General features: G+C 39.0%; 55 protein-coding genes and 1 pseudogene (1 of these 56 running past the window's edge). 34 read left to right on the top strand and 22 right to left on the bottom strand.

Annotated features, from left to right (window positions below; translation table 11 throughout):
- The 3 genes from IRT38_RS05985 to IRT38_RS05995 form a co-directional block, all read right to left on the bottom strand.
- The coding region (locus IRT38_RS05985) for an Abi family protein (protein WP_194597199.1) at positions 1 to 683 on the bottom strand (683 nt) is incomplete at its 3' end.
- Between the two features lie 140 nt (positions 684 to 823).
- Positions 824 to 2,131 carry a restriction endonuclease subunit S gene (locus IRT38_RS05990; RefSeq protein ID WP_194597200.1) on the bottom strand — a complete coding sequence of 436 codons (1,308 nt, stop codon included), beginning with the start codon at positions 2,129 to 2,131 and terminating at the stop codon, positions 824 to 826.
- Between the two features lie 2 nt (positions 2,132 to 2,133).
- The gene (locus tag IRT38_RS05995) at positions 2,134 to 4,137 is read right to left on the bottom strand and encodes a class I SAM-dependent DNA methyltransferase (protein ID WP_194597201.1); all 2,004 of its coding nucleotides are present in this window, start codon (positions 4,135 to 4,137) and stop codon (positions 2,134 to 2,136) included.
- Positions 4,138 to 4,305: 168 nt separating this feature from the next.
- Between IRT38_RS05995 and IRT38_RS06000 the strand changes: the two genes are divergently transcribed.
- A complete protein-coding gene (locus IRT38_RS06000) occupies positions 4,306 to 4,935 on the top strand; it encodes a hypothetical protein (protein ID WP_194597202.1) in 630 nt (209 codons plus the stop codon).
- A gap of 196 nt (positions 4,936 to 5,131) precedes the next feature.
- Here IRT38_RS06000 and chrA read toward each other — a convergent pair whose 3' ends face one another.
- The 6 genes from chrA to IRT38_RS06030 all read right to left on the bottom strand — a co-directional run bounded on the left by chrA (position 5,132) and on the right by IRT38_RS06030 (position 11,615).
- Positions 5,132 to 6,484: a chromate efflux transporter gene (chrA, locus tag IRT38_RS06005; RefSeq protein WP_194597203.1), complete on the bottom strand. Its 1,353-nt coding sequence runs from the start codon at positions 6,482 to 6,484 to the stop codon at positions 5,132 to 5,134.
- A 2-nt stretch (positions 6,485 to 6,486) separates the two neighbouring features.
- Positions 6,487 to 7,407: a chromate resistance protein ChrB domain-containing protein gene (locus IRT38_RS06010; RefSeq protein ID WP_194597204.1), complete on the bottom strand. Its 921-nt coding sequence runs from the start codon at positions 7,405 to 7,407 to the stop codon at positions 6,487 to 6,489.
- 243 nt (positions 7,408 to 7,650) lie between these two features.
- Positions 7,651 to 8,796 carry an XRE family transcriptional regulator gene (locus tag IRT38_RS06015; protein WP_194597205.1) on the bottom strand — a complete coding sequence of 382 codons (1,146 nt, stop codon included), beginning with the start codon at positions 8,794 to 8,796 and terminating at the stop codon, positions 7,651 to 7,653.
- Between the two features lie 11 nt (positions 8,797 to 8,807).
- Positions 8,808 to 9,491: a hypothetical protein gene (locus IRT38_RS06020; protein ID WP_194597206.1), complete on the bottom strand. Its 684-nt coding sequence runs from the start codon at positions 9,489 to 9,491 to the stop codon at positions 8,808 to 8,810.
- Positions 9,492 to 9,979: 488 nt separating this feature from the next.
- Positions 9,980 to 11,176: an MFS transporter gene (locus IRT38_RS06025; RefSeq protein WP_194597207.1), complete on the bottom strand. Its 1,197-nt coding sequence runs from the start codon at positions 11,174 to 11,176 to the stop codon at positions 9,980 to 9,982.
- Between the two features lie 19 nt (positions 11,177 to 11,195).
- Positions 11,196 to 11,615 carry a RidA family protein gene (locus tag IRT38_RS06030; protein WP_194597208.1) on the bottom strand — a complete coding sequence of 140 codons (420 nt, stop codon included), beginning with the start codon at positions 11,613 to 11,615 and terminating at the stop codon, positions 11,196 to 11,198.
- Positions 11,616 to 11,686: 71 nt separating this feature from the next.
- Between IRT38_RS06030 and soxR the strand changes: the two are divergent.
- From soxR to IRT38_RS06050, 4 genes and pseudogenes are all read left to right on the top strand, one after another.
- A pseudogene (gene soxR / locus IRT38_RS06035) lies at positions 11,687 to 12,175 on the top strand (redox-sensitive transcriptional activator SoxR).
- Positions 12,176 to 12,874: 699 nt separating this feature from the next.
- Complete coding sequence (locus tag IRT38_RS06040; protein WP_004906659.1) at positions 12,875 to 14,002, top strand: Re/Si-specific NAD(P)(+) transhydrogenase subunit alpha; 1,128 nt, start codon at positions 12,875 to 12,877, stop codon at positions 14,000 to 14,002.
- Positions 14,003 to 14,013: 11 nt separating this feature from the next.
- Positions 14,014 to 14,337, top strand: coding sequence for a proton-translocating transhydrogenase family protein (locus tag IRT38_RS06045; RefSeq protein WP_004681730.1), 324 nt, complete (start codon positions 14,014 to 14,016; stop codon positions 14,335 to 14,337).
- A 3-nt stretch (positions 14,338 to 14,340) separates the two neighbouring features.
- Positions 14,341 to 15,795 (top strand): NAD(P)(+) transhydrogenase (Re/Si-specific) subunit beta, encoded by a 1,455-nt coding sequence (locus IRT38_RS06050; RefSeq protein ID WP_153569679.1) that lies wholly within the window; start codon positions 14,341 to 14,343, stop codon positions 15,793 to 15,795.
- A 63-nt stretch (positions 15,796 to 15,858) separates the two neighbouring features.
- Here IRT38_RS06050 and IRT38_RS06055 read toward each other — a convergent pair whose 3' ends face one another.
- A complete protein-coding gene (locus IRT38_RS06055) occupies positions 15,859 to 16,680 on the bottom strand; it encodes an SDR family NAD(P)-dependent oxidoreductase (protein ID WP_194597209.1) in 822 nt (273 codons plus the stop codon).
- 297 nt (positions 16,681 to 16,977) lie between these two features.
- Here IRT38_RS06055 and IRT38_RS06060 point away from each other — a divergent pair, with 297 nt between their 5' ends.
- The gene (locus tag IRT38_RS06060) at positions 16,978 to 18,300 is read left to right on the top strand and encodes an ammonium transporter (RefSeq protein ID WP_087539543.1); all 1,323 of its coding nucleotides are present in this window, start codon (positions 16,978 to 16,980) and stop codon (positions 18,298 to 18,300) included.
- 14 nt (positions 18,301 to 18,314) lie between these two features.
- Positions 18,315 to 18,941 (top strand): hypothetical protein, encoded by a 627-nt coding sequence (locus tag IRT38_RS06065; RefSeq protein ID WP_194597210.1) that lies wholly within the window; start codon positions 18,315 to 18,317, stop codon positions 18,939 to 18,941.
- A 39-nt stretch (positions 18,942 to 18,980) separates the two neighbouring features.
- On the opposite strand, the gene rsfS is transcribed toward IRT38_RS06065, so the two are convergent.
- The 5 genes from rsfS to IRT38_RS06090 form a co-directional block, all read right to left on the bottom strand.
- Complete coding sequence (gene rsfS, locus IRT38_RS06070) at positions 18,981 to 19,379, bottom strand: ribosome silencing factor (RefSeq protein WP_194597211.1); 399 nt, start codon at positions 19,377 to 19,379, stop codon at positions 18,981 to 18,983.
- Positions 19,380 to 19,460: 81 nt separating this feature from the next.
- Positions 19,461 to 20,255, bottom strand: coding sequence for a hydroxypyruvate isomerase family protein (locus tag IRT38_RS06075; protein WP_042891691.1), 795 nt, complete (start codon positions 20,253 to 20,255; stop codon positions 19,461 to 19,463).
- A 24-nt stretch (positions 20,256 to 20,279) separates the two neighbouring features.
- Positions 20,280 to 21,146: an NAD(P)-dependent oxidoreductase gene (locus IRT38_RS06080; protein WP_194597212.1), complete on the bottom strand. Its 867-nt coding sequence runs from the start codon at positions 21,144 to 21,146 to the stop codon at positions 20,280 to 20,282.
- Between the two features lie 21 nt (positions 21,147 to 21,167).
- Positions 21,168 to 21,956 (bottom strand): crotonase/enoyl-CoA hydratase family protein, encoded by a 789-nt coding sequence (locus tag IRT38_RS06085; protein WP_004906675.1) that lies wholly within the window; start codon positions 21,954 to 21,956, stop codon positions 21,168 to 21,170.
- 75 nt (positions 21,957 to 22,031) lie between these two features.
- A complete protein-coding gene (locus tag IRT38_RS06090) occupies positions 22,032 to 24,842 on the bottom strand; it encodes an ATP-binding protein (protein ID WP_194597213.1) in 2,811 nt (936 codons plus the stop codon).
- 148 nt (positions 24,843 to 24,990) lie between these two features.
- On the opposite strand from IRT38_RS06090, the gene cysM reads away from it, so the two are divergent.
- From cysM to IRT38_RS06110, 4 genes are all read left to right on the top strand, one after another.
- Positions 24,991 to 25,914 carry a cysteine synthase CysM gene (cysM, locus tag IRT38_RS06095; protein WP_194597214.1) on the top strand — a complete coding sequence of 308 codons (924 nt, stop codon included), beginning with the start codon at positions 24,991 to 24,993 and terminating at the stop codon, positions 25,912 to 25,914.
- Positions 25,915 to 25,975: 61 nt separating this feature from the next.
- On the top strand, positions 25,976 to 26,797 hold the full coding sequence (locus tag IRT38_RS06100) for a 3'-5' exonuclease (RefSeq protein WP_194597215.1): 822 nt from the start codon (positions 25,976 to 25,978) through the stop codon (positions 26,795 to 26,797).
- A gap of 9 nt (positions 26,798 to 26,806) precedes the next feature.
- Positions 26,807 to 28,216, top strand: coding sequence for a 23S rRNA (uracil(1939)-C(5))-methyltransferase RlmD (gene rlmD, locus IRT38_RS06105; RefSeq protein ID WP_194597216.1), 1,410 nt, complete (start codon positions 26,807 to 26,809; stop codon positions 28,214 to 28,216).
- Positions 28,217 to 28,247: 31 nt separating this feature from the next.
- Entirely contained in the window at positions 28,248 to 30,554 is a 2,307-nt protein-coding gene (locus IRT38_RS06110) for a RelA/SpoT family protein (protein WP_004906689.1), read from the top strand.
- Between the two features lie 38 nt (positions 30,555 to 30,592).
- Here IRT38_RS06110 and IRT38_RS06115 read toward each other — a convergent pair whose 3' ends face one another.
- On the bottom strand, positions 30,593 to 31,366 hold the full coding sequence (locus IRT38_RS06115; RefSeq protein WP_194597217.1) for an SDR family oxidoreductase: 774 nt from the start codon (positions 31,364 to 31,366) through the stop codon (positions 30,593 to 30,595).
- Between the two features lie 98 nt (positions 31,367 to 31,464).
- Between IRT38_RS06115 and mazG the strand changes: the two genes are divergently transcribed.
- From mazG to yjgA, 9 genes are all read left to right on the top strand, one after another.
- The gene (mazG, locus tag IRT38_RS06120) at positions 31,465 to 32,271 is read left to right on the top strand and encodes a nucleoside triphosphate pyrophosphohydrolase (protein WP_099948111.1); all 807 of its coding nucleotides are present in this window, start codon (positions 31,465 to 31,467) and stop codon (positions 32,269 to 32,271) included.
- The gene (locus IRT38_RS06125) at positions 32,240 to 32,665 is read left to right on the top strand and encodes a ComEA family DNA-binding protein (protein ID WP_194597218.1); all 426 of its coding nucleotides are present in this window, start codon (positions 32,240 to 32,242) and stop codon (positions 32,663 to 32,665) included. Before mazG ends, IRT38_RS06125 begins: the two co-directional genes overlap by 32 nt.
- Positions 32,666 to 32,803: 138 nt before the next feature.
- Positions 32,804 to 34,258, top strand: coding sequence for a polynucleotide adenylyltransferase PcnB (gene pcnB / locus IRT38_RS06130; protein WP_004906699.1), 1,455 nt, complete (start codon positions 32,804 to 32,806; stop codon positions 34,256 to 34,258).
- Positions 34,255 to 34,743 (top strand): 2-amino-4-hydroxy-6-hydroxymethyldihydropteridine diphosphokinase, encoded by a 489-nt coding sequence (gene folK, locus IRT38_RS06135; protein ID WP_004960709.1) that lies wholly within the window; start codon positions 34,255 to 34,257, stop codon positions 34,741 to 34,743. The genes pcnB and folK overlap by 4 nt, the downstream gene beginning before the upstream one ends.
- 39 nt (positions 34,744 to 34,782) lie before the next feature.
- Positions 34,783 to 35,592, top strand: a complete 810-nt coding sequence (gene panB, locus IRT38_RS06140; protein WP_004906704.1) for a 3-methyl-2-oxobutanoate hydroxymethyltransferase — start codon at positions 34,783 to 34,785, stop codon at positions 35,590 to 35,592.
- A 3-nt stretch (positions 35,593 to 35,595) separates the two neighbouring features.
- The gene (gene panC, locus IRT38_RS06145; RefSeq protein ID WP_194597219.1) at positions 35,596 to 36,441 is read left to right on the top strand and encodes a pantoate--beta-alanine ligase; all 846 of its coding nucleotides are present in this window, start codon (positions 35,596 to 35,598) and stop codon (positions 36,439 to 36,441) included.
- Between the two features lie 22 nt (positions 36,442 to 36,463).
- A complete protein-coding gene (gene rapZ / locus IRT38_RS06150) occupies positions 36,464 to 37,315 on the top strand; it encodes an RNase adapter RapZ (RefSeq protein ID WP_194597220.1) in 852 nt (283 codons plus the stop codon).
- Positions 37,312 to 37,581: an HPr family phosphocarrier protein gene (locus IRT38_RS06155; RefSeq protein ID WP_004637957.1), complete on the top strand. Its 270-nt coding sequence runs from the start codon at positions 37,312 to 37,314 to the stop codon at positions 37,579 to 37,581. Before rapZ ends, IRT38_RS06155 begins: the two co-directional genes overlap by 4 nt.
- A gap of 2 nt (positions 37,582 to 37,583) precedes the next feature.
- The gene (yjgA, locus tag IRT38_RS06160) at positions 37,584 to 38,120 is read left to right on the top strand and encodes a ribosome biogenesis factor YjgA (RefSeq protein WP_004955693.1); all 537 of its coding nucleotides are present in this window, start codon (positions 37,584 to 37,586) and stop codon (positions 38,118 to 38,120) included.
- A gap of 45 nt (positions 38,121 to 38,165) precedes the next feature.
- Here yjgA and IRT38_RS06165 read toward each other — a convergent pair whose 3' ends face one another.
- Positions 38,166 to 39,809 (bottom strand): acyl-CoA synthetase, encoded by a 1,644-nt coding sequence (locus IRT38_RS06165; RefSeq protein WP_194597221.1) that lies wholly within the window; start codon positions 39,807 to 39,809, stop codon positions 38,166 to 38,168.
- A gap of 266 nt (positions 39,810 to 40,075) precedes the next feature.
- Between IRT38_RS06165 and thrS the strand changes: the two genes are divergently transcribed.
- The 6 genes from thrS (at position 40,076) to IRT38_RS06195 (ending at position 44,639) form a co-directional block, all read left to right on the top strand.
- Positions 40,076 to 41,998, top strand: coding sequence for a threonine--tRNA ligase (gene thrS / locus IRT38_RS06170; protein WP_004906717.1), 1,923 nt, complete (start codon positions 40,076 to 40,078; stop codon positions 41,996 to 41,998).
- Between the two features lie 5 nt (positions 41,999 to 42,003).
- Positions 42,004 to 42,555: a translation initiation factor IF-3 gene (gene infC / locus IRT38_RS06175; RefSeq protein ID WP_075696111.1), complete on the top strand. Its 552-nt coding sequence runs from the start codon at positions 42,004 to 42,006 to the stop codon at positions 42,553 to 42,555.
- A gap of 150 nt (positions 42,556 to 42,705) precedes the next feature.
- Positions 42,706 to 43,035, top strand: a complete 330-nt coding sequence (locus tag IRT38_RS06180) for a hypothetical protein (RefSeq protein ID WP_194597236.1) — start codon at positions 42,706 to 42,708, stop codon at positions 43,033 to 43,035.
- 116 nt (positions 43,036 to 43,151) lie between these two features.
- The gene (locus tag IRT38_RS06185; RefSeq protein ID WP_194597222.1) at positions 43,152 to 43,769 is read left to right on the top strand and encodes a glutathione S-transferase N-terminal domain-containing protein; all 618 of its coding nucleotides are present in this window, start codon (positions 43,152 to 43,154) and stop codon (positions 43,767 to 43,769) included.
- A 52-nt stretch (positions 43,770 to 43,821) separates the two neighbouring features.
- Positions 43,822 to 44,214, top strand: a complete 393-nt coding sequence (locus IRT38_RS06190) for a hypothetical protein (RefSeq protein WP_227592146.1) — start codon at positions 43,822 to 43,824, stop codon at positions 44,212 to 44,214.
- Positions 44,214 to 44,639: a YqaA family protein gene (locus IRT38_RS06195; RefSeq protein WP_042891713.1), complete on the top strand. Its 426-nt coding sequence runs from the start codon at positions 44,214 to 44,216 to the stop codon at positions 44,637 to 44,639. The genes IRT38_RS06190 and IRT38_RS06195 overlap by 1 nt, the downstream gene beginning before the upstream one ends.
- A 34-nt stretch (positions 44,640 to 44,673) precedes the next feature.
- Here IRT38_RS06195 and IRT38_RS06200 read toward each other — a convergent pair whose 3' ends face one another.
- Positions 44,674 to 45,927 carry an MFS transporter gene (locus IRT38_RS06200; protein WP_194597223.1) on the bottom strand — a complete coding sequence of 418 codons (1,254 nt, stop codon included), beginning with the start codon at positions 45,925 to 45,927 and terminating at the stop codon, positions 44,674 to 44,676.
- Between the two features lie 235 nt (positions 45,928 to 46,162).
- On the opposite strand from IRT38_RS06200, the gene rpmI reads away from it, so the two are divergent.
- From rpmI to IRT38_RS06215, 3 genes are all read left to right on the top strand, one after another.
- Positions 46,163 to 46,357, top strand: coding sequence for a 50S ribosomal protein L35 (gene rpmI, locus IRT38_RS06205; RefSeq protein WP_004637967.1), 195 nt, complete (start codon positions 46,163 to 46,165; stop codon positions 46,355 to 46,357).
- Positions 46,358 to 46,368: 11 nt separating this feature from the next.
- On the top strand, positions 46,369 to 46,728 hold the full coding sequence (rplT, locus tag IRT38_RS06210; RefSeq protein WP_000124858.1) for a 50S ribosomal protein L20: 360 nt from the start codon (positions 46,369 to 46,371) through the stop codon (positions 46,726 to 46,728).
- Positions 46,729 to 47,074: 346 nt separating this feature from the next.
- The gene (locus IRT38_RS06215) at positions 47,075 to 47,578 is read left to right on the top strand and encodes a GNAT family N-acetyltransferase (RefSeq protein ID WP_194597224.1); all 504 of its coding nucleotides are present in this window, start codon (positions 47,075 to 47,077) and stop codon (positions 47,576 to 47,578) included.
- 25 nt (positions 47,579 to 47,603) lie between these two features.
- On the opposite strand, the gene IRT38_RS06220 is transcribed toward IRT38_RS06215, so the two are convergent.
- The gene (locus IRT38_RS06220; RefSeq protein ID WP_194597225.1) at positions 47,604 to 48,605 is read right to left on the bottom strand and encodes a hypothetical protein; all 1,002 of its coding nucleotides are present in this window, start codon (positions 48,603 to 48,605) and stop codon (positions 47,604 to 47,606) included.
- 230 nt (positions 48,606 to 48,835) lie between these two features.
- Between IRT38_RS06220 and pheS the strand changes: the two genes are divergently transcribed.
- The 3 genes from pheS to IRT38_RS06235 are packed head-to-tail and all read left to right on the top strand — an operon-like array spanning position 48,836 to position 52,523.
- Positions 48,836 to 49,816 (top strand): phenylalanine--tRNA ligase subunit alpha, encoded by a 981-nt coding sequence (gene pheS / locus IRT38_RS06225; protein WP_004955712.1) that lies wholly within the window; start codon positions 48,836 to 48,838, stop codon positions 49,814 to 49,816.
- Between the two features lie 32 nt (positions 49,817 to 49,848).
- A complete protein-coding gene (gene pheT / locus IRT38_RS06230; protein WP_194597226.1) occupies positions 49,849 to 52,230 on the top strand; it encodes a phenylalanine--tRNA ligase subunit beta in 2,382 nt (793 codons plus the stop codon).
- The gene (locus IRT38_RS06235; RefSeq protein WP_004664224.1) at positions 52,227 to 52,523 is read left to right on the top strand and encodes an integration host factor subunit alpha; all 297 of its coding nucleotides are present in this window, start codon (positions 52,227 to 52,229) and stop codon (positions 52,521 to 52,523) included. The genes pheT and IRT38_RS06235 overlap by 4 nt, the downstream gene beginning before the upstream one ends.
- A gap of 104 nt (positions 52,524 to 52,627) precedes the next feature.
- On the opposite strand, the gene IRT38_RS06240 is transcribed toward IRT38_RS06235, so the two are convergent.
- From IRT38_RS06240 to trxA, 3 genes are all read right to left on the bottom strand, one after another.
- Complete coding sequence (locus tag IRT38_RS06240) at positions 52,628 to 52,876, bottom strand: hypothetical protein (protein WP_005403740.1); 249 nt, start codon at positions 52,874 to 52,876, stop codon at positions 52,628 to 52,630.
- 389 nt (positions 52,877 to 53,265) lie between these two features.
- Complete coding sequence (gene rho, locus IRT38_RS06245; protein WP_004955720.1) at positions 53,266 to 54,534, bottom strand: transcription termination factor Rho; 1,269 nt, start codon at positions 54,532 to 54,534, stop codon at positions 53,266 to 53,268.
- A 327-nt stretch (positions 54,535 to 54,861) separates the two neighbouring features.
- Positions 54,862 to 55,188, bottom strand: a complete 327-nt coding sequence (gene trxA / locus IRT38_RS06250) for a thioredoxin (protein WP_004906753.1) — start codon at positions 55,186 to 55,188, stop codon at positions 54,862 to 54,864.
- A 274-nt stretch (positions 55,189 to 55,462) separates the two neighbouring features.
- Here trxA and ppx point away from each other — a divergent pair, with 274 nt between their 5' ends.
- Positions 55,463 to 56,983 (top strand): exopolyphosphatase, encoded by a 1,521-nt coding sequence (gene ppx, locus IRT38_RS06255; protein ID WP_194597227.1) that lies wholly within the window; start codon positions 55,463 to 55,465, stop codon positions 56,981 to 56,983.
- Positions 56,984 to 57,016: 33 nt separating this feature from the next.
- On the top strand, positions 57,017 to 57,671 hold the 5' portion of the coding sequence (locus IRT38_RS06260) for an acetyl-CoA carboxylase carboxyltransferase subunit alpha (RefSeq protein ID WP_005403742.1). Its footprint extends 170 nt past the window's final position; 655 of the gene's 825 nt are visible here — the first part of the coding sequence; its start codon is at positions 57,017 to 57,019; its stop codon lies beyond the right edge, outside the window.

The following is a 57,671-nucleotide window of genomic DNA, read 5'->3' on the forward strand; positions in this document are numbered from 1 at the left end:
TAGAGTTCGCCCCAAGTCAGCATTTCAATCATCATCCACGAAGGCGGTAATTTCGGGCTGTCATATTTAGATAAATAGTGGCGTAAGAAGTTTTCTTTACGCACTTTGTCTTTCAAAGCATCTTTATCAGCTTGCGATACAGATTTACGTTGATCAATGGCTTTTTCATCACTCTCTAAGCGTTTTTTTTCATCCAGTAATTGCCGTTCAATACTGGCAAGCAAACGCATGTGGGTATAGTTATGGCTAAAATGCTGTTCATCGGTGTACCAAAAAGCATCATTGGAAAGATGACACAACACATTGCAAATTTGCGCCCGTATTGCCACTTCAATGCGTTCAATTGCATCCATGACCAAGAGCCGTAACTCCCGATCAAAGATATATAGGTTGAGTACATCATCAAATGAAGTATCTACTTTGTATTTATGAGGAATAATGTGGACTGTAAGAGGTAAATAAATAAAGGGAATTTGACTTTTAGGAAAATTAACATTCTCATTAGGTGACAAATAAATATTATTCACTATCTGAAAAGGAATGGTATAAGCCGATAAACGATAGTAGCCAATAAAGCTTAAATAGCGGTCTGCCCGTGCAAGATCGGGAATGATCAAGCCACGGTCTTGCCATGTTTGGAGGTGTTCTTGATTGCTTTTTGCCTGTTTAGTGAATTGAACCATCGTCTTTTCTCAGGCAAAAAAAACCTGCCGATTTGTGCATGAACAAGCGAACTTGAACATAGGCATGGCAGGTATGTTGGAAAGAATAATGCGATATTGCTTTACTAAAGTAAAGTGAGATTTACAATTTATTGTAAAATTCATGCCACTAACTCCCGAATATCAATTTTCCCTGTAACAGCATGAGAAATGACAGATGCTCGATATTCTTTGAGTTTTTCGATTAGTAGTTTTTGCTTATCTATGCAATTAACTATTTGTTGTATCTCTTTATCCAAGTAATCTGTAATTTTGTTTTGCTCTTTAATAGGGACTACAGGAATAATCAATTCAACTAAATCCCCCATATAAACACCACCAATGGTTGATTTATTAGTAAGTATTTTGAGTTGATTTTGTGATAAGTTTGATTCCAATATTCTTTGTAAAAAATTAGGCTCTAATTTATTGTTGGCTCTAAGAAAACATACACTTCTTTGAAAACTGATAGGTGTATCGAGTTCGTAAATACAACTTTGTCCTATCGTACCTACTACATTTATTAGTAAATCCCCCTTTTTAGGAAAGCCATTTGCCGTAATTTTTTGATGATCTTCAAGACTTATTTTTCTTTCATTATCATTTATTACTAATTTTCCATTTTTAATATTTTTGCCACTTAGTAGTAATTCCCCCTCAGTAGTTGAAACATGAGTGCCATGAGTTCCATCTTTAATTCCATCAAGATAGTATCTTAATTTTGAAATGTTCCAATGCTCAGGTACATTCCCCAACCATTCCACACCACTGTCTTTCATCGGTACATTTGGGTCTAAGCCTTTGGTCACCGCATGAGAAATTATTGATTTACGCTGTTCTTCCAAAAGCTCGATTAACTTTTCTTGCTTGGCAATGAGGTTGTCAATTCGGGTGGTTTCGGTGTTGAGGAATGAAACAATTTTTTGTTGGTCTATTTGTGGTGGTAAGGCTAAATACACATTTCTTGATTCATTCCATCTAAACTCAGTAGAACGGACACGAATTCCTTTAGCCAAACTATTTATAAAGCCTGTTTTTGCCATTGTTCTAAAAAAATGAGAATAAAAATGATGATTAATATTTTCATTTTTTGCATAGCAAACTGAATAAACAGGTGTAGATTTACCGCTTGAATCAGAAACCCCAATAGCACCTGCAAAAGCATCCATTTCGTGAATGACTAAATCACCACTATTGATGTGTTGATAACCATGTTCTTTAATGGAATTTGTGAAACCATCAGTACGTCTATTTTTTCGTAGTGTTACCTGACCATCCCTAAATGCAGTCACAATTTCATCATCTTCAAGTGCTTCTTCTTTTCGATGATTAAAAATATCTTTAGTTCTAACAATTTGCCAATGCTCAGGTACATCCCCCAACCATTCCACACCGCTATTTTTATAGCTTGGGTATTGTTTAAATTCCATTTTTAAACCTCCCCAAGCAACTGTGCAACTTCGGCAGACAGCTCTTTAATTTCAGCCATAATTTCATTCGGGTGGCGTGGCTGTTCAAACACATAAAAATAACGGTTAAAGTTAATTTCATAACCCACAACACCAACTTGACCGTCTTTGTCATCGGTATAACTTGTATCAATTACTGCATCAGGCGCATGAGGAAGTACCTCTTTTGCCATATAAGCAGCAATATCTTGATTTAGCGGGATGTTCTCGTAATCGGTAAGTTCACTGTCCATTTGCACTTCACCATTAATTTCAACGGCTTCGGCATCAGGATTTTGTACCCCAAACGCAGCGATCAAAGCATTCTTTAAACCCTTACTGACTTTGCTGATGGGGAGATTTTTCAGGAATGAATCTTCAAACCAAGCATAGTCTTTGCTGTCACCAAACTGCTGTTCAATATAAGCCGATACCGCATTTTGGTCGCTGTCGGATAACTTGCCAAATTCTTTTGATTCTTTAAATAGTTCAAGTTTTTCCGCATCAAATTGAAGATCAATGCGTAGAGGGCGCAAGACTTTTACTCGGCGATAGCCAAAATCGGTATAGTCAAAGATTTTACTGACCGAACTTTCTTCAAAATCTGCATAAATACGGCTAATTTCGTCAATCGAATCTTGGTCAATAAACTTGCGCTTGTTGCCCTCATTCTTGCGCATAGATGAACCCATGCCTGTAGCATCAATCAGTTGTACTTTGCCTTTACGCTGTTCAGGTTTACGGTTTGAAATCAGCCAAATATATGTACCAATACCTGTACGGAAGAAAATATCAGTCGGCAATGCCACAATTGCTTCGAGATAATCATTTTCTAAAATGAAGCGTCTGATTTCAGATTCACCTGACCCTGCACCACCGTTAAAGAGTGGCGAACCTGAAAGTACAATTGCACCACGACCACCACCATTTTCAGGCAGTTCTAGTTTGGAAATTAGATTTTGTAAAAAAAGCATTGAGCCGTCACTGGCTTTAGGCAAGCCCGCACCAAAACGCCCATTTAAGCCTTTTTCTTTATGCTCTAATTGAACCGCACTGGCATCTTTCGCCCATGACATACCGAAAGGCGGGTTAGAACATTGATAATGGAAACGCTGCCCAGCAAATAAGTCATTACTGAGGGTACTGCCCAATTTAATATTTTGTGATAAATCACGGCTTGGATCAGAATCCAGTTTTTTGAGCAACATTGAACCCAATGCGACCGCATGAGTTTCAGGCTGCAATTCCTGTCCATGGGGTACAAGTACAGGGGCAATTTTATAGCGGTCCTTAAAACCGTCTACATAGTTCATCATGTCAGTTAAAAAGCCCGATGTACCGCACGTTTGATCATAAATGGTACGGATTAAACCATTCTTTTGTTCAAACAGCTCATTATCAGGCTCAAGCAATAAAGTCGCTGCCAAATGCACAATATCACGCGGGGTCATAAAGTCCTCTGACCCCGTACCGACTTCCGCACCAAATCTAGCGATTAAATGTTCATAGACATTGCTCATGGTTCGGTCAGGAACAACATTCGGATGTAAGTCGATGGCAGCGAAATTATTGCAAATGCGTAGCAGTAAATTCGCTTTAGAAAGCTTATTAATTGTTGTATTGAAATCAAACTGTTCAAAGATTACACGCACGTTTTCAGAAAAATTAGAAATGTAATCTTCAAGGTTGGCTTTAGTTTTTGTACCGCCTAAATTGGAAAGGTTATAAGTCGATTTGTTATAGAACGGATTGCCGCTTACGTTAGTAAGAATATCGTCAAGCGCCATCCCTTGATCTTTAAATTGCTCATAAGTATTGAGAACAGCATCTTTAGTTGGTTCAAGTACACATTCCAAACGTCTTAATACCGTAAAGGGCAAAATGATTTTACCGAACTCTGTATGCGGAAAATCACCCCAAAGATCATTCGCATTGTTCCAAATAAAACTTGCCAGTGTAGATTCGGTATTGTTTGGTGCAGAAGCCATTTTGTTTTTCAACCTTATTTTGCAATAGTTAAATATTATGCAATTAACGTAGATTTTTCAACCTTGAAATGCAATATTTAAAAGTTTCAAATCTGACTAATTTTTTATTTTAGAATAAACACTTAATGTTAAAATTTATCACAGGATAATCATTAGGCTAGGTGTGAGATGCCAAATAAGCAAGAAAAAATGACAGCATTTGGACAGTTTCGTATCTTAAAAATTGGAACAAAGTATATTCAAGCTGAACTGATCGGTAGTGTAAAAAATTATCAAGCCCAACTTGTCAAAAATGCCGTGCTATCAGATATAGAAATAGGTGCAACCATTTTTCTGCGAGTAAATGATCAATCTACCCAAAACAGATACGGCACTAAAGTTCAGTTTGAACCAATTGAGCTTTTAACTGACCAAGCTGAAATTGAGAAATACATTTTGGCTGACAGGAAGCGAGTAGCAGAAATTTACATTCAAGCAGCACAAGAAAATTTGGATAAAGGTTGGTATAGTGGTGATGCCATAGATAAGGCACTATTTTTTAGCGCAAGTCATCCAACTTATAAACCAATCAATATTGAGCTACGCCACAGACGACTCAAAAATATCATTCATGCTTGTTGTAATTATCAGCACAAAACAACAGAACACTTCATTCATTTGTGTCGAGCAACTATAGATATGTACAAAGATGAGCAACGATTGAGTGATTTGGAATTGAGCAAGTTTGAACAAAGCATCATTAAGATACAATCTGATTTGAATTTATCAGAAGAAGATGCTCAACAAAAAGCAAATTAATATTTGAGTCAACTAAAAGGATTATTAAAAAGCTAAATTCACTTTCAACCTTATAATGCAAATTTTAAAAATGATTAGCTCAAGTAGTTTCAACCTTAGATTGCAAAATTAGAGTTTGTTAAGTTAAAAATAAGGTGAGATTTATAAAAACCCCACCCTAAAATGCAAATAGCCTTTTTTTATTAAAGCTAAAAATTTATGTACCAATATACAAAATTAAGCCACAGAATGCTGAAGCAAAAATGACATACATGACTTTGACTTCAAATTGAAATAAGGCAATAAATGCTGCTATCGCAATAACCATTGCTTCATAGTTGAATGGATGGTCGAATCCATTTGGCCACAAAACGTGGTAACTGAAGAAAAGTGCAAGATTCAAAATTACACCAACAACAGCGGCAGTGATTGCCGTCAAAGGTGCAGTAAATTTTAATTCATTATGGGTTGATTCAATCACTGGTGCGCCAGCTAGAATAAAAATGAAAGAAAACAGGAAAGTAAACCAAGTCACAATCATAGCACCCAGCGCACCCGCTAAGAACAGATGCTCATTGCCTAACAGAGCATGATTAAAGCCACCTAAGAATCCTACAAACGCAACAACCATAATCAGAGGACCTGGGGTGCTTTCTCCAAGGGCTAATCCATCGATCATTTGTACTGGACTCAACCACCCGTAAAAATTAACAGCACCTTGATAAACATAAGGTAATACTGCATAAGCACCACCGAATGTGAGCAATGCAGCTTTAGTAAAGAACCAAGCCATTTGAGTATAAGCATGATCCCAACCAAGCGTTGAAATCAAACTGATAATTGGTGCAAGCCATAGTATTGCTCCAATCAAAAGTATCTTAGCTAAATGTTTCCAACTAAATATTGCATGTTTTGGGGTAGGTGTATCATCATCGATGAATGCGGGACCATAATCTTTTTTACCTTGTTGGTGTGAACCTCCGCCTGTAAAAACGTTTGGATATTTTTTACTTGCTAAATATCCAATGATCGCAGCCGTTAGAACGATTAACGGGAATGGCAAGTTAAAGAAAAATATAGAGATAAATGCAAGCGCAGCGATTGCCCATAAAAACTTATTTTTCAATGATCGGCTACCAATCCGATATGTCGCATGAAAAACGATAGCAACAACAGCAGGTTTAATCCCATAGAAAAGACCTGCAATAATAGGAACATCACCAAATCTCACATAGACCCATGAAAGACCTATCAGGATAAATAAAGATGGTAAAACAAATAGGATTCCTGCAACTAATCCACCAATGGTTCGATGCATCAACCAACCAATATAAGTTGCTAATTGTTGTGCTTCTGGCCCAGGCAGTAACATGCAGTAGTTAAGAGCATGTAAAAAACGTTTTTCTGAAATCCAACGTTTTTGTTCAACGAGTTCTTGGTGCATGACCGCAATTTGTCCTGCTGGCCCACCAAAACTAATAAACCCCAATTTCAACCAGAATAGGAATGCTTGCCAAAATGAAACTGACAGTACCTCTTGTTCTGGTTGTATAACAAGTTCTTGTTCCATGATTATTCTCTTGATAGGTTGGCATATAAGCCATCGAAAATGTGATTCGATAATGCAAATAATTGGTCATCATCACTTATCTGACTTCGAATTCCTTGAATAACTTTTTCAATACCGATCGCTTCTGGAGGCTCAATCCCTCCTACATCAAGGTAATGAACAATTTCAGCGATTTTCTTTAATGCGGGTGTTTCTAAATTAAAACTATGTAAAAGAACCTCGAAGGTCACCCAATGATTGATGTGGCTGAAAGTTGCACCATCAAAATCGAATCCTAATGCTTCTTCTGGGCAGTCACTCGGTGTTTCTAACCAAATGAATGTTGGTGAGGTATCAATAAATGTTTTGATTAACCATGCAGAGGCTAGACGATCAATCCAAGGTCTTTTACGTGTTGCCCAAGTTCTATTTTGATAACTAGCTTTTTCTAGAAGTTGAATATGTGCTTGTATCGCTTGAGGCTCATTCACTTCACCAAGACGTGCAATTGAAAGTTCTAATGAAGATAGCTCATTCAAAACCTGTGCCTGAGTCTCATCGGGGTAGAAGTCAATTTCTACAAGCGCATCGATACTTTTTCTTAATTTACGAACTTGCTTGAGTAGCTCTTTTTTTTCATCTTTAGTCTGTCGATCTCTTAACTCAGAGAGTTGTTTATAGAGAGTGTCGTATTCTTCTTTGCGACTGAAAAAAGGAGCAAGTTCAATATTTAAGGGTTGCTCAGCATGAAATATATAAGCAGATCCTTGCTCTGAAATAACATCATTAGCAATAGGGTCAAACTTTTCACTATGCGAAATAGGGAGTAAGTAGACCCCATCTCTTAGAATTGCTGCACCACTTGCTTTGAGAGATCGCCAGACTCTCATTCGAGTGGTTGTGTTCTGCGTAGGCAGTGAGGATATGAGTAAAGATATTTTCATGTTATATACTCAACTTATTTGTTTAGTATATTACTTTTATTTTTATTGTGGTACAAATATGAAGAAATGATTTCTTATATCAGAATAGATATTAAGATGAATGTAAAACTGAAGTTTCTATAGGGCACAAGATGATTTGATAATGTAAGTGTTAAAGAGGCATAAATTGCTTAAATGTGAGAGTTTTGAAAAAGTACTCTTTAAAAAAAAGAGAACTTTTAACGTTCTCTTTTACATGAAATATTAGTCCAAAATTGTTAACTGGCTTCGGCGTCGTAGTGCTTCTAAATTTTGATATTTATTTACCAGATTAAAGGTAAGATTGTTAACCTCGTCTAGGTGCAGACATAGATCATTTGTTAACTTCGATAGATCAAATTTTTCCTGAGCTAAAACTTGAAAGACCTTATCGAGTAAAAGAGAAGACTCATGGGCGATTGGATTAGGTTCATTATTTCGTCCTCGTTGCGCTAATTGTTTATAAATACTTGTGGCATTCCAATCAGTAATAATACCTAATTTACTATAACGATACGTTAAGGCAGCAGCAGAAACTTGCCATATCTCTTTTTTGGACAGGATACTTTTTAATGATGGGATTCTTAGCGGATCTGCTAGCAGGCTTCTACGTGGCATTAAAAAGGCGGAAGCAAAAGCATTTGCTTCTTGTTCTACGTGGATACCTTCAATTATTCCATGTTTGTGCATAACTAAATGACCTAGTTCATGGGCTAAGTCGAATCGACATCTTTCAGCTGTTCTGGATGTATTTAGAAAAATAAATGGGCGGCCACTTGTCCATCTACAGCACGCATCAACATCTTGAGCTTCATCTGTAAGAGAAAAAACTCGAATACCTTTAGACTCTAAAAGTGCAATTAAATTGGGAATAGGCTGTTCTCCTAGTCCCCAAGCTTTTCTTACTGTATCGGCACATGCTTCAGGATAAGAGTATTCAAGATAATAATTACCCTCATCCTCATTAGCTTCGTCTAATGATTCAATTGTATCCGTAGAAAAGTCGCTTCTTAATTCATGTAAATCAGGTACATTGGGAAGTGGCAACTCAAAGTTCTGATCAATCCAGTCACTGATCATTTCAGCTAAGATAGTTTGGCTGATTGCCATATCTCTTTTTTTAGCTGTCATTTTAGATAGTGCTCTAAAACTAACAGATTCGACATGAATTTTTTCTACGTCATTTCCATAAAAGAAGCTGAGAGGAAAATCGAGAATCTCAGCTGCTTTTTCTAAAATTCTTTCATCAATTTCTTGGTTGTTATACCAGTTTGAAACAGTTCTATCAGTTACGTTTAATTGATGAGCCAAATCTCTCTTGGTCAAACCACGACGTTGACGAGCGAGATCGAAACGACCCATATTGAACATAATATTGCCTCTTAAGCATTTTTGCGTCTGATTTCAAAATCAATCGACGGGGGAGTTGGGACAGGGGAAAGAATACTATCAAATTCAGACTCAGGATCGAAACTAATTTCTTTTAAAATAATTCTTTCATGGTACTCAGCAAAGAATTTACCATTGTCTGTGAGTTTTGAGGGGCATGATAGCTCGCTTCTAATTATTTTGTTTTTATAATCAATGTAGTACATCAAAACCCAGCACCAAGTGTCTACAACTGCTTGTTCAGTTAACATGTCACCATGTAATTGAGCATTCGCAATTTTAGCAAACATACTTCCTTTGGGATTTCTATTTCTAGCAACCTTTCCAATCTTTAGGGATTCTGTATTTGAAGGAGTTTGTCCCTTTAATCCAACACATGTATTTCCCGCCATAAAGCTAATTAAAATCCCTCGTTTCTCATTACGAACCCATTCAGAGTTCCCTTGGGTGTATTTTGAATAACCTTTGGTTAATAGTCGTTCTCTTAAAAAAGCGGTTCCTTCAGCAAAATGCCTATAGCCACCATAAATTTTAGGGTGATTACTTGTTGTCTCATTACGTGCTGTAAAACCATCTTCTATGACTCCAAGTAAAACCTTCGAGTCAAAATCAAAAACTTCTTTTAATCTATTTTGGGCATCAAGTGGATCATCAATTGTTAGGTATAATGGCTGCATAAAATTGGCTCTATTAGCTTATCATTTATTCAGCATACATATTTTTAGGTGAAAAAAATAGAAATATTCATAGTTTTTGGTTAAAAAAATAGAAATTAAATTGTTTCAAGATTTATAAGAAACAATAATATCGATTGGTAGGTATATTCGTAGGATTTAGGTAGAATTGTGGATAATTCATGAGTTGTTAACATTTTACGAGGTTTTTTTAACAAAAGACTATTTTTTTAATTACTATTAATAAGTTTCTACACCAATTTTACACCTCAAACTTTTCTTACTTTAATATATTATTGATTTTAATTTATATTTTAAATATTTTTCTCCAATCCATCATTGGGGCAACGGAAATACGTGGCTTTAATGATTCAAGTGGTTGCATAAAATATTCTCGGATGTGGACAAGAAAAGAAAGGGCAGCATTATACGAGTTTTAGGAAAAATTCACCAATCATCCTCATCCTTGAGAAATCTAAATATTGGTTTATCTAAAGTTGATGCATTGCAGTGTTTTTTCGAGTGAGTAGTAAATCTAATAAGCTAAAGATCATACATGCCAGAACTAAGCCAATACCTGCAAAGCAAGTCATCGTCCAACCACCATGGTTCCATGCAAAAATTCCTAAAGCAGAACCGCACGCGCCACCGGTAAAATAAGCAGTCATATAAATGGCATTAATACGTGATTTTGCATCAGGGCGTAAGCGAAAGATTATGCTTTGATTGCTTGTGTGGACCAATGCAAGCGCCAACTGAATCAGTGTAAAACCCAAGATATAGCTAAATAAATAGAGCTGACCAAAATAAAAAAATATCCAACTTAAGATAAACAAACCACAACCCATCCAAGTGAGTTGATTGGTAAATCCCTGATCCGCATATTTACCAATATATTGGGTTGATAAAGCACCAAAAATACCAACTAAAGTCACCATACCAATAAATAAATCAGGTAATTGATGCGCAGAGCTAAGTAGTAAAGCAATCGTTGAGTACAAAATACTCACTGCTGCAAAAGCAAAACCACCTGTCAGTGCTCTCAGCACTAAACGTTTTTCTTGTTTTAATAGTTGCCCCATTGAAACAAATACTTGCCCATAATTCAGTTTCATCTTCATGACGTATGGCAGACGGCTTTTAAGTGCAAAGGCAAGAAACAGCATCAAAATTCCACTGACGATATAAATTACCTTCCAGTGAAACAAGTTTGAGAATAAGCCAGCTAGGCTAGTCGACAAAAGAATACCGACCAGTAGTCCACTCATTAAAAAACCTACAACTTCACCTGTTTTCTCAGGTTGAACAGTCATCGTTGCCAACGGTATCAATACTTGTGCTGCTACAGAAAATAATCCAGCCATAATGGTACCGACCCAAAGCATCGGTAAGTTCACAGAGAATGCACTGATAAACAATCCCGCTGCACATAAGCTCATTAAGAGTGGAATAAATTTGGTTTTATTCACCACATCGCCCATAGGGACAATAAAAAGTAAACCGAAAGCATAAGAAACTTGCGCAAAGGTAACTGTAAGAGCAGCTTGGCTTTGACTAACAGAGAAATACTGCTGTATGGAGTGGATGAGTGGTTGACTGTAATAGTTTGCACCGGCACATAGACCGCATGCAGCCGCCATAAACCAGAGTAAGGCTTTATTTTCACTAATATCTTGAGTGTTAGGCATAATGTTCTCTTAAACTGGTTTACACAGTATATGCAGTTGCTTCGATTTCAATTTGCATACCTTCCAACGCTAAACAAGGCACGGGAATGAGCGTACATGCAGGAAATGCAGCATTTCTCCAAAAGTGTTGGATAGTCTGTGTGAGCAAATGTAGTTTTTCAGCATTGTGATTGACAATTAACACGCGCAAAACAGCAATATCTTTGAGCTGTGCTTGTACTGAATTGAGTGCTGTTTGAATATTATAAAAGACTTGTTGTACCTGTTGGTCAAAATTCTGTGAAAGTTCACCTTTATTATTTTCTCCGCCTTGCCCTGAGATATGAATGATCTTCATATTAGGCTGAACGACAGGAATGTGACTATATCCATTTAGGCTAGGATCATACAGCCCATTTGGATTAATGAGTTTGAATGCGAGAGAATCTGAATCTTTCATGACTAAACCGTTCGTAGAAATTCTAAAAATGTTAGTATCAAAGCTCAAGTTAACTAGAGGTCAAGCAGATTTTGAAAAAACAACAATCTCCAAGTTGGCTAACGATAGGTGAGCTTGCAAAACGAAGCGGTGTAGGTGTTCCAGCCATTCGCTTTTATGAGGAAAAAGAATTAATTTGGGGGATACGAACGACAGGTAATCAGCGTCGTTATCAAAGGGCAATGCTGAGACGTATTGCTATTATTAAAACAGCGCAGTAAGTTGGAATATCATTACAACAAATCAAGCAAACCTTCGAAACTTTACCTAAACATCGCAGTGCGACAAAAAAAGATTGGCAAATCATGTCTCAACAGTGGCAAGGACAACTGGATCAACAAATTATGATGTTACTCCAATTGCGACAGCAGTTAGATCAATGTATTGGATGTGGGTGCTTATCTCTGGAACAATGTCCTTTACGAAACCCTGACGATTGTCTTGCTGAAGAAGCAATGGGAGCACATTTTCAAAAAATTTTGTTTTTGATGAATCAAGATGACATTGATAATTCAACATAATGTCTATTTTTGCACTAAAATTGTGCAATATGGTGCTTTTAGTAAGACAATCTCCCATAAATATCACTTGAGAAAATGCCATTTAAACTTTTTACATTTCTTTTTTAGTTTTCCAATCTTTTTTTGCATAGTGAGATCAACCCAATCTTAAGAAAAATGAATCAAGTGAAAGCGAAATAAGCTGTTGTTATCAGATAAATTGATAGAAAAGTCGCATTTAAAACCAGTAAAACTTTTAAAGAAGCCAATCCTTATAATTAAATGCATGATTAAGATGCAAATTGACCTAATCAATTGATACGTACATAAGCAAATCGAATCATTCAGAGATGAGCTGTGATATTTATGTATCAGAGATAGTGAGAGCGGATTTTAGTTTATTTATGAGATATCGCTATACAGGCTTTTATATCAATAAAAGCTTAGGCAAGAATTGAGCTGTATTGATAATAATCAAATCGAATTATTTTGTTTGTATAAATTTGAATCATTGCTTAACGGGAAGACAAACGTGCTGAGCATACAAGGTTTAAATGCAAATATGAATCATCAGTTCAAAATATAGGTATTTATTAAATAAATATTGGGTGGAATTTTAAAAAACTTCCATTAGAATCCAAAATTCTATAAAGAATACTCCTGGGGGAAACATTGCTATCAGCGATGTTTACTTAAGAAAAACTAGCTTGAGGAACGCTCATGCAGATCGGAATCCCAACCGAAACTGTCGTCGGTGAAAGTCGTGTAGCTGCTACACCTGAGACAGTAAAGAAGTTGATTAACGCAGGTCATAGCGTTGTCATTGAACGTGGTGCTGGTGTTAAAGCTGCGTATATTGACAGTGCTTATGAACAAGTTGGCGCAACCATTACGGACGATGCATATACAGGTAGCCAAATTATTTTGAAAGTACGTGCTCCGAAAGGTGACGAGATTCAAAAGCTTGCGGCTAACACTACTGTAGTAGCAATGTTTGACCCTTACCGCAATCCAGAATTAGACCAGTTTGCTACTCAGCAAGTGTCTGCTTTTGCATTAGAGTTACTTCCACGTACACTTTCACGTGCACAAAACATGGATGTACTTTCTTCACAAGCAAACTTGGCAGGTTATAAATCTGTATTGTTAGCAGCGGCTGAATATCAACGTATGTTCCCAATGTTAATGACTGCTGCGGGTACCGTAAAACCTGCACGTGTTGTGATCATGGGTGTTGGTGTTGCAGGTCTTCAAGCCATTGCGACTGCAAAACGTTTAGGTGCAGTTGTAGAAGCAACAGACTTACGTCCAACAGCAAAAGAGCAGGTTGAGTCTTTAGGCGGTAAATGGTTAGACGTACCAATGTCCGATGAAGAAAAACAACGTGCTGCTGAAGCTGCGAAAAGCGGATACGGTTGGCAGCCTGGTGAGCAATACATCAAAGATCAAGCTGCGATTGTAGATAAAGCTGTATCAAATGCTGACATCGTAATCACGACTGCATTGATTCCAGGTCGTAATGCTCCACGTCTGATCAAAGCTGAAACTGTTGCCAAAATGAAACCAGGTTCTGTCATCTTAGATATGGCTGTTGAAACTGGTGGTAACGTTGAAGGTTCTAAAGAAGGCGAGACTGTTGTTACTGAAAATGGCGTGAAAATTTTGGGTATCCCAAATATTCCAGGCACAGTTGCAACAGAAGCATCTGCATTGTATGCACGTAACGTTTTCAACTTCCTTGAAACATTATTCGACAAAGACAAAAACTTTGCGATCAATCAAGAAGATGAAATCCAAAAAGCGTTACTCGTGACTCATGGCGGTCAAGTACTGCTCAAGCGCGGTTAAGGAGAGTTCTCATGGTTGAAACGATTACAATTTTCGTCCTTGCCATCTTCGTAGGTTACTACGTAGTTTGGGGAGTAACACCTGCGTTACATACACCACTTATGGCGGTAACGAACGCATTGTCTTCAATCATTATCGTTGGGGCAATGATCCAAACCGTGGGTATGCCTGTGATTGGTGTTGAAGCAAATGTAGCTTTCCAAAGCGTAAACGTTGTGAGCATCTTGGGTGCAATTGCTGTGTTCTTGGCAAGTATCAACATTTTTGGTGGCTTCGCTGTAACTGCTCGTATGCTTGAAATGTTCAAGCCGAAGCAAAAGAAAAAAGAGGGCTAATAGATGGAATTTATTCGAGACTATGCGGATTGGTTCTACCTGATTGGTGCCGTCCTTTTTATCTTAACTTTGCGTGGTTTGTCAGGTCCTAAAACTGCAATCGCAGGTAACCGTTACGGCATGATCGCTATGGCGATTGCTGTAGTGACAACATTCTTTGTTGCAGAGCATCCAGTTGTTTGGATGATCGTTGGTGCGATGGTACTTGGTGGTGTGGTTGGTATCGCTCGTGCGCGAACTGTTCCGATGACACAAATGCCTGAAACAGTTGCTTTAATGCACTCATTGGTTGGTTTGGCTGCGGTATTAATTGCGATTGCTGCGATTTTACACAACAATCAATTAACAGCATTATTTGCTGAAAATGAAACTGCTTTAACTGCTGCTGGCGTACAGCATGCTCATATGAGCAAAGTTCATTTATTTGAATTGTTTGTAGGTTGTTTCGTTGGTGCGATTACATTTACAGCATCAGTATTTGCTTACGGTAAATTAGCTGCTAAGAAATGGGCAAAAACGATTTCTGGTGCATGGGTTAAACCTGTTCAAGCGCTTATCTTTGCTGCAATGCTTGCGGCAGGCATTATGTTCTTCTTGACGAATAACATGACTGCTTTCTGGGCGATGACAGCACTTGCACTTGCATTTGGTTGGGTTTGGATTGCGCCAGTTGGTGGCGGTGATATGCCAGTTGTGGTATCGCTTCTTAACTCATTCTCTGGTTGGGCTGCAGCTGGTATTGGTTTCACACTAGAAAACAATATGTTAATCGTTGCTGGTTCACTTGTAGGTTCTTCTGGTGCGATTCTTTCTTACATCATGTGTAAGGCGATGAACCGTTCAATCATCAACGTATTGTTTGGTGGTGCGATGGGTGGTGCAGCAGTTGCTACAGCGGACAAAGGCGAACAAGTTCAACGTAACTATCGTTCTGGTTCAGCAGATGACGCAGGTTTCTTGATGTCAAATGCTGACAGCGTTGTGATTGTACCTGGTTATGGTATGGCGCAAGGTCGTGCACAGAATGCAGTTAAAGAATTATGTGAAATCTTAAAAGAACAAGGCGTAACAGTACGTTTTGCGATTCACCCAGTTGCTGGTCGTATGCCTGGTCACATGAACGTATTACTTGCTGAAGCTGATGTTGCGTATGAAGACATCTTAGAGATGGATGAGATCAACTCAGACTTCCCAGCAACTGATGTAGTACTTGTAATCGGTGCGAACGACGTAGTTAACCCTGCAGCGAAAGATGATCCAAGTTCACCAATCTATGGTATGCCGATTCTTGAAGCTCACAAAGCTCGTACAATCATGGTGATCAAACGTTCTATGGCAACAGGTTATGCTGGCTTAGACAATGACTTGTTCTACAATGAAAAAACAATGATGATCTTCGGTGATGCGAAGAAAGTTGTTGAAGATATGACGAAAGCAATCAATGGTGGTGGTCACTAATCTGACCTCGCTCAAGATTGTAAAAGCCACCCTCGGGTGGCTTTTTTATTTCGTTCTCATCAATTAAAGAAAACCTTCTACAAGATCCATGGATTGATCATAGAGTTCACGAGCGAGTTGTTGATTTTTTGCGTGTGGTGATTTCCAGTCTGGCATATGTGCACTGACATATTCACCATTACGATTTGCCCAATGATCTGCAATCGCCATATCTGTAATTAACTTAGCTGGAACAGAAGTGGGGACTAAGCCGATTTTCATAACTTCATAAACAGGTTTTGGTAGTTCGCGATAGATGTCTGATGCAACGCCACCTGGATGCAAAGCATTATTGGTAATGGTGCTATTCGCCATACGTTCAGCTAAAGCATTACTGAATAAAAGATTCGCTAACTTAGATTGCCCATAATAAAACAGCGGATTGTAAAAACCTTCTGCGCGAAATTTATTAGGTTTGATTGAACCTGCCCAATGTGCAATTGAAGCAAGGTGGATGATGCGGGCTTTAGGTGCTTTTTCTAAAACTGGGAGAAGCTTTTGGGTAAACAGGAAGTGACCGAGATAATTCACACCAAATTGTTGTTCAAAGCCATCTTGAGTGAGTTGTTTGGTCTTAGCAAACAATCCTGCATTATTAATTAATACATCTAAATCACCATAACGATCCGAAATTTCATCCGCTGCTTTTCGTGTATGTTCTAGGCTATTTAAATCTAAAGAAATAAAATCCACTTGCCCTTGGTCTAATGCACGTAACTTTTTCAGTGCAGCCTGTGCCTTTAGAGGGTTACGACAAGCCAAAATGACATGTTGTCCATTTTTCACAAGTTGTTCAGCGGTAGCGAAACCAATCCCAGTATTCGCACCTGTAATTAAAATTTTCATTCCTATGCTCCAGTAATACTTATATTTCTAAAACTTTAAAGCATTGTTATATTGCTTTAATTTTGACAATTTGTCATGTCAATTTTATGCGTAAGGTGATTCATATTTATTTGAGATACGTATTTGTCAATGAAGAGACTGATATTCAATGTGATTTCTACAAGATATCTATGGCATATCTAAGTTTTTATTTTTTTACATTGAATAAATATAAATACTTGAAAATATAAAAAGAAATATATGTTTATCTTGGCATTCTCCTTGCATTGGATTGAATGATCTTTTAAGGGGAATTTAATGAAAAATATAATTTTGATTTCTACATTTTTAATATTTCTCTCAACATCAGTATCCGCGTCAACAGCACCGAATATTCAAGAAATTCGTATTTCACTCGATAGTGTTTGGGTGGTTATTGGGGGGATCTTGGTGTTTTTCATGCAGGCAGGATTTGCATTGATCGAAAGTGGGTCAGTGCGTAGTAAAAATACAGTCAATGTACTGATGAAGAACTATATGGATACCTGTATCGGGGGCTTAGTATTTTGGTTGTTTGGATTTGGATTAATGTTTGGCTTAAATCAATCAGGATGGATTGGATTGAGCCACTTTATGCCAGATCAGATGGATGATTGGCACTGGAACTTGCTTTTCTTCCAAATGATGTTTGCTGCGACAGCGACAACCATTGCGAGTGGAGCAATGGCAGAGCGTATCCATTTTGTTGCCTATGTAGTAAGTGCCATTTTTGTGAGTGGTGTGATTTATCCAGTTTTTGGCAGTTGGGCGTGGGGTGGTTTGTTTGGGGGAGATGGTTGGCTTAAAGCCATGGGCTTTATTGATTTTGCAGGTTCTACAGTTGTGCATTCTATCGGTGGTTGGGTGGCTCTTGCAGGAATTATTGTCCTTGGTCCTCGTTTAGGGCGATTTGGGCGTAAAGGACAAAGCCATTTTTTAGCTGGACATAATTTACCTCTAGTTGCGCTAGGTGGGTTTATTTTGTGGTTTGCTTGGTTTGGTTTTAATGCTGCTTCAACTGTTTCAGCAAATGTCAGTATTGGTCGTATTGCGTTGAATACACATTTAGCAGCATGTGCAGCAGCTTCAACTTATATGATTTTGGCATTGATCCGATCTAAAGCTGTATTAATACGCAATACCATTAATGCTTCGCTGGCGGGGTTGGTCGCGATCACTGCTGGTTGTGCCACGATGTCGCCAATTTTCGCAATTATGACAGGTGTTGGCGCAGGTATATTGATTAGCTTTGTGCCACAACTTCTTGTCAAAATGCAGTTGGATGATGTTGTAGATGCGGTTGCAGTTCATGGCGTATGTGGTGCTTGGGGTACATTGGCTGCTGGTGCATTTTTGGAAACTAATCTTTTTGATGCAAATGTGATGTATGTTCAGATCATAGGGATTTTTGCTGCGTTCGTTTGGGGATTTGGTTTGGCATTGCTGGTATTTAAGATTTTGGACAAAGTTCTTGGAGGTTTGAGAGTGTCTCAGCAACATGAACAACGAGGCCTGGATTATACCGAGCACGCGGAGCTTTCATACCCAGAGTTTCAAAGGGATTTAACCTTTGATGCTGACAATATTACGCATCGTCATTAATAGGAGCTGTATTTATGGCTGAATTAACGATTGAGCAAAAGAGATTAGCAATCGAAAAAGGCTTATCTCAGTTTTTACCTGAGTCTGTTTTGCAGCGTGCTTTAAGTTATTGGGAGCGTGAATATGGGCATCAGCCATCATTTGTTTTGAATCGATTTCTCAGTGAAATTTGTTCAAATGATGAATTGCGTATGCAGCGCAAAGAAATGTTGCGTCAAGTTCTATACGAAATCTCAATATTAGAGAAGCAGCAACATCTTAAAGTAAAAGATAAAAAAGTATCCAACACACAGCCTAGTATTCAAATTAATGAAAATAATAATGCGCTTTTTCAGGTGTTTTATGATTTCGTGATGGCTGTATTAAAGGGTGTGATACGAGATGATTATCTAGAGTTTGTGGAAGAAATACAGAAAAGCATGAAGAAGCATCGATTACTTGCTGGATATTTTTATCTTCTGGGTGCAGAGCAGGAGTCATTAAAGCAAATTTCACAGCAACATTATGCTGATATGTTAACTGTGCTATATGCGATTTATTGTGATTTTTACGGTCCGATTAAAGCAGATCAGCTTTATGCTGCAATACGGCAAGAAATCAAACAGAATTATACTGAAGTGAATCTCGCATCGTTATTATAGATATAAAAAAGCGACCTACTAAGGTCGCTTTTTTGAGCTTTAAGCTACTGTTTCAGGAGTGCGCCATAGGCTTTCGAGATCATAAAACTTACGGGCAGTAGGTAACATTACATGTACAACGACATAACCTAGATCGATAAGGATCCATTCAGCATCTCGTTCGCCTTCGACGCCGAGTGGGCGGAAACCTGCTTTACGTGCTTCATCAGCAACATTATCAGCAAGGGCTTTAACATGACGAGTAGAAGTACCGCTTGCAATTACAATTGCATCGGCAACATTACTGATTGAACTTACATCAAGTTCTAAAATATCTTTGGCTTTTACATCTGCAAGGGCTTCATGTACAACTTTTAGACAAGCTTGTACATCTTTATTAGATGGTTGGATTTTTAGGTCGTGAGAATTAGAAGCGCTGGGCGATGGTTCTAAATTCATAGAGGGTATATTTTCCTGACAATTGCTCATTGTCAAATATACCGTTTTTCTCTAAAAAATTCAAATTTTAGCCGTAACAGTTTATGTATTCACATCATTGGAGAAGTATTTTTTTTTCCATCCAAATGATTGATCTGATTGATCTTTTGGTCTGTATTCAGCCCCAATGTAGCCTTTGTAGTCACTCTGAAGTAACCAATCGAAAATAGGCTTGTAGACAATACTACCTGTATCGGGTTCATGTCGATGTGGACAATCTGCAAATTGAATATGTCCAATAAGATCAATATTTTCCTGCAATCCTGCTAGAACATCTTCCCCCATCATTGCCATATGATAGCAATCGTATTGCATTTTAAGCGCAGGGTGATTTACTGCTTCTAACATTTCTTGGGCTTGAGCAATATTTTGAACGAGAAAGCGGGGCATGTCGGTCCCGTTAATCATTTCAAATACAGGAGTAATACCTTGTTCTGTCAGCATATGGCATGCAAGTTTTAAGTTGCTTGATAATGTGTTTAGGCAAGGTAAAAGGTCTGCATCCAAAGGTTGCTTACCTGCCAAAATATTGACACTTGGTACCTTGAGTGCTTTTGCATATTTGATGGCTAATTCAAGTGCGTGATGAAAAGCGATTTCCTGACCTGGCACCCCTGCAAGACCATCACCACCTTGCATAAGATCCCCAGCTGGAACATTAATTAAGCAAAGTGATAACCCATGTTGTTCAAGCTGAGTTTGAATGTCTAGGATGTCTAATTCGTATGGGAATTGAATTTCAACATGTTGAAAACCATGATTTCGAGCGAGTTCGAATCGTTCTATCAAAGGTACTTCAGTAAAAATCATGGATAAATTGACTGCAAGTCGGCTCATGTTCAATCTCCTTGAATTAATACTTTATTGTTCTATATATTGAATAATAGTCGCTAAATCCTTCTCAGCAAAGCCATTTTCTTGGTGAGCTTGTAACTGTAATAGAGCTTTTTGTGCAACAGGTATTGTTAAGTTAAAACTTTGAGCTAGTTTTAGCGCATTATTTAAATCTTTTGATAAAGTTTGCACTTTCCATTGCACGGGTTCGAATGTATGAGTTGCCATTCGTGGTGCAAGTATTTGAAATGGTTTGGAGTCGGCGAAACCGCCTGCAAGAGCAGGGGCAAGTAGTTGGGTGTCAACACCTGCTTGGTCTGCTAAAGCGACAGCTTCTGCAATCAAGGTGCTATTTGCAGCAACGATTAATTGATTACATATTTTTGTTGCTTGACCAGTGCCAGATGCCCCCATGCGCGTAACACGTTGTGATAATACTTGATATATCGGAGCAAGTTGCTGGATGGTTTGTTCATCTCCACCTGCAAAGATGACCAGTGTCCCTTGTTCAGCGCCTGCAGTCCCACCTGAAACGGGTGAGTCAATCCATGTTAGGTTTTTTTCTTGAGCAGCCCGAGCTAAATTTTGTGTTGCTGAGACAGACAAGCTTGAGAAATCGACAAGAATCTGTCCTGAGGTTAAATGAGGTTGAATTTTGCTGAAAACACTTTCGACGGCAGAGTCATCAGCCAAACAGATTAGAATAACGGGATATTCATTTATTTGTTCTAAGTCGAGTGCAATCGCACCTTGTTGAATGATTGAATCACATGCATGTGGACTTCGATTCCAAACAGCGACTTTATAACCTGCTTGGAGTAATCGGATTGCCATACGCGTTCCCATTAACCCCATTCCTAAGAATGCGATTGGTGTTTGCTGATTAACATGCATGTGAAAATACTCAGATCATAATTACTTGTATTGACGAGGTAAGAATTGAACTTCAGGGTTCTTATCTTTCTTACGAGCGAGGGCACTATTTTTACCTAATAACAGTTTGAGTTGCCATAATTTTTCAAGGCGTAATGCTTTTTCTGGTTGGTGCTCCATGGCGTCGAGCACTCGTTTTGCTGCCATTAATGCATCTGGTGAGCGTTGCAGCATTTCTTGAGCAATCACATGTGCTTTTGCTAAAGGATCTTGATCAAGATGAGTCACTAAACCGATATTTTTTGCATATTCTGCATCAAAGATACGTGCAGTGAGTGTGAGTTCTTTCGCCAAATCAACACCGATCAAACCTTTTAATGAACGCGTTAAACCCATGTCTGGTACTAATCCCCAACGACTTTCCATAATAGACATTTGGGTGTTAGGTGTTGCAATACGAATATCTGCGGCAAGAGCAAGCTGCATTCCTGCACCAAAACAATATCCCTCAATCGCAGCAATGACTGGGATCGGAAGATTTTGCCAAATAAGAAATGCTTTTTGGAATAAGCTTTGCCCTGGCTTGATCAGTTCCCACGCTGCAAATGCCGTATTTTTGGGATTGTTCAGGTCGGATAAGTCAATCCCAGCACTGAAGACATGTGCTTCACCTGTCAAAATGACACAACGAATCGAGCGATCTTTTTCGATTTTTTTTGCAGTGGAAACAAGTTCTTTTAATAATGCAAAACTCATAGCATTACGTTTGTCTGGGCGGTTTAGATAAACCGTTGCAATTCCGTTGTTTTTCTCAATACGTAAAAGCGACATTTGCTTAACTCTTATTGTGTGCGATAAGTCAGCATAGCATGAGTCCCAGAGTGGAAACATGACACAACAGTCACGCTAAATGTCATGAGAGTGTAAAACCAGATTAGCAGCTAGCTTGACTTGTTCGATTGCCATGTTAAGTTCATTAAAGCGATGTTTTGTTTCACGAATAAATGCATCATCCGCTTTTCTACGCTCCTTTCGCAGTGTCGAAATAAATTGCTCAAATTCACCAGAAACACGTTGCAGGTTAGGTGTGCCAACATAACGTGTTGCACCATATAAGCGGTGCAAGACATGTTCCAGCTGAGGGAAATCTTCAAGTTCGATTAACTGCTGCATTTCTGCTAGTTCAGTATCAAAGCTATCGACTAACATGTTGAGTAGGTCTTGAGCGAGATCTTCTTTATTCGCGGCAAGTTGAATGCTTTGTTGCCAATTTAGAATTTGCGGGTCAATCGATTCAACAGGACGTTTCTGCTCATTCACTTGAGTTTGAGAACTAAAATTATTCTTTGTCCAATGGGTAAGGATTTGAATGATTTGTTCCATTTGAATAGGTTTGGTGACGTAATCATTCATACCCACTTTGAGTAGCTTTTGTTTTTCATCCGCTAAAGCGTGTGCTGTAAGAGCAATGATTGGGAGCTGCATACCTGAATCTAAGGTTGATTCTAATGAGCGAATCGCTCTCGTGGTATCAATTCCTGACATCACAGGCATTTGAATGTCCATGAAAACAAGATCAAAAGGCGGAAGTTTTTGCTCGATGCGTTCTTGAATCAGGTCAATAGCTTTTTGACCACTCAATGCTTTGGTTGTGGTGACATTTAACTCACCAAGTAAGGCTTCAAGAACGATGAGGTTTGGTAAGTGGTCATCAACGGCTAAAACATGCAAGCCTTGACCATTAAAGTCTTCAGGTTCTTGTTCGAAGATCGGTTGGTTGCTCAGGAGCTGTACAAGTTCACGACGACTCAATGGCTGATAAAGTGGTCGAGCGCGGTATTCATTGAGCATATTTGGTTCAAGGCTCATTTGATATCCGTACACAGCTAAATTGCCGCTATAACGTTGACGGATTTCTTTGAGCAATGCTTCTGTATCGCCACTGTGATCAACGATCAGCCATGTATTATCTTGTTGGCTTAAATGATTTAAGCGACTGAATAGATCCAGAATTGATTGGGTTTCAATATGTGAGACATGGTAGTTTTCTAAATATGAACGTAAAACACTTGCTGTTGCAGGGTGAGCGAGATAAGACACCACTTGCAAGTGCTCAAAGTGTGGATGCTCAACATATTCATCTTGCTCTTCAACTTTAAACAGCGCCGTGAACCAAAAGGTTGATCCTTTTTCTGTCGGTGCGCGTTCTTGATTGTCTTCGAAGCCGATGTGACCATGCATTAAGTGTACTAATTGTTTGGAAATTGCTAACCCAAGACCTGTACCACCAAATTGTCGCGTGACGGATGCATCACCTTGCGAGAATGATTCAAATAATTTTTTACGATCGGTCCCACTTAGACCAATCCCGCTATCTTGAACACTGAAATGTAGTAAACATTGACCAATTTCATCATCCTCCATTCGAACGCGCACGATGATTTCGCCATCGGGGGTGAATTTGATTGCATTTGAGATGAGGTTAGTCAGAATTTGTTTAAAGCGTAATGCATCGCCTACAACGTGTTGTGGGATATTTTCAGCATAGTAGAACGCCATGTTGATATGCTTTTGTGCAGCCAAAGGCGAAAGCATATCCATAACATCAAAAATAGCTTCTTCTAGGTCAAAAGGTGCAGTTTCGAGTTCTAGTTTTCCTGCATCAATTTTAGAAAAGTCCAGTACGTCATTAATGAGTGCCAATAGATGTGCAGATGACTTGCGTATAGTCTGAAGATACAGGTTTTGTTCATTACTCAAATTTTGTTGGCGGAGTAATAAATGAATAAAACCATCAATACTATTTAGTGGTGTTCTCAGCTCATGGCTGATATTGGCAAGGAAAACAGATTTTGATTGATTTGATGAAATTGCTTGGTCACGTGCCTGACGATAGGTAATGTTTTGGACTTCTAAGGTATCTAAGGTGCGGCGTAAATCTTCTTCTGTCTGTTCAGTATGTTCTTTAAGTTCCAAGAAACTGAAGTGTAGGCGTTTAACAACGTTGGCTATATCTCGCTGCAATAAACGTAGCTCACCAGTACTGTTCACTACAATATGTTGATCTAATGTATCTGCATTTAAGCGTTGCATTTGCATCCGTATTTCATACAGTGGAGCTAACCAACGTCGTGAAAATACATTTAAGCAGAACAATAGAATGAGTAAGGTGATCAGACCTGTTACGACTAGTGATAATAAAATCTTATAGCGAGCCAGTTCTAGAGGATGATTATCGAGCTCAACCATCAACCAAACTGGATTGGTAGCATCACTTTTAATTTTTGTACCGTAAATACTGTTGTGATTGTGTTGTATTGGTCCAAAAAAATTACTGTTATTTGGGAAAGTTGGCCAGAAACGATTGTTTTGATAGCCGACGCTAAGATAGGTTTGTCCTTGATTATCAATCAAAACGGCTCGTTGTAAGTTCTTCTCATTAAACATCTTTTGCATGATGTTTTGAGCACGATAATATTGATCAGGACGTTCTTGCACCAGTCGCAGTAAATCTGCGGCAGTTTGATGATATCGAGCTAAGATTGCAGAAGCATCTGAACGTTGTTGTTGTTTTGCTGAGTTCGTCGTTTCTGATAAGACCCAAAAAATTCCAACGCTGGTCAATACCGCAATCGGCACTAAAATCAGTGCGATCAACTGTCCGTAAGCATGATTCAGCCGTAAACGCTTTGATAGGGTTTTATTGAAATTTGACATAGTGCGGTCAGATTTATCATTCTGCGAAACATCTTATCATGCTTTGAGAAAAGCGAGGCATTTACCAGCCAATAAAAAGCATATTGAAAAGGTGCAGTATTTTGGTTTTTTTCATACAATAGTCGCCACCTTAATATCGGTGTCGATCATGACGAATACGCAAACTGATTTTTTAGCAGAAGAATTTTTACTGGATTATTATGTCGGTAAAAGCCCCTTGGTGCGTTTACAGCGTTTAGCGAGTCATACTCAAGCCACAGTATTAGCAAAATTAGAAGGCAACAATCCTGCTGGATCAGTGAAAGACCGTCCTGCTTATAACATGATTATCCAAGCTGAAAAGCGTGGAAAAATTAAGCCTGGTGATACTTTGATTGAGGCAACCAGTGGAAACACAGGTATTGCACTTGCGATGGTTGCGGCAATGCGCGGCTATAAAATGAAACTGATCATGCCAAACAATATGAGCCAAGAGCGTAAAGATGCAATGTCTGCGTATGGTGCTGAGTTAATTGAAGTGACTCAGAAACAAGGTATGGAAGGTGCTCGTGATCTCGCGATGCAAATGCAAGCTGAAGGTAAGGGCTTGGTGCTGAACCAGTTTGGTAATCCAGATAACGTTGAAGCACATTATCTCACGACAGGTCCTGAAATTTGGAAACAAACAGGTGGGAAAATCACCCATTTTGTAAGCTCAATGGGAACTACGGGTACCATCATGGGTGTTTCCAAATATTTAAAAGAACAAAATCCTGATATTCAAATTGTAGGCCTACAGCCGTCTGATGGTTCAAGTATTGCTGGAATCCGTCGTTGGCCAGAAGAGTACTTACCAACTATTTTTGATCGTAGTCGTGTTGATCGTATTATTGATATTCCACAAATTGAAGCTGAGCGAACTATGCGTAAGCTCGCCCGCCATGAAGGTATCAGTGCTGGTACATCATCGGGTGGTGCAGTGTGGGCATCTATTAAAATCGCAGAAGAAAATCCTGACGCAGTGATTGTATGTATTATCTGTGATCGCGGTGATCGTTACTTATCAACGGGATTATTCTCCGTACAAGATTAAAATCTCCGCCTAGCCCCTCTCTTTGCAAAGGAGAGGTTGGGAGGGATTGAGCGAGATTCCGATGAACTTACGTTTTCCAATTTTAGTTTTTGATATTGAAACACTCACTGATCTAAAGGCAGGGGCCCATCTTTATCATTTAGATTTACCTGATACGGATGCGGAGCAAGCGCTTACAAAAATTCGTCGTCAAGAATCTGGTATGGATTTTCAGCGACTTCCATTACATGAGATCGTTTGTATTTCAGGATTATGGATTGATGAAAAAGGGTTTCGACTTTTTTCGTTTAGTCAGGAAAATAACTCCGAAGCAGAAATGTTAACTAAATTTTTATCAATTTTTGATAAAAAACAGCCTACGTTGATCAGTTGGAATGGTTCGCAGTTTGATTTGCCCGTTATTTTATTTAGGGCGATGTATCATGGTTTATCTGCTCCAAGTTTATTTGATCAAGGCGAAATTGATAACCAGAAGCGGTATAATAACTACCAAAATCGTTATCACCAGCGTCATGTAGATTTGATGGATGTGATGGCGATGTTTAATGGTCGCAATTTCCAGAAGCTTGATGATATTGCCTGTTTACTTGGCTTCCCAGGCAAGCGTGGTGAATCAGGATATCATGTACCAGAGTATGTGCGCTCGGCACAGTGGTTGAAACTGACCAGTTATTGCGAAGGCGATGTCTTAAATACATGGTTGGTTTATTTGCGTTGGTTATTGTTGAAAGGTCAATTAAATCGACTTGATCATCAACAGTTGATTCAATCAACTATTGATTATTTACAAACTCAAACGCAACAGACAGAATTTTTACAGGTATGGCAGCAGACATCGCAATATACTGTATTCACCGCAGATACGTTTGCGCAAAAAAATTAGGTTGATCTTTTGAAGCATAAAGCAAAAAAACGTCCCTTTCACCATCCGATTTACACCTTCGATATTGAAGCTTTTTCACACGAAGGGCGTGGTATAGCGCACTATGGAACACATCCTGACCATCCTAAAGAAAAGCATGGTAAGAAAGTGTTTATTCGTTATGCTCTGGTGGGTGAGACGGTAAAAGCAAAAATTACCAACCAAACCACACGTTTAGAAGAAGCGGAAATGATCACACTAGAAAGTGATGCTTCGGAGCAACGAGTTGCACCTGTGTGCGCACATTTTGGTGTGTGTGGTGGATGTAGTTTGCAACATATTCATCCAGATCAACAGATAGTGTTAAAGCAAAATGTATTGAAGTCACATTTAGAACATTTTGCCGGTTTACAACCAGAAGAATGGTTAGCTCCAATTCGTTCGGTCAAAACAGATTATCGTCGCCGTGCTCGCATTGGCGTGCGATATATTCCAAAACAAAATCGACTAGTGATGGGGTTTCGAGAGCATCACAGCAACCATTTGACTGATATACAGCAATGCAAAGTCTTAGATCAGGTTTTGTCAGATGCGTTGGTAGAACTAAAAACTTTACTCGAAAGTCTAACAGGCAAAGCCCACATCGGTCATATAGAATTGGCGATGGGTGATGATGAGGTCGCGTTATTAATTCGTCACTTGGATGAATTAAATGTGTCGGATGTCAACCAATTGCGTCAATTTACGTTACTCAAGGGATGGCAGTTATACTTTCAATCAAAAGGTATAGACAGTTTGCATCGAGTTGACGATGAATATGCACCTATGCGTTTACATTATAGTCTTGAGGATTTTAAGGTGAAGTTTGCATTTTCGCCTTTAGATTTTACTCAAGTGAATAGCCATGTGAATGCGCGTATGGTTCAGTTGGCATGTGAATTGCTTAATTTGAAAGAGGGTGAGCGAGTACTTGATCTGTTTTGTGGGTTAGGTAATTTCTCTTTACCTTTAGCACGCTGTGTGGGTGAAACGGGTCGAGTCATCGGTGTTGAAGCAAGTGATGAGATGGTTAAACGAGCAACTGAAAATGCGCAAGCAAATTATTTGACTCAAGCCAGCTTCTTTTCACAAGATTTAACAAAAGACTTTTCGCATCATTCTTGGGCAAAGCAAGGATTTGATGCATTATTAATTGATCCTCCACGATCAGGTGCTTATGAGGTTATGCAATACGTACCTAATTTTGGAGCGAAAAGAATCGTTTATGTTTCATGTAATCCTTCGACACTGGCAAGGGATGCAGGTGTACTGGCACAATATGGCTATCAACTTAAAAAAGCGGCAGTGATGGACATGTTTACCCATACTGAACATGTTGAGTCAATTGCCTTATTTGAAAAAATTGAACAGCTTGAAAAGACCCAAGAGATAAACGATTAGAAAATGAGTTACATATCCAGAGGAGAATGGTATGGTCACAGTACGTGAGCAGTTACCTGGACGACTTCACGAGTTGTCAGAGGAAACGACTGTAGAACATGCCGCTGAAGCGCAAAGTGGTCTAGTCTCATGGTTAGATCGAGTGCGCGATATCTTGGGTGGGGCAGAGTTAAAGCAACTACAAAAAGTTGCGCAACTTACCTTAGAAAAAGAGTTAGAAACAACGGTGAATCATCGTAGCAATACCTTTAGTACAGGTATTGGTATGGCGGATATTTTGGCACACTTACATGTTGATGAAGATACGCTTTCGGCAGCTGTCTTATATCGTAGTGTACGTGAAGGTCTGATTACTTTAGAAGATATTCAACAACAATTTGGAGAGCAAGTGTTGAGCCTTGTAAAAGGTACGCTTGCAATGGGTAAGCTCTCTGAGTTGATCGAAAAAAATAAACGTTTAGAAGATCATTTTAATAATAATCAGCGCGAACACCTGAGTGGCATTTATAAAATGCTGATCTCAGTGACGGAAGACGTTCGTGTTGTACTGATTAAGCTTGCTGAGCGTACTTATGCCTTACGTGAATTGGCGACTGCAAGTAAAGAGCGTCAAGAGCGTGTCGCACGAGAAATTCTAACGATTTATTCGCCTTTAGCGCATCGTCTAGGGATTGCTCAACTCAAGTGGGAACTTGAAGATCTTGCATTCCGATATTTAGCGCCAGAGCGATACAAAGAAATTGCTTCTTTGTTGAATGAAAAGCGTTTAGAGCGCGAACAATATATCCAATTCGTGATTGATAAACTCAAAACTGAATTGGCAGAGCATGATATCCAAGCTGAAATTAGTGGTCGAGTAAAACACATTTATTCGATTTATCGCAAAATGAAAAGCAAGAACCTTAGCTTTGATCAGTTATATGATATTCGTGCTGTTCGAGTTTTGGTTAAGGGAGTTCCTGACTGCTATCACGCTTTGGGTATTGTGCATCAGTTGTGGCGTCATATTCCAAATCAGTTTGATGATTATGTAACCAATCCTAAGGCAAATGGCTATCGCTCTTTGCATACGGCTGTGATTGCTGAGAATAAGTCACTTGAAGTACAAATCCGTACGTTTGAAATGCACAATGAGGCAGAATTAGGCGTATGTTCGCACTTTAACTATAAAGAAGGTGCGAAGAATACCGATCATTCATTTAATGATCGCTTACACTCTTTGCGTGCAGTGCTTGAACATTACCAAGAACGTACTGAAACAACACCACATGCCGAAGATGATGAGTCTAATGGTATTGATCATATTCAAGATTTTGAAAATTTTGAAAAGATTTATGTGTTCAGTCGTGATGGGGATATTAAAGAATTACCCCGTGGTTCGACTGTTTTAGATTTTGCTTACCATGTGCACACTGAAGTCGGTAACAAGTGTTATGCTGCACGTGTTAACCAGCGTTATGTTCCTCTTACCTATACCTTGAAAACAGGTGAGCAAGTTGAAATTTTAACTAAAAAAGATCGTGAACCTAATCGTGACTGGTTGGTTAATTCTTTAGGTTATATTAAAACCGCTCGAGCAAGAGATAAGTTACGTCACTGGTTTAGACAGCAAGATCGTAGTAAAAATATTGAAGTTGGACGTGAGTTACTCAATAAAGAGTTGGCGCGTTTAGCGATTCATCCAAAGAGTATTGATCTAAAAGATTATTCATCACATTTTAACTTGAAATCTGGTGATGACATTTTAGTGGCTTTGGTGAGTGGTGATATCAGTCTACATGCATTGATTAATCAAGTTAATCGTCAAATGCATCTAGATCAAGATGAGCCTGAATTAGTGCTGAAACCAGCATTGAATCCACGTGCAAGCCATACTTTATCTGCGCATGGGATTTTGATTGATGGTTTGGATAACGTAGAACTGCATATTGCACAGTGCTGTCAACCTGTTCATGGTGAGTCAATTGGTGGTTATATCACTTTAAATCGTGGTGTAAGTATCCATAAAGTGGCTTGTCCTGATTATATTCGTATGACGACTCAAGAGCCTGAGCGAGCAGTTGAGGCGGATTGGGAAATGCAGCCAACACGAGGGCAGAGTGTTCAAATCGTGGTGGAGGCGTATGATCGCCGTGGTTTACTGAAAGATCTCACACAAGTGATTTTCTCAGACCAAATTAATATTCGTCAGGTCAATACGATTTCTGAGGCAGATGGTATTGCCAATATGAAACTCTTGATTGAAGTTAAAGGTTTGGCGCAATTGTCCCGGTTATTAGCTCGTTTGGAGCAACAACCAGGGATTATTAGCGCTAGGCGTTTGGTTCAAGGAAGTTAAATCAAGAAAAAGCTGCATGTAAATGCAGCTTTTTTGTATCAGCGCTTCGATAAGAAAATATTGGTGAGTCGATTTAAAAACTGTGGGCTAATACTCGACAATTGATACATCAGTTTGGTTTTGATGCCTACAGGTGTGTGTGTCGGAATTAAAGCATGATCTTTTTGTTGTGCCAAATGTAATATTTGTTTGGCAACATCAGCAGGGGTTAAATCAACGCCGATATTTTGAATACTACCTGCATCCATATTCTTCACCATATTGGTTTGAACGAATAAAGGCATGACATCAAGTACACGAATATTGTACTTTTGCCATTCAACATCTAATGCTTCCGTTAAACCACGAACGGCAAATTTACTTGCGGAATATGAGGCTAAATCTGCTTGACCATAAATTGCTGAAGCAGAGGATAAATTGATAACACGAGCAAATCTTGCCTGTTGCAAATGATTTAAAGCCGTATGACAGCCATTTATAACGCCTTTGATATTGATATCAATGGTGCGATGGTGTGATTGGATATCTGTTTTTTCAAATGGCCCAGAATACAAAATTCCAGCATTATTGACTAAAATATTGAGTTCACCAGCCCAGTTTCTAAATTCTTGTAAAGCGATTTGCCATTGATGGTAATTGCTGACATCGAGATAACCAGCCTTAGCATTCTCACCTAACTCAGTGGCTAATTGCTCAGCAAGTTCTTGGTTAATGTCATAAATTCCAACTTTATAGCCATTCTTATGGAATAAACGTGCGATTTCAGCGCCAATTCCTTGTGCAGCACCACTGATAAAAACACTAGCTTGCATTGCTGTCCTTTATATTGATATTTCTTGAGTGGGTGTATATTACGCACAAGCGGCTTTATGCTGCAACAATTTAGCGGTTTAGGTTTGAGGAGGTCATCATGGAAAAATTATTAGAGATCATGCAGGAATTAAGACAAAAATGTCCATGGGATCAACAACAAACACCTGAAAGTTTAACGCGTTATGCAATTGAAGAGGCTTATGAGGTTGAAGCTGCCATACGTGAGGGCAATATTGATGAGATTCGAAATGAATTGGGTGATTTGCTGTTGCAAGTGGTGTTTCAATCACAAATGTTTAGTGAGAAAGGGGCATTTGATTTTAACGATGTGGTAGATGCAATCAGTGAAAAGTTGATACGTCGTCATCCACATGTTTTCCAAGCAGATCAGTTTAAAGATTTGAGTTCAGACCAAGTAAGTGAATTGTGGAAGCAAATTAAGCTACAAGAAAAAAAAGATAAAAGTGTATCTAGATTAGATGAAATCAAACATGCTCCAGCCTTGGTTCAAGCACAAGAGGTTCAAAAGAAAGCAGCGCAACTTGGTTTTGATTTTGAAACGGTGACTGATGCTTATGCGAAATTAGAAGAAGAGTTGGGAGAGTTGCAACAAGCAATTAGAAATCAAAAAAATGATGAAATACAAGAAGAATTCGGAGACTGCCTATTTTCTTTGATCAACGTTGGTCGTAAACTTGGGCAGTCGAGTGAGATGGCATTGTTGGCAACAATTTATAAATTTAGAAGCCGCTTTGCTTATATTGAACAACAAGCACAACGACAAAATAAAGACTTGCAAAAAATGAGTTTGGCGGAAATGGATGAACTCTGGGAGCAAGCAAAACGACAATTAAAAACTGAGGGGAAAACACATGATTTTGTCGCAGCCACGCAGCAGACATAATCTATTTATACTGATTTTACTATGGGTTGGGTGTTATACAAGTGGTTATGCGCAGCAATTTGATCAATCTTATGAAAAGTGGAAAGCTCAACAGCAAGCGCGTGACCAGCAGTTAGCTAAACAGCCCAACAATAGTTACTATTTATCAAGACCTAGTCAGCAAAACACCAAACAACTTTCATCTCCTGTAAATATTCAGTCAGATAAAATTAGTTTGAATCAGGCAAATCTAGAACAGTTACAAACTTTGAATGGAGTGGGACAGAAAAAAGCTCAAGCAATCATTGAATACCGCCAAAAGAAGGGTGGTTTTAAAACAATAGATGAATTAATGAATGTAAAAGGAATCGGGCCAAAACTGCTTGAGAAGAATAAAGCAAAGCTCATACTTTAAGATTCAATAGGGAAAAAGTCGCTAATCTGAGCAATTGATCTGTTGAAACTTCAACAGAATAAATTGCCCTTTGTGTGTGTTAGAGCTATGATTAGCGACAAAATGTTATTTACGTCCTGACGTAGGAGACAGTGTCTTTTGCAAACTTTGCGCGCGTCAAAATGTGGTTTGTCCACAACTCAACTACCACCTTCAATTCTTGATGTAATTGATAGCCTCACTAAAGCAGGTTATGAAGCTTATATCGTCGGTGGTGGTGTTCGCGATATGATGCTTGGTCTTAATCCTAAGGATTTTGACGCAGTTACCAATGCTACACCAGCTCAAGTTAAAGAGGTTTTTGGTCGACGTTGCCGTATTATTGGTCGACGATTTGAGCTTGCACATGTTTATTCTGGTCGAGAATTAATTGAAGTTGCGACCTTTCGCGCACCGCCTAAAAAAGCAGTAACCAGTGCTTCTGGTATGATCTTACGAGATAATAACTGGGGAACGATTGAGCAGGACTTTGCTCGCCGTGATTTCTCAATTAACACTTTATATTATCAACCCCGTAAAGCCATCGTTCTAGATTTTTGTCATGCAGTTGATGACATTAAAACACGTACATTACGATTTCTTGGGGAACCAGCACAGCGTTTCGAAGAAGATCCTGTAAGAATGCTACGTGCCTTGCGTTTTGCTGCAAAATTAAATTTTCAAATTGATTCTTCGATCTTAGATGTATTTAATCCTGAGATGACGCAATTGTTGCGTGATGTCTCACCGCATCGTTTATATGATGAATCTCAAAAATTATTTACGATGGGACATCTGAATCGTGTTCTACCGATGTTGATTGAGTTTGGTGTTTGGAAGCAATTGTTTGCTGAAATTCCACCGAACATCACTGCTTTTATCGAGCGTGCAGCTAGAAATACAGATCAGCGTATTCAAATTGGCAAAACCATTAATCCTGCATTTTTCTATGCGGTATTGTTATGGAAACCTTTTTTAGAGCGATGTGATTTTTATTTAAATAAAGGGATGGTTCCTGCAGAGGCTCGTGCACAAGCAGGTTTGGATGTTTTAAAACGTCAAGCGACTCGAACTATTATTCCTCGTTTTGCTGAAACTTTTATTCGTGAAGTTTGGGAAATGCAGACACGTTTGCTCAATCCAAAACCGCAACAAATAGAAGCCCTAGCAGGACATGCACGTTTTCGCGCAGGATTTGATTTCTTATTGCTTCGTGAGAAGTCTGGTGACACAAGCACAGATGGTATGGGTGTTTGGTGGGAAAACTACCAAGAGATGTCAATTGATCAAAAAGAAGCGGTCATTCGTCAATATAATCGCCAACGTACAAAATCAAGACGTAAGCTTGCTGAAGTTGATGATGCAAAGACTACTGAAATCGAACCTTTGGTGAATGTACCTGAACCTAAAAATCGACGTGCTAAAAAAGAGCGTGTTAGAACAGATGATTCGGTCAATCGTTTTATTGAGAAAGCTTCAACTGATTCAAATTTAATTCATGCTGATCATCCGATTTTGAAACGTAAACGTGTAAAACGTGATTTAGCAGAAGTTGTTTTTGGACCGACGCAATGACGATTCGTACTTATATTGGTTTAGGTTCAAACTTAGGTGACTCAAAACACATTCTTGCAGAAGCAGTTTTGAAATTATCAAGTTTGGGTACTGTTCAAGTCTCTAAACTATATCAAAGTCCACCGATGGGACCGCAAGATCAGCCTCATTATCTGAATGCTGTGGTTCAGTTAGATACAGAATTGTCGCCACTAGATTTGTTGGATCAATTGCAACAATTTGAAAAAGATGCTGGACGTATTCGTTTACGTCATTGGGGAGAGCGGACTCTTGATCTGGATTTACTGATTTATGGACAAGAGCAGATACACAATGAGCGTTTGACCGTACCACATGTTGGTGTGTTGGAGCGTGATTTTGTCGTGATTCCATTATTAGATTTAGATGATCATTTACAAATAAATGGTCATTCTTTAAGAGATTTAGAACTTTTACAGCAAGCAAATTTGACTGTAATCGCAGATCAATCTTGGGCAAATGCTTAAGATTTGTCTGTTTTGGAAATGCCTGTAGAGGACACCATCATGATTAGTCTAAGTGACTTAAGAAAGTTTAAAGCCGAAGGACGCAAGTTTTCATGTCTAACTTGTTACGATGCAAGTATGGCTAAAGCAATGGAACTGGCTGAAATCGATACGATTTTAATCGGTGATTCTCTCGGAATGGCGATACAAGGACGGGACTCAACCCTTCCTGTAACAGTAGAAGATATGGCTTACCATACTGCTGCTGTTCGTCGCGGTAATTCGCATGCTTTGATCATGACTGATTTGCCATTTATGAGTTATGCGACACTTGAAGATGGTTTGAAAAGTGCAAAAGCTGTGATGCAAGTTGGCGCGCAGATGGTCAAGATCGAAGGTGGTGCATGGTTAAGTGAATTGGTTCAAGTGCTTACACGTAATGGTATTCCAGTTTGTGTACATTTGGGTTTAACACCTCAGTCTGTACATGTTTTTGGCGGTTATAAACTACAGGCGAGAACACGTGAAGCAGCTGATCAATTGATTGCAGACTGCCAAGCTGTAGTTGATGCTGGCGCAGCAGTTTTATTGCTTGAATGCGTACCTGCACAACTCGGTAAAGAAATTGCTGAATTATTTCCAAACACACCTGTGATTGGGATTGGTGCAGGTAATCAAACCGATGGTCAAGTGTTGGTTGTACAGGATATGCTTGGGCTAACATTTGGACGTGTTGCACGTTTCGTTCGTAATTTTATGAAAGAACAATCAGGTGAAACAGCAATCCTAGATGCCTTTAAAGCCTATCATGCTGCTGTACAAGATCAGTCTTTCCCAGCTAAAGAACATACTTTCCAAGTTGAGCTGTAATTCATGAAAACAGAAACAACAATTCAAGGCTTAACTGCGTCTCTTTCACCTGCGCGTGCTGCAAAAAAAATGATTGGTTTCGTACCAACCATGGGGAATTTGCATGAAGGTCATTTGACCTTAGTTCGTGAGGCAAAGAAGATTTGCGATGTCGTTGTCGTAAGTATTTTTGTTAATCCAACCCAGTTTGGTGCTGGAGAAGATTTTGATAGTTATCCGCGTACACTAGAACAAGACAGTCGTTTATTGGCTGATGTTGGTTGCGATATTATTTTTGCGCCTTCTGTTGAACAAATGTATGGTTCACAGCCACGTTTAACTAACATTAGTGTTGGTCAGATTACTGACGATTTATGTGGTAAATCACGTCCAGGACATTTTGATGGTGTTGCGGTTGTTGTGACTAAATTATTTAATATTGTTCAGCCAGATTATGCATTTTTCGGGCAAAAAGACTATCAGCAACTTGCTGTTATCCGTCAATTAGTTCAAGACTTGAATATTCCACTTGAAGTGATTGGGGTGCCAATTGTTCGCGCTCAAGATGGTTTGGCTTTAAGCTCTCGTAATGGTTATTTAACTGAAGAGCAACGTGCAACAGCACCGAAGATTTATCAGCTATTGAAACAAGCTGAGCAAGATCTCCATGAAGGTAAAGCCTTGCCAGCGGTTTTGGCTACAATCTCGGATCAGTTGACTCAAGCAGGTTTTGTTGTAGATTATGTCGAGGCTCGACAGCCAAATTTACAGCCAATTGAACAGTTTACTCAAAACTTAGTTCTGTTTGTTGCTGCAAAACTTGGCTCGACACGATTGATTGATAATTTACAAGTCGAATATAAAACATAAAACTATAAAAGGGCAAAATGCCATGAAGCGTATTCTTATCGTTACAGGTCAGTCAGGCTCAGGGAAATCTTCAGCATTACAAGTGCTTGAAGATCTCGGCTATTATTGTATAGATAACTTACCCTTGGCATTATTGCCTGAGATTGTGGCAAAACTAGATCATGAGAATAATTTGGAGCAACTTGCCTTAGGTGTTGATATCCGAAGCACTCGTGCAGATATGCAAGAGTTTGATCATGTCTTTGAGCAGTTAAAAAGACATGGTTCGGTTGATGTTATTTATCTGACGACTCAAGATCAAGATTTGATAGCGCGTTTCAGTGCATCACGACGACCACATCCTTTAGCGAGTCGTTTTAATAGTCTGTTGCAATGTATCCTAGAAGAAAAGCAACTGCTTATTCCGATACAATTTCGCTCTACAGTTCATATTGATACCACAGATAAAAGTGTTCATGATTTAAAACATATCTTACTGTCAAAATTAGGTCAGTCAGATAATTTGATTGTGATCTTGCAATCTTTTGGTTATAAGCACGGAATTCCTTTAGATGCTGATTATGTATTTGACGTAAGACATTTACCAAACCCGCATTGGGATTTAGAATTACGCCGTCTGTCTGGCTTAGATGAGCCAGTCCGTCAATTTTTAGAAAGTAATCAGCAAACCAATGAGATGTTTGCTGATATTTATGCTTTTCTTGAAAAGTGGTTGCCTGCCTTTGCTGAAGGGCATCGCCATTACATGACCATATCCGTGGGTTGTACTGGTGGACAACATCGTTCCGTTTATATTGTGGATAGACTCAAAAAGGCTCTTGAGGCAAAATGGGCTGTCCAAATTTTACATAGAGAAATGAAGCACTGGTCATGATAGACACAACGATTGATGTAATTAATAAACTCGGCTTACATGCACGTGCTTCTGGTAAACTCATCGAAGTCACCACAAAGTTTCGCTCTTCTATTCAGATTGGAAAAGGCGATAAATTGGTTGATGCAAAGAATATTATGTCATTGTTGATGTTAGGTGCAGGTAAAGGCACGACTTTAAGATTAGTGATAGACGGTGCTGATGAAGATAAAGCACTGGAAGAAATTCAAACGCTGTTCGCAGCAAAATTTTATGAGGCAGAGTAATAGTGGCACGTGGTACCCAGCGTTATACCGATGAGGATTTTGAATCATTAGAGGGACGTGCGAGTAGAACCGAACAGAAAAAAGCTGTGCAACGTATGGCAGCTTTAGGTGAGCAATTGGCTCAATTAAATGTAAAACAGATTCAAAAACTTCCTGTTGATGAGCGTTTGATTGATGCGTTGCTTGAAGTGCAAAAGATTAGCTCTTTTGAAGCACGTCGTCGCCAGTTTCAGCGAATCGGTAAACTCTTGCGTAATGAAGATGAAAGTACCATTTTGTCTTATCTTACCCCTCAACAAGGCGCTAAAAAGCAAATGCAATTGATGCGTTGGGTTGATCGTATGATTGATCAAGGTGACCCAATCATCAATGAATTTAGTAAGGTTTTTAATGCCTCTGAACGACACACTTTACGCCAACATGTTCTGCGTATTCATCGTGATATCAAGCAGCAAGTGAGTGAAGAAGAACTTGAGGCATCAAAGCGTAAATTTGTGAATTATGTCCAGCAAGTCGCTCTGTTATCGGATCAAGGTTAATTCAAAAAAGAAGTTTCAAATGAAACTTCTTTTTTTATTTTAGAGTTAGTTTCCAAACTCACCTGTCGCGCGTTCTTTTGCCCATTCTCTTAAAATAAATTTTTGTAATTTCCCTGTTGAGGTTTTTGGAATCTCGGTAATCACCACATCTTTCGGAACTTTAAAGCGAGCCAGCTCCTTTTGGCAATGCAGAATAATATCTTCTGCTGAAGCTGAGATACCTTGCTTTAATTCAATAAAAGCACAGGGAACTTCTTGCCAGCGTGGATCAGGTTTTGCAACGACTGCAGCAGTTAAAACGGCTGGATGGCGATAAAGAACATCTTCGACTTCAAGTGATGAGATATTTTCGCCACCTGAAATAATAATATCTTTGGAGCGATCAGTAATTTTCGCATAACCGTCAGGATGACAAACCGCCAAATCTCCTGTATGGAACCAGCCACCCTTAAATGCCTCCTCTGTTGCCTGTGGATTTTTGAGATAACCTTTCATCACGATATTGCCACGGAACATAATTTCGCCCATGGTTTGCCCATCATTCGGTACGGGTTGCATCGTTTCAGGATCTAGTACGCGCATACTGTCTTGTAACGGATACGGAACGCCTTGACGTGAATGTAATTGAGCTTGCTCTTGGATAGATAAATCACTCCAACCTGCTTGTGCAGCACATAAAGCAGACGGGCCGTAAGTTTCAGTCAAACCATACACATGATTGACATTGATACCTATATTTCGCATCCCTTCAATAATGGCAACGGGAGGCGCTGCGCCAGCCACCATCACTTCGACATGATGATCAAATGATGTGCGTTGATCTACTGGGGCATTGATGAGCATAGACAGCACAATAGGGGCACCGCAGAAATAATCGACTTTGTGTTCAGAAATATATTTGAAGATCAGAGCAGGGTCGACACGACGTAAACAGATATTCGTACCGCCACTAGCAGCAATAGACCAAGCAAAACACCAACCATTACAATGGAAGAGCGGTAATGTCCACAGATAAACAGCACGAGGTTTCATACCGCAAGCCAAGATATTACTTGCCGCATTGAGGTAAGCACCACGATGGTGATAAACCACGCCTTTCGGATTGCCTGTAGTTCCCGAAGTATAATTCAGACTAATGGCATCCCATTCATCTTGTGGGAGCAACCATTCAAATTCAGGATCACCTTGAGCTAACCAAGATTCATATTCGTACTGCCCAAGTGCGATTTGTTCAGCATCATATTCCTCATCAAATACATCAATCACAATAATATCTTGATTGATCAGTGTTAATGCTTCTTCTGCAAGGGTTTTAAATTCAGGGTCGACAAGCAGTACTTTTGATTCTGCATGCGTAAGCATGAAAGCAATAGTTTTTGCATCCAAGCGTGTATTCAGCGTATTGAGTACAGCACCTGCCATTGGTACTGCAAAATGAGCTTCAATCATTGCAGGGACATTTGGTAACAGTACCGAAACGGTATCGTTTTTTTGAATACCTAGATTTTTGAGTTGATGTGCAAACTGGCGACAGCGTTGATAGGTTTGCTGCCAAGTGATTTGACGAGCACCATGAATAATTGCTGCTTGATGAGGGTAAATATACGCAGCACGTTCTAAATAGCGTAAAGGAGATAATGCGACAAAATTTGCAGGGGTTCTTGGTAATTCATCATATGCACTCACCATGTGTCTGTACTCCATTTCTGTTATTTTCATATATCTATAACAACATAGTGTGTTGTTAAACGGAATTCATTTAGGCTTTAGTCTGAAGTGTTGCCTGAATGATTTTGGTTTTTCTGAATCAAAGGTTTCATCCTTATCTAAACCTGTGTAAAATCTTGAATACTTTTTTATCCGCCGTTTTTTATCTTTTGAGGATTCCTCCTCAATACATAATCTCGCGGTGATATGCTCCTTCGTATAGGGCATCACTCCTTAAGGATTTTATTATGCCAATCATTACTTTACCAAATGGTGATCAAAAGCAATTTGATCATCCGATTTCCGTGATGGAACTTGCTCAAAGCATTGGTCCAGGTCTTGCAAAAAATACAGTTGCTGGTCGTATCAATGATCGTTTGGTGGATGCTTGTGATCTAATCACAGAAGATGCGACAGTTCAGATTATTACCCCGAAAGATGAAGAAGGTCTAGAGATCATTCGTCACTCATGTGCGCACTTGGTAGGACATGCGGTTAAGCAATTGTTCCCTGAGGCGAAAATGGTTATCGGCCCAGTGATTGAAGAAGGTTTCTATTACGATATCTGGATGCCACGCCCATTTACTTTGGATGATATGGCGGCGATCGAAGAGCGTATGAAAAAGCTCATCGATCAAGACTATGATGTCATCAAAAAAATGACACCACGTGATGAAGTGATTGCAGAATTTACAGCACGCGGTGAAGAATACAAATTACGCTTGATTGCAGACATGCCAAATGAAACACAAATGGGCTTGTACTACCATCAGGATTATTTGGATATGTGCCGTGGTCCGCACGTACCAAACACTAAATTTTTAAAATCATTCAAACTCACTAAAATCTCTGGTGCATACTGGCGTGGTGATGCGAAGAATGAACAGCTACAACGTATCTATGGTACGGCTTGGGCTGATAAAAAACAGTTAGCAGCTTATATCAAACGTATTGAAGAAGCTGAAAAACGTGACCATCGTAAAATTGGTAAAGCTTTAGACTTATTCCACATGCAAGAAGAAGCACCTGGTATGGTGTTCTGGCATGCGAATGGTTGGACAATTTACCAAGTGCTTGAGCAATACATGCGTAAAGTTCAGCAAGACAATGGTTACCAAGAAATTAAAACACCACAAATTGTTGATTTCACTTTGTGGGAGAAATCAGGACATGCAGCGAACTATGCTGAAAACATGTTTACGACTCATTCAGAAAGTCGTAACTATGCAGTTAAGCCGATGAACTGTCCTTGTCACGTACAAGTGTTCAATCAAGGCTTAAAATCATACCGTGATTTACCAATCCGTTTGGCGGAGTTTGGTTCATGTCATCGTAACGAACCATCTGGTTCATTACACGGGATTATGCGTGTTCGTGGCTTTACCCAAGATGATGCACATATTTTCTGTACCAAAGAGCAAATTGGTAAAGAAGTTGCAGACTTTATTAAACTGACTTTAGATGTTTATAAAGACTTCGGCTTTGAAGAAGTGCAAATGAAACTTTCAACACGTCCTGAAAAGCGTGTAGGTGATGATGCACTTTGGGATTTAGCAGAAAAATCTCTTGCTGATGCTTTAGATGATGCTGGCTTGGCTTGGGACTTGCAACCAGGTGAAGGTGCATTCTATGGTCCGAAGATTGAATTTTCATTAAAAGATTGCTTAGGTCGTGTGTGGCAATGCGGTACAATCCAATGTGACTTCAATTTACCTATTCGTTTAGATGCTTCATATGTGACGGAAGAAAACGAACGTGATCAACCAGTCATGCTGCATCGTGCAATACTTGGTAGTTTTGAGCGTTTTATTGGTATACTAATTGAACATTACGCTGGTTTCATGCCACCTTGGCTTGCCCCAGTTCAAGCTTGTGTTATGAACATTACTGATTCTCAAGCTGAGGCGAGTGAGCAAGTCGTTGCAAAACTCAAAGAAAATGGTCTTCGTGCTATTTCTGACTTGAGAAATGAAAAAATCGGATTTAAGATTCGTGAGCGTACCCTAGAGCGTATTCCTTATCTTCTGGTTCTTGGTGACCGAGAAGTTGAAGAGGGAACTGTCAATGTCCGTACTCGCTCAGGAAAAAATTTAGGTACTATGTCAGTGGATGCATTCATTGATCTAGTGAAATCTGCCGTAGCCGAACGTGGCCGGTACATTGTGGAGTAATAAAGATTAAACAGCCTGACCGTAACCAACAACAAGGTGCTAAAAGTAACCGTCCTGCGATTAACGACGAGATCCGTGCAAAAGAAGTACGCCTTGTTGCTGCAGATGGAGAACAAAAAGGTGTCGTTTCATTAACTGAAGCATTACGTGCTGCTGAAGAAGCAAATCTTGACCTTGTTGAGATTGTTGCTAATGCAGAACCGCCTGTTTGTAAAATCATGGACTACAACAAGCACTTGTTTGATTTGAAACAAAAGCAAAAAGATGCGAAGAAAAAACAGCATCAAGTGCAAGTGAAAGAAATCAAGTTACGTCCAGCAACGGATGTAGGTGATTATCAGGTAAAATTGCGCGCAATTTTACGTTTCCTTGAAGAAGGAAATAAAGTGAAAATTACCTTACGTTTCCGTGGTCGTGAGATGGCGCATCAGCAACTTGGTCTAGCTCAATTGCAAAAGATTGAAGCTGACGTTGCGGAGTTTGGTGTAGTAGAACAAGCTCCGAAGATGGAAGGTCGTCAGATGGGCATGTTACTTGGTCCGAAAAAGAAAAAGTAATTTTTCTAAAAAAAGCACCGCAATAGGCGGTGCTTTTTTATGCCTAAAATTTCTTGCTCAATTGAAAAAATTAAAAAAACTAGCAAATATGATAAAAGATACAATATTCTAAAATTAGTTGAAAAGTTAATTATTGGTAAGCGAGGATATATGTCAATTATTAATGGGACTGATGAGTTATCGGAAATCAATCAAAAAGTCGTACAAGAAGGCGAAATCCTACCTCAAGTTAGATTGAGGGATGGTAGTCATGTACAAACAGGCACTGTCGCAACAATGCTACACAATATTCATTTGTATAACATGGGTGTGCGTGGTGATGTGGAAGATGAGCTTGCTTTAGCGATTCCAACCTTAGTGAAAGTAGGGTTGTTTGATTTGTTTAGTGTAGATGAGTGGATTAATGGCAATAATGCTGGTCGCAAATTTGTTGGAGAAAAAGCAAAAGCATTCTTGGAAAAATCAGACACAATTTTTTAAATCACTCTTTGCATAGACTTTTTATTGTTTCTTTTCGTGCTAGGCTGCTGATCAATAACTATGAACTGTGCTATAACGCAACAACAGTCAGAATAACGATGAATAGGGCAACATAAATGATTGACTTATATTATTGGGGAACTCCCAATGGGCACAAAATAACGATTGCTTTAGAAGAAATGAAACTCGATTATCAGATTTTCCCGATTAATATTTTAGAAAACGATCAGTTTCAACCCGATTTTCTTAGGATATCTCCAAATAATAAAATTCCTGCAATAGTCGATCAAAATGGACCGCGTGGAGAACCTATTTCAGTATTTGAATCAGGTGCAATTCTACAATATTTAGGTCGTAAAACAGGTTTGTTTTATCCAACTGATGAACAAGAACGTGTTGAGGTTGAGCAATGGTTGATGTGGCAAATGGGTGGTTTTGGTCCGATGCTGGGTCAGAATCATCATTTTAGTAAATTTGCACCTGAACGTATTCCTTATGCGATAGAGCGCTATGTGAATGAAACTAAACGTCTGTATGATGTGCTCAATAAACAATTAATTGGTCAAAAGTTTGTAGCTGGTGAATACTCTATTGCGGATATGGCTATCCTGCCGTGGGCGTTGCGTTACGATTGGCAAGGCATACAGCTTGAGGATTATCCATATGTTCAAGACTATATTGAACGTTTGACCGCACGTCCTGCAATTCAAAAAGCATTATCGATCAAAGTTTAATTTTATTATTACTACCGTGTTTAATGATTATATTAAGCATTGGGCTCTTCTCATGGGATTACTGATCGTAGTAGCAGTGAGTTGCAGTCTGATGCGATATTTTTTAGCGATAGATAACTTTGAATTGATGGTCTTTGTTTTAATCTTAAGCACAGGCTTTGTTTTTGCTTCACTATTTGCACTTTTACAAGTCAAAGAAAAGCATTCTGTTTTTCATACAGGTATTTGTGGAGGCATTTTTGCTTTATACCTTATCTTACTTTTTTATGTTGATCTCACACTGTTGATTGATTGGAATGCTGTTTCAGAGGGTGAGATACAATTAACAATATTACAGAAAATGATTAAATCTGATGCCGCATTTTGGATTACTTTTATTGTTCCATTTTTATATTCAAGCCTAAGTTATATTGTCCGATCTAAATCAGAGCCAAAAGTTTCGTGATCTCTTATCTTTTACTATTTATTTCTGCTTTTGGCGCAGCGACATTACTGCCTCTACAGTCAGAGGCAGTCTTAATGACTTTACTGGTGCAGGGGCTTTCTAATCCATTTTATTTGATTTTAGTTGCGACTGTAGGCAATGTATTAGGCTCATGTGTGAACTGGTGGTTAGGGCTGAAAATTGAACATTTTAAAGATAAAAAATGGTTTCCTGTTTCTGAACAGCGTTTAGTACAAGCACAACAGATTTATCATAAATATGGTTTCTATTCTTTATTATTAAGCTGGACTCCTGTCGTTGGAGATCCGATCACTTTAATTGCAGGATTGATGAAAGAAAACTTTTGGCGCTTTTTGCTGATCGTTACGATTGCCAAAGGTGGGCGTTATTTAACTTTATATGCTTTATATCTAGGTGTTTTCTGAGGGTAGGGAAAGCTTACAGGCTTCCCTAAGTGTTCTAATGATCCGAACCTTTGGTGATATCGATTTTAAATAAATCAGTAGTTTTAAACCAACAATAAGTCACCACAGCAAGTGTCATACATCCGCCAAAAATGGTTGCAGTTATGGTTCCCATATACTTAGCGGCTAAACCAGACTCAAAAGCGCCGAGTTCATTGCTTGAAGAAACGAACATGCCATTAACCGCAGCAACACGACCTCGCATATTCTCAGGTGGGAAAATCTGTAAGACGGTTTGACGAACAACAACAGAAACACTATCACATGCACCTGTCATTGCCAGTGCAAACAGAGATAGCCAAATGTTATTTGAGTATGCAAATAGAATAGTAAAAATACCAAAACCAGCAACAGCGAATAACATATTTCGCCAAGCATGATGCGTTGGTGGAAATTTGGTTAAAACAAACATTGTTAACAACGCACCAATTGATGGAGCAGCACGTAAATATCCCAATCCTTCTGGACCGACCTTTAAAATATCCTCAGCAAATATAGGCAGAAGTGCAATTACCCCTCCAAATAATACTGAAATAAGATCTAATGATATGGCCCATAAGACAATTTTGGTTTTCCAAATAAAGCGAAAACCGTCTGTCAGACTTTGAAGAACGTTCTCAGTTTCCATTTTTGGAAAAGTTCTTTTTTGAAGTAGGGTAATCAAAATAAAACAAGTTGCTAACAATCCTGTGACTGTGAACAAGCTGGTCTCTCGCCCAAGAAATGCCAACATAAATCCACCCAACATTGGACCTATAATCACACCACTTTGCCAACCAATCGTCGTCCATGTTGCACCATTCGCATAAAGTTCACGTGGAATAAGAAATGGCTTGAGAGAGGTTGCTGAGGGATTGTAGAAACCTCGAATTGTTCCTAATGCGAAAATGACTGCATAAATTCCCCATGACAAAGTTGAGACACTAATCTTTTCTAAACCGTATAAATGAAAGAGTGCCCAGAGCACGAGTGGCAATGGTGCTGCAAAAAATAAACAGACCTTCATAATGGTTTGCTTATTGAGCTTATCTGCAAAATAACCACCCCATAAGGAAAGCGCAATAAATGGAATGGCTTCAGCTAAACCGATAAAACCTAATGTGAGTGGATCACGTGTGATTTGATATAGTGAATAAGCAACGATAATTTCTTGAATCAGAATTGCCAATGTTAAGCAGAATTGATTCAAGGTAACGATAGAGAAATCTCGATAGCGCAATGCAGCAAAAGCATCTTGTTGTGTGTTCATTTCGAGTGTTTATGATTGAATTGAAGCTATTATAAGCAAGTAATTAATGTAAATTTCTCGTATTTTGAGAATTAATGATGGAAAATTTCGTTTGAGTAAAAGTCTTACTCTTACTCAAAAAATGAGCATTTTACTTTTGTTTTATTCTCAGATGTTATATCATGCTGCCTTCCTTACCTGCAGGTCGATTTGCAATAGTGCAAACGCGCCGAACAGGTGCCTAAAAGAGGTTACTATGGCTAAGTTAAAAACTCGCCGTGGTGCAGCTAAACGCTTCAAAGCGACTGCAAACGGTTTCAAGCGCAAACAAGCATTCAAGCGCCACATTTTGACCAAAAAATCTGCTAAGCGTATCCGTCAATTGCGCGGTTGTGTAATGGTTCACGTAAGTGACGTTGCATCAGTTCGTGCTATGTGCCCATACATCTAAGGAGATTATAAATGGCTCGTGTAAAACGTGGTGTAGTGGCTCATCGTCGTCACAAAAAAATTCTTGCTCGCGCTAAAGGTTACTATGGTGCTCGTTCACGCGTTTACCGCGTAGCGTTCCAAGCGGTAATCAAAGCTGGTCAATACGCTTACCGTGACCGCCGTCAAAAGAAACGTCAATTCCGTGCTTTATGGATTGCGCGTATCAATGCTGGTGCTCGTCAAAACGGTTTGTCTTACAGCCGTATGATCGATGGCTTGAAAAAAGCTCAAGTGATCATCGACCGTCGCGTATTAGCTGACATCGCTATGCATGATGCAGTAGCATTTGCTGCTTTAGCTGAAAAAGCTAAAGGCGCATTAGCTGCATAAGCTTAGAGATTCAAAAGAAGGCCGCTTTTTAGCGGTCTTTTTTTATGGTTTTAGGATTTAGTAATAGAGAATAATTAGAGATCAATAAAATCTCCTAAAAGAATAGGAGCATCCATAATTTATTTTTTTTATAACTGTAAATTATTGCTTTTAGTAGTCTAAGTTTTCACAATTTAAGTATGTGATTTAAATTGTGAAAACTCTATTTTTTATGGCTAAATATTTTTTTAATTTAGAAAAATGATCTTAATAATTAGTTCGCTTTTGCACAGTTTTTGCTTCTTTAACATTCATATACAAGTTGGGTGATCAACACTTAGCTGAACAAATTTTTGTGGAGGTTGAATTGCAAAGTAATCGAAAAGGTCAAATACGTACAGCTAACTTTGGAGATGCAGCTAAAATCGCTGAGATTCATGTACAGTGCTGGAAAGAAACTTACGCAAATATCCTTAATCAAGAAATATTAGATCAATTAGATGTACAGGAAAAATTGATATTATGGCAAGCAATCACAAGAAGTTTAGATCATCAATTGTTAGTGTATATTGAAGATCAAAAAATAAAGGGTTTTTTAGATGGATATTTAAATCCTGAAAATAATGTGGCTGAAATTCGCGCTTTTTATCTTTTGCAGGACATCCAAAAACAAGGTATTGGGCGTGAAATGTTTCAATGCTTTTACGACTATGTTGTTCTGAAAAGATATCAGTTTATTCGTTTAGAGGTTTTTAAGAAGAACCCCAGTCGTTTCTTTTATGAAAAGATTGGAGCTGAATTGATTGGGGAAGCCGAACTTCCAGAGTTCGGCGAAGGAATAACGGAGCTAATTTATCAATGGGAAATTTAATCTAATTAAAAGCTGTACGCTTTTATTAAAGCCCAAAATAATAAGCAACCAAACAGATAATTACTGTAAGAATAATTAATTTAATGACGCTAGAAGTTCCAACCTTGTGTGGATGAGCTTCATTGAACTGTTGTGGGATTTCCATGGTTCGGTCGATGATCTCTGGTTCATCCATGGTAAGTTGAGCTGTCTGATAATGATTTGCTGTTTTGACGATTAATTTAGCGAATAAATCCTCAGCCTTCTGTGAAAAATTACGAAGATTGATTTGTTCTTCAGGGCTAATAAGTTCACCAGAATCTGTATAAGGGTGCTTTTTTTGTTCTTCTAAGTGGTCGATAAGTGCTTGTGTTCGATGTAATAATTGATGAGCACAATCAGCTGGATAATCTGTTGGGATCAACGCTAAAAGTGTTTCATCAGGCTGATTATGATCTATTTCGTAGCCATAAAATGGGAAATCTTGTTGTTCAGGTTCTAAAAAGTATTCCGCATATTTGCTATTGAATAATTCGCGCTCTAAAAATTTTGAGACATCGTTCCAATTGATTTTCTGTAAATCAGTATCGATTTTTTTAGCGTATTTATCATTTAATTCATAGCGCCAAAATGTCTCTTCTCTTATTGTGTTTTTTTGAGAAAAAGGTGTTTCAAATTCCTGATCAGTGTTAAACCATTCAGCGAGTTCATGTCCGCAAATCCAAGCGGTTTTTTTATTGGCTTGATGACTTACAATAAAATGTGCAAAAGGTAGAAGTTCGACATTAGGATTCGGATTTTGTTCGTCGTTGAGAATACTAGAAAGATGTAAGCTTAGTTTTTTGACGCCTTGTTTTTTCAAACCCTCAAGCCAAATTTGGAAATGTTGTGCCAGCAAATGTTGTGATAGTAGATCTCTGAAGATTAAGCAGTTTTTACTAAAAATAGGATGTTCGATCCAGCGATTAAAGTTTAGATTTCCTGCAAGAAATTCATTGCCATAGCTAACAAGTGTAAGTTGTTGTTTCCAGATTTGATCAAGCGCCATCGTTATTGTTTCTCATTGACGATACTCGTATCTTATACATTTTATTCAGATATTGATTATTTTTTGCGAAAATTTATTGCACCACAGGCATTTGTTGTCCATTTGGGCATAAAGTTTAACGCTAAAAAGTACTCTATTTAAACAGTCCTTTATCTTCATAAACTAGGTAAAAAGCTGATAAACTATAGCGTTTTATTATATTTCTATAATTTGTTGCTTTGAGAGTTACTATGTCACTGGAAGCCCTGACCACTGAAGCGCTTGCTGCCATTGCAGCGGCTCAAGACCTTGCCGCACTCGACCAAGTTCGTGTGCAATTTACAGGGAAAAAAAGCCAGCTTGCAGAGCAGTCTAAAGCATTAGGAAAAATGGATCCTGAAGAGCGCAAAGTACAAGGTGCTGCGATTCATGCTGTTCGTGAGGCTATCAATGCTGCTTTGACTGAACGTCAGCAGACACTACAACAAGCTGAGTTGGCAAAAAAATTAGCAAGCGAAACGATTGATATCACTTTGCCTGGTCGCGGTCAGCGTATGGGAAGCATCCATCCTGTGACTCAAGTTCAGGAACGTATTTGTCAATTCTTTACCAAAGCAGGCTTTCAGGTTGCACATGGCCCAGAAGTTGAAGATGATTATCACAACTTTGAAGCCTTAAATATTCCAGGTCATCATCCAGCACGCGCGATGCATGATACTTTCTATTTCGATGCAACGCATTTACTTCGTACTCATACCTCGGGTGTACAAATTCGTACCATGGAGACAAGTCAGCCGCCAATTCGCATCGTGTGTCCTGGTCGTGTATATCGTTGTGACTCGGATCAAACGCATTCGCCGATGTTCCATCAGATCGAAGGTTTGTACGTTGCTGAAAACACCAGCTTTGCTGAGCTAAAAGGTCTATTGATTAATCTTCTGAATGAATTTTTCGAAAAAGATTTAAAAGTGCGTTTCCGTCCATCTTACTTCCCATTCACTGAACCAAGTGCTGAGGTGGATATTATGGATGAACGCGGTCGTTGGTTGGAAGTTTTAGGTTGTGGCATGGTACATCCAAATGTACTTCGTGCTTCTGGTATTGATCCTGATAAATACAAAGGTTTTGCTTTTGGTTTAGGGGTAGAGCGTTTTGCAATGTTGCGTTATGGCATCAATGACTTACGTATGTTCTACCAAAACGATGTGCGTTTTTTACGCCAGTTTGCCTAACAGTTTTTCAGGATTAAATAAGGTTTATACAGATGAAAATTAGTGAAAATTGGTTACGCACATGGGTGAACCCAGCGATTGATAGCGAAACCCTTTCTGATCAATTGACCATGCTTGGTCTGGAAGTCGATGAACTTGCACCTGTGGCAAAGCCATTTACAGGTGTCATCATTGGAGAAGTACTCACTGTTGAACAACACCCTGATGCAGATCGCTTACGTGTTACGACTGTAAATATTGGCTCTGGTGATCCATTACAAATCGTTTGTGGTGCGCCAAATGTCAGTGTAGGAATGAAGGCACCTGTTGCAACCATTGGTGCAGTACTACCAGGCGATTTCAAAATTAAGAAAGGCAAGCTTCGTGGTATTGAATCACAAGGTATGCTATGTGGTGCTTCTGAAATCGATTTAGAAGACAAGATTGATGGCTTGTTAGAGCTTCCTGCTGATGCGCCTGTTGGCATGAATATCCGTGAATATTTAAAACTTGATGACAATGTGATTGACATCAGTATCACGCCAAACCGTGGTGATTGTTTTAGTATTCGTGGTATTGCACGTGAAATTGCAGTCATCAATCAATTGAATGTAAATGAACCTAAGATTCAATCAATAGCAGCAACAATTGCTGATGAGAAAATCGTTAATATCACAACTGAAGGTACACCGCGCTATTTAGGTCGTATCGTAAAAAATGTAAATGTTAAAGCTAAAACACCTGAATGGATGGAACAAGCACTCGCTCGTTCAGGGATTCGCACACATAGTATTTTGGTTGATGTGACCAACTATGTATTGCTGGAGTTGGGTCAGCCGATGCATGCCTTTGATTTAGCAAAAATCGAAGGATCAATTCAAGTTCGCCAAGCACAACCTCAAGAAAAATTGCTCTTGCTCAACGATCAAGAAGTTGAGTTACAAGAAGACATTATGGTTATTGCTGATCAGCAAAAAGTTTTGGCAATCGCTGGAATTATGGGTGGCTTGGATTCCTCAGTTACAGACGATACGCAGGATATCTTCCTTGAAAGTGCTTTCTTCGCACCTTTAGCAATTGCTGGTCGTGCGCGTCGTTTTGGCTTGCATACTGACTCATCTCAACGTTATGAGCGTGGTGTCGACTTCGAGTTACCAATGATTGCAATGCACCGTGCTTCTGAGCTTATTCAGGCTTTTGCTGGTGGAGAGTTTGGCCCAATTACAGTAGCAGAGCAAGCTGAGTTATTACCAAAACGAGAAGCAATTCCACTGAAGCAATCACAAGTCGATCAGTTGCTGGGTTATGAAGTGGCTGGTGAGTTTATTGCTGATGCATTAGCTCGTTTGGGTTGTATGGTGGAAACTAAAGCTCAAGGTGAATGGAGTGTTGTTCCACCATCACATCGTTATGATATGGCAATCTATCAAGACCTGATTGAAGAAGTTGCACGTATTCACGGTTATGACAACATCCAAATCAGTTTGCCAAAAATTGATGTGAAATTAGAAAAATATCAGGATCGTTTCGAAGTGGCGCAGCTTCGTCAAACTGTTGCAACTTTAGGTTATCAAGAAGCGATTAGTTTTAGTTTTGCTGATGCAAAATTGGAAAAACAGTTAAATCCAAATGTACAACCTTTAATGCTTGCTAATCCGATTTCTAGTGATTTAGCGGCAATGCGTAGTACTTTATTATCAAGCTTGATTCCTTGTGTTCAATATAATTTAAACCGCCAACAGCAACGTGTACGCTTCTTTGAATTAGGTTTGCGTTTTGATTATCAAAATGCAAAAGATATTCATGATCTTAAACAGATCCCAACACTGGCATTGATTGCGGTGGGCTCGCGTACTCCTGAATCTTGGCATATCAAGCCGCAAGCGATGGACTTTTTTGACTTTAAAGGCGAAATAGAAGAGATATTAGCTGCTGGGCGTGTGAATGTTGATTATATTCGTACCGAAAGAGAGTGGTTACATCCTGGTCAATCTGCTGAAATATTGGTTGATGGCAAGTCAATTGGATATTTAGGACGTTTGCACCCATCATTAGAAAATGCACTTGATTTGGGCATTACTTGGGTTGCGGAATTGGATCAACAGGCTGTTTTGCAATCTTATGTATCTAATTTTACAGAATTATCACGTTTTCCATCGGTTAGACGTGATATTGCGCTTTTAATCTCTGATAAGATTGAGGTAAGAGATATTCAGCAGTTAATCAAACAAACAGGTGGTGAGTTACTTGACTCAACTTGGTTATTTGATGTGTATACGGGGCAAGGGGTTGAACAGGGCAAACGCTCATTAGCATTTGCTTTGTTATGGCAGCATCCGACTCGTACGCTTGAAGATGCTGAGATCAAATCTGGTATGGATAACATTATTCAAGTGTTGGAAGACACTTACCAAGCGACATTGAGGGCCTCATGACAGCATTAACAAAAGCAGAGATGGCGGACCATTTAAGTGAGCTTACTAGCTTAAATCGCCGAGAAGCAAAGCAAATGGTTGAGCTATTTTTTGATGAAATAAGCCAAGCCTTAATTGCGGGTGAACAAGTCAAACTTTCTGGATTCGGTAATTTCGAATTGCGTGATAAACGTGAACGCCCAGGGCGAAATCCTAAGACTGGCGAAGAAATTCCAATTTCTGCTCGTCGTGTAGTGACGTTTAGAGCGGGGCAGAAATTTAGACAACGTGTTGGAAATGAGCAGATCGATTGATCTGCTTTTTTTATATCTACTTTTTTATTTAAAATTAAACATAAAAGTATCAGGCATAAAAAAAGAGAACCGTAAGGTTCTCTTTTTTATAATCTAAAATTAGATTATTGAGCAGCAGAAGCAGCAACGTCAGAAGCAGCAACGTCAGAAGCAGCAACGTCAGAAGCAGCAACAACAGCGTCAGAAGCAGCAACAGTAGCTTCAGATGCAGCTTCAGTAGCTTCAGAAGCAGCAGCTACAGCTTCAGAAGCAGCAGCGTTTGCATCAGTAGCAGCTTCTTCTTTCTTAGAGCAACCAACGAAAGCTAAAGTAGTAGCGATAGCAGCAACAACAGCAAATTTTTTGAATAACATGGCATCACTCTCATAAAATTGTGAGATTAAAAAAAACCTTAGCTAGTCTGTTTGTGCTTTTAATATTCCTAAACGCTTTTAGGTAACAATGCAGGGAGCAGCCTAACTGGTCTGTGGCTATCCTATCAAAGCAAATCACGAATTACTACTGTTCTGTCCAACAAAACGACAAAATTTGACAAAAATTGGCTAATTTTTGATAGAAAATAACTATTGATAATTGTTTTTTAATTGGTTTGTTGTTTGTTTTCTGATGTTGTATTTATTTATTTTTAGTAAAATCAATTGCTTGTATTTTTATTGAGGAACGCAATTTAAATGTAAAAAATATGTAATCTTGTCAACCAATTAAAAAAAGCCACCATTGAGGTGGCTTTTTTATGTTGCCGTTATGTTGATGCTTTGCGTTTCATTTGATCAAAGAAATCATCATTCGTCTTGGTTTCTTTCATTCGATCTAATAAAAATTCCATTGCGGCAAGCTCATCCATTGGATGTAATAATTTGCGTAGAATCCAGACTTTACGTAAGTTTTCTTCACCCATTAAGCGCTCTTCGCGACGAGTACCTGATTTCTTGATGTTCATTGCAGGGAATACACGTTTCTCTGCGATACGGCGATCAAGCGTAATCTCTTGGTTACCCGTACCTTTGAATTCTTCGTAGATAACATCGTCCATCTTACTGCCTGTTTCAATTAATGCAGTCGAAATGATCGTAAGTGAACCGCCTTCTTCAATATTACGTGCAGCACCAAAGAAACGTTTTGGACGTTCTAATGCATGAGCATCTACACCACCTGTAAGTACCTTGCCAGATGAAGGAATGACAGTATTATAAGCACGTGCAAGACGAGTAATTGAGTCAAGCAGAATCACAACATCCTTTTTATGCTCAACTAGACGTTTTGCTTTCTCAATCACCATTTCCGCAACTTGTACGTGACGAGCTGGTGCTTCATCGAAGGTCGAGGCAACTACTTCACCACGTACTGTACGTTCCATTTCTGTTACTTCTTCGGGACGTTCGTCAATAAGAAGAACAATCAGAAATACTTCTGGATTATTACGGACGATTGATTGAGCAATGTTTTGTAATAACATTGTTTTACCCGCTTTAGGCGGTGCAACAATGATTGAACGTTGACCTTTACCAATTGGTGCCACTAAATCTACTACACGTGCAGTGAGATCTTCAGTTGTACCATTGCCTAGTTCCATAACGAGTTGTTCAGTTGGGAACAATGGGGTGAGGTTTTCGAATAAAATCTTATTACGCGAGTTTTCTGGTGTGTCGTAGTTAATTTGATTTACTTTTAGTAAAGCAAAATAACGTTCACCTTCTTTAGGTGGGCGAATTGTACCTGTAATGGTATCGCCAGTACGAAGGTTAAAACGACGGATTTGTGATGGGCTCACATAAATATCATCTGGTCCAGCTAAATATGAACCAGCGGCTGAGCGAAGGAAACCAAAGCCATCAGAAAGGATTTCAAGAACACCATCACCAAAGATTTCTTCGCCATTCATGGCATGGCGCTTTAAAATGGCAAAAATAATATCTTGTTTACGGTTACGTGCCATGCCTTCAAGGCCCATAAACTCCGCAATTTTAATGAGTTCGCCAATGGGTTTTTTCTTGAGTTCAGTTAAGTTCATAAGTGGTCAGACAGAATGGAATAAGTGGAGGATAATGTTAGGGAAAGAATAAAAAATCGACCGCATACATACGTGCTGATGTAATTGTATTTACACAACCACAATTCAGTAGTCTGGTTCATTGTTTCAGAGAGAAATGTGAAAACAATTGTTATTGCCGAGCGGCGATCTTATGTTTGTGTCTTGTAAGAAGCGCGATGAAGTAGATTCCATTCAAAGCTTCTTGATCCAGTAATATAGGTTAAATCAAGGAAAATGTCAATTTATACGAGGAAATACGCTATTAGACTAATAACGTATTTCAAGTCGGGTTCAATCTAAATAAAGTTAGACGTTTTGATCGATAAATGCAGCAAGTTTTGAGCGAGGAGCTGCGCCAACTTGTTGAGCAACAACTTCACCATTTTTGAACATTAATAGAGCTGGAATATTACGGATATTGTATTTCACAGCTGTTTCTTCACATGCAGTTACGTCGACTTTAACGATTTTTACTTTACCTGCATATTCGTTAGAAAGGTCTTCTAGGACAGGTGCAATTGCTTTACAAGGTGCACACCAACCAGCCCAAAAGTCTACAAGTACAGGAGTTTCAGCATCTAAAACATCTGCTTGGAAGTTTTCATCAGTTGTATTAACAATAGTCGCAGACATAAGGTAGCTCCAAAATTTAGAAATAAAGTGCGAATTCAATCATCATCACGATGAATATTACATTGCTACTTTATTCAATGTAAGGGTTTGTTGCCATTATTCAAGTATCAAAATGAAAAGTCCAATGGATGCTCACGATGTTCACTATCGACTTATACAATCATTTATGTGTTAAAAAGAGAAAATCTGCTGCTTTTATTGCTTAAAATGACTTTAAAATTCTAAGCATGTGAATTACTCTAATGCGTGAATTGAGCATGGGTTTATATGAAGAATGTCTGATTTTCTGATTGATGAAGAATTACTTGCTGCGATTGATATGGGATCGAATAGTTTCCATTTGGCAATTGCTCGTGTAGATCACGGAGAGGTTAAGAAAGTTGCTTCAATGTCAGAAAAGGTTCAGTTGGCCGCTGGACTCGATGAAAATAAAAATTTAACTGAAGCTGCGCAACAGCGTGGTTTGGCTTGTCTAGCTCGATTCGTTGGGCGTTTAAGTTCTGTTCAACCTAATCGTTTAAGAATTGTGGCAACCAATGCGTTACGACAAGCTAAAAATGGTCACGAGTTTATTCAAAAAGCTGCTGAAATTTTACCAAAGCCAATTGAGATTATTGCTGGTCGTGAAGAGGCTCGTCTAATTTATTTAGGTGTTTCTCATACCATGGCAAATGGTGGCAGACGTTTAGTCGTTGACATCGGTGGTGGTTCAACAGAATTTATTATTGGTGAAGAGTTTGAGCCTTTGCATACTGAATCCTTGCAAATGGGTTGTGTTGCCTTTAGTAAGGCATATTTTGCAGATGGTGAGATTACAACAAAAGCCTTTGATAAAGCGGTAGTTGCTGCGCGTAAAGAGCTTTCTGCAATCGCAAATACATATAAATCAGAAGGCTGGGATACAGTAGTCGGTTCCAGCGGGACGATTAAAGCTTGTCGCCAGATCTCTGTGAATCTAGGTTTAAGTGATGAGCAAGAAAATCTGACCCGTGAAGGTTTATATAAGTTAAAAGATCGTTTGTTAAAATTCAAACATGTCTCTGAAATTGATTTTGAAGGACTACGCGAAGATCGTCGAGCAGTTTTGCCAGCTGGTTTAGCAATTTTGTACGCTATTTTTGAAGTGATGAATATTGATAAATTGGCATATTCTGACGGTGCATTACGTGAAGGTGTGATGTATGACCTGTTAGGTCGATTTAAACATGAAGATATTCGTGACCGTAGTGTGCAAGCATTAATGGGACGTTACAACGCTGATCCTAAACAAGCCGAACGTGTAGTGAATACCGCGCAACAATTGTTTGATGGCGTTGCAGGCGCTTTAAATTTAACGACTGAAGACAGTGACTTACTACGTCGTGCAGCTTATTTACATGAAATTGGATTAGCGATTAGTCATGGTGGTTATCATCGTCATGGTGCATATTTATTGCAGCATTCTGATATCCCCGGTTTCTCTCAAATCGATCAAAATCACCTCTCTCATCTTGTATCGCACCATCGTCGTAAATTACGTGCAGATGCAAAAAATGATGTAATGAAGGTGGGTGGCAGCCATTTACTTTATTTGTGTTTGCTATTACGCCTCGCTGTTTTGCTGAACCATAGTCGTAGTGATCAGATGCTTCCTGCCATTGAACTGAGTGTTGTAAATGGTCAACAATGGCAACTCAGCGTTTCTGGCGATGCTAAACAATGGCCTTTATTGGTTGCTGATTTGCATGATGAGCAAGTGCAGTTTAAGAATTGGGACATTGAGTTAAATATTCAGTCAGACAATTTTGTTGATTAACAATACATCCTTGTTAGGGATTATCTACGACTTATGAAAAATAAAGCGACTCAGTCCAAGGCTTGGGCTACGGTTCAAATTGCGCGACATCCTGAACGCCCGCAATTTCTAGATTATGTTAGTGAAATCTTTACTGAATTTGATGCACTTCACGGTGACCGTTTGTATGGTGATGATGGTGCCATGATCGGTGGTCTTGCTCGTTTTGACGGACAACCCGTAATGGTAGTTGGTCAACATCGTGGACGTAGTACGCGTGAAAAGTTACAACATAACTTTGGTATGTGTAACCCAGAAGGCTATCGTAAATCACAACGTTTGCTAGATATGGCTGAGCGTTTTAATTTACCTGTATTTACTTTTGTCGATACCATGGGTGCTTATCCAGGTGTAGGTGCGGAAGAGCGTGGACAAGCAGAAGCGATTGCAACCAGTTTGGCTCAGCTTTCTGGTTTGAAAGTGCCAGTGATTGCGACTGTACTTGGTGAAGGTGGTTCAGGTGGTGCGCTAGGTATAGGTGTGGCAGATCGAGTAATTATGCTTTCACACAGTATTTATTCTGTGATTTCACCAGAAGGTTGTGCTTCTATTTTATGGAAAACTGCTGATAAAGCAGCGCAAGCGAGTGAAGCCTTAGCTCTGACTGCTGACAAATTGAAAGCGATTGGAATTGTGGAGTATGTTGTGG

Origin of the sequence: Acinetobacter sp. SK-43, from assembly GCF_015351505.1 — a bacterium.
Taxonomy (GTDB): domain Bacteria; phylum Pseudomonadota; class Gammaproteobacteria; order Pseudomonadales; family Moraxellaceae; genus Acinetobacter; species Acinetobacter junii.

Bases quoted from the DNA above. Each gene is read 5' to 3' on its own strand.
- IRT38_RS05990 (WP_194597200.1), bottom strand. From the start codon at position 2,131: ATGGAATTTAAACAATACCCAAGCTATAAAAATAGCGGTGTGGAATGG.
- IRT38_RS05995 (WP_194597201.1), bottom strand. From the start codon at position 4,137: ATGGCTTCTGCACCAAACAATACCGAATCTACACTGGCAAGTTTTATT.
- IRT38_RS06000 (WP_194597202.1), top strand. From the start codon at position 4,306: ATGCCAAATAAGCAAGAAAAAATGACAGCATTTGGACAGTTTCGTATC.
- chrA (WP_194597203.1), bottom strand. From the start codon at position 6,484: ATGGAACAAGAACTTGTTATACAACCAGAACAAGAGGTACTGTCAGTT.
- IRT38_RS06010 (WP_194597204.1), bottom strand. From the start codon at position 7,407: ATGAAAATATCTTTACTCATATCCTCACTGCCTACGCAGAACACAACC.
- IRT38_RS06015 (WP_194597205.1), bottom strand. From the start codon at position 8,796: ATGTTCAATATGGGTCGTTTCGATCTCGCTCGTCAACGTCGTGGTTTG.
- IRT38_RS06020 (WP_194597206.1), bottom strand. From the start codon at position 9,491: ATGCAGCCATTATACCTAACAATTGATGATCCACTTGATGCCCAAAAT.
- IRT38_RS06025 (WP_194597207.1), bottom strand. From the start codon at position 11,176: ATGCCTAACACTCAAGATATTAGTGAAAATAAAGCCTTACTCTGGTTT.
- IRT38_RS06030 (WP_194597208.1), bottom strand. From the start codon at position 11,615: ATGAAAGATTCAGATTCTCTCGCATTCAAACTCATTAATCCAAATGGG.
- IRT38_RS06040 (WP_004906659.1), top strand. From the start codon at position 12,875: ATGCAGATCGGAATCCCAACCGAAACTGTCGTCGGTGAAAGTCGTGTA.
- IRT38_RS06045 (WP_004681730.1), top strand. From the start codon at position 14,014: ATGGTTGAAACGATTACAATTTTCGTCCTTGCCATCTTCGTAGGTTAC.
- IRT38_RS06050 (WP_153569679.1), top strand. From the start codon at position 14,341: ATGGAATTTATTCGAGACTATGCGGATTGGTTCTACCTGATTGGTGCC.
- IRT38_RS06055 (WP_194597209.1), bottom strand. From the start codon at position 16,680: ATGAAAATTTTAATTACAGGTGCGAATACTGGGATTGGTTTCGCTACC.
- IRT38_RS06060 (WP_087539543.1), top strand. From the start codon at position 16,978: ATGAAAAATATAATTTTGATTTCTACATTTTTAATATTTCTCTCAACA.
- IRT38_RS06065 (WP_194597210.1), top strand. From the start codon at position 18,315: ATGGCTGAATTAACGATTGAGCAAAAGAGATTAGCAATCGAAAAAGGC.
- rsfS (WP_194597211.1), bottom strand. From the start codon at position 19,379: ATGAATTTAGAACCATCGCCCAGCGCTTCTAATTCTCACGACCTAAAA.
- IRT38_RS06075 (WP_042891691.1), bottom strand. From the start codon at position 20,255: ATGAGCCGACTTGCAGTCAATTTATCCATGATTTTTACTGAAGTACCT.
- IRT38_RS06080 (WP_194597212.1), bottom strand. From the start codon at position 21,146: ATGCATGTTAATCAGCAAACACCAATCGCATTCTTAGGAATGGGGTTA.
- IRT38_RS06085 (WP_004906675.1), bottom strand. From the start codon at position 21,956: ATGTCGCTTTTACGTATTGAGAAAAACAACGGAATTGCAACGGTTTAT.
- IRT38_RS06090 (WP_194597213.1), bottom strand. From the start codon at position 24,842: ATGTCAAATTTCAATAAAACCCTATCAAAGCGTTTACGGCTGAATCAT.
- cysM (WP_194597214.1), top strand. From the start codon at position 24,991: ATGACGAATACGCAAACTGATTTTTTAGCAGAAGAATTTTTACTGGAT.
- IRT38_RS06100 (WP_194597215.1), top strand. From the start codon at position 25,976: ATGAACTTACGTTTTCCAATTTTAGTTTTTGATATTGAAACACTCACT.
- IRT38_RS06110 (WP_004906689.1), top strand. From the start codon at position 28,248: ATGGTCACAGTACGTGAGCAGTTACCTGGACGACTTCACGAGTTGTCA.
- IRT38_RS06115 (WP_194597217.1), bottom strand. From the start codon at position 31,366: ATGCAAGCTAGTGTTTTTATCAGTGGTGCTGCACAAGGAATTGGCGCT.
- mazG (WP_099948111.1), top strand. From the start codon at position 31,465: ATGGAAAAATTATTAGAGATCATGCAGGAATTAAGACAAAAATGTCCA.
- IRT38_RS06125 (WP_194597218.1), top strand. From the start codon at position 32,240: ATGATTTTGTCGCAGCCACGCAGCAGACATAATCTATTTATACTGATT.
- folK (WP_004960709.1), top strand. From the start codon at position 34,255: ATGACGATTCGTACTTATATTGGTTTAGGTTCAAACTTAGGTGACTCA.
- panB (WP_004906704.1), top strand. From the start codon at position 34,783: ATGATTAGTCTAAGTGACTTAAGAAAGTTTAAAGCCGAAGGACGCAAG.
- panC (WP_194597219.1), top strand. From the start codon at position 35,596: ATGAAAACAGAAACAACAATTCAAGGCTTAACTGCGTCTCTTTCACCT.
- rapZ (WP_194597220.1), top strand. From the start codon at position 36,464: ATGAAGCGTATTCTTATCGTTACAGGTCAGTCAGGCTCAGGGAAATCT.
- IRT38_RS06155 (WP_004637957.1), top strand. From the start codon at position 37,312: ATGATAGACACAACGATTGATGTAATTAATAAACTCGGCTTACATGCA.
- IRT38_RS06165 (WP_194597221.1), bottom strand. From the start codon at position 39,809: ATGGTGAGTGCATATGATGAATTACCAAGAACCCCTGCAAATTTTGTC.
- thrS (WP_004906717.1), top strand. From the start codon at position 40,076: ATGCCAATCATTACTTTACCAAATGGTGATCAAAAGCAATTTGATCAT.
- IRT38_RS06180 (WP_194597236.1), top strand. From the start codon at position 42,706: ATGTCAATTATTAATGGGACTGATGAGTTATCGGAAATCAATCAAAAA.
- IRT38_RS06185 (WP_194597222.1), top strand. From the start codon at position 43,152: ATGATTGACTTATATTATTGGGGAACTCCCAATGGGCACAAAATAACG.
- IRT38_RS06190 (WP_227592146.1), top strand. From the start codon at position 43,822: ATGGGATTACTGATCGTAGTAGCAGTGAGTTGCAGTCTGATGCGATAT.
- IRT38_RS06200 (WP_194597223.1), bottom strand. From the start codon at position 45,927: ATGAACACACAACAAGATGCTTTTGCTGCATTGCGCTATCGAGATTTC.
- rpmI (WP_004637967.1), top strand. From the start codon at position 46,163: ATGGCTAAGTTAAAAACTCGCCGTGGTGCAGCTAAACGCTTCAAAGCG.
- rplT (WP_000124858.1), top strand. From the start codon at position 46,369: ATGGCTCGTGTAAAACGTGGTGTAGTGGCTCATCGTCGTCACAAAAAA.
- IRT38_RS06220 (WP_194597225.1), bottom strand. From the start codon at position 48,605: ATGGCGCTTGATCAAATCTGGAAACAACAACTTACACTTGTTAGCTAT.
- pheS (WP_004955712.1), top strand. From the start codon at position 48,836: ATGTCACTGGAAGCCCTGACCACTGAAGCGCTTGCTGCCATTGCAGCG.
- pheT (WP_194597226.1), top strand. From the start codon at position 49,849: ATGAAAATTAGTGAAAATTGGTTACGCACATGGGTGAACCCAGCGATT.
- IRT38_RS06235 (WP_004664224.1), top strand. From the start codon at position 52,227: ATGACAGCATTAACAAAAGCAGAGATGGCGGACCATTTAAGTGAGCTT.
- IRT38_RS06240 (WP_005403740.1), bottom strand. From the start codon at position 52,876: ATGTTATTCAAAAAATTTGCTGTTGTTGCTGCTATCGCTACTACTTTA.
- rho (WP_004955720.1), bottom strand. From the start codon at position 54,534: ATGAACTTAACTGAACTCAAGAAAAAACCCATTGGCGAACTCATTAAA.
- trxA (WP_004906753.1), bottom strand. From the start codon at position 55,188: ATGTCTGCGACTATTGTTAATACAACTGATGAAAACTTCCAAGCAGAT.
- ppx (WP_194597227.1), top strand. From the start codon at position 55,463: ATGTCTGATTTTCTGATTGATGAAGAATTACTTGCTGCGATTGATATG.